Origin of the sequence: Streptomyces sp. NPDC001922 (assembly GCF_042891165.1) — a bacterium.
Classification (GTDB): Bacteria; Actinomycetota; Actinomycetes; order Streptomycetales; family Streptomycetaceae; genus Streptomyces.
On sequence record NZ_JBIASV010000001.1, the window covers coordinates 621941 to 679176 of the forward strand.

The window sequence follows — 57236 nt, forward strand, 5'->3', positions numbered from 1 at the left end:
CAGGCGGGGGTGGGGGGGGGGGGGGGGGGGGGGGGGGGGGCCGGCCCGGGGGGGGGGGGCGGGGGGGGGGGGGGGGGCGGGGGGGGGGGGCCCCCCCCCCGGGGCCCCCCCCCCCCCCCCGCGACCCGGAGGGGTCGTGATCAGAACCTCACCGCGGGCTACTCCGCGGCGCCGCTGGTCTTCTTCTTGCGGAGGAAGAAGACGGTGCCGCCACCGATGGCGACGAGCGCGATCGCGATGCCCGCGATCATCGGGGTTGCGTCGCTGCTGCCGGTCTCGGCGAGGTCGCCGCCACCGGTGGAGCCGCCCGTGGTGCCGCCGACCGTGGCCGGGCTGGGCTCCGAGGAGGGCTTGTCGGTGGCGTCATCGGGGGTGGGTCCGGCGGTCTTGCAGTCGAGGACCCCGGAGAAGGTCTTCTCGAAGCCGTTCGGGCCCTTGATGGTGAAGTCGTACGCCTGGTCCTCCTTCACCGGGATCGTGACGGTCTCGGACTTGCCCGCCTCGACGGTGTGCTTCGCGCCCGCCAGCTCGAAGGTGAACGGTTCGTCGCCCTGGTTGGCGGCCGTGATGTCCACGCCGCCCTTGGCGCAGTTCTTCTCCGCGGACAGGGCCGGGATCGCGCCCTTCTTCGCCCAGTTGGCGGTGGCGGTCGCGGAGACGGTGCTCTCGCTGGAGCCGGCCAGGATCTGGGTCTGGCTCTTGGTCTGGCTGGAGAACGCGCGGCCGACCGGCACCGTGGTGGTGGCCTGGACGGTCAGCGAGGTCGAGCCGTCGGGGGTGCCGCTGGGCACGTCGAAGAACAGCTCGCTGCCGTTCTTCGCGCTGGTGACGGGCCGGCCGTCCTTGCCGACGACCTTGACACCGCCGGCCGCGGCCGCCGGGGACGGGGTGACGGTGACCGTCTCGGCGTCGGTGTTGACCCCGATCGGGCCCAGCCGGTCACCGGACTTGCCGGAGACGGCGGGCGGGTCGAGCGTCAGGGAGGCCCGGGGCTCCTCGAGGTCCTTCGCGTTCTTCTCGAGGTAGTCGGCGAGCTTCTCCGCCTCCGGGTCCACCGCGTCGACCTGGGCGTGGTCGGAGTAACGCCAGATCGCGACCTGGGTGCCCGCGGCGGCGGTCTTCTCGGTCAGCGTCCCGGTGTCGGCGGCCTGAGCCAGCTTGCTCAGGTCGTTCACCTGCGGGTAGGAGTTCTGCAGGATCCAGCGGATCTTGCCCGCGTCGGCGTTGTCGTGCAGCGACGAGGCACTCCACGGCACTTCCTGGTACTGCGCCTGACGCTGCGTCGGGTTGTGGATGTCGATGCAGTACGTCTGGAGCGTGCCACCGCCGTCGACGGTCATCTCGAACAGGCCGGCGCCGACCTGCTGGTCCTCGCCGTCCTCCTGGTGGATGACGGCCTGGTCGGCGGTCTTCAGGCCACCGAGCGTGGCGGTAGCCCCGCCCTGGTTCGGAACGGCGTCATCGGCAACGGCCGGTCCCGCACCGGCTATCGCACCCGCCGCGACGAGGCCGGAGGCCAGCACCGCGACGGCCAAGCGGGCAGCGCCCCGCCTGTGTACAGAAATCATGGACTTCCCTCCGGGCGAGGCAGTCGTGGTGAGACGCCCCGCATGAAATCTCAAGAGCCCCCGTGAGTACGCACGGATCTTAGGAAGAAAGCTCAACAGGGTCCCCACGATTCACAGTCGACAACCGATCCGAATCGGAATCGTTATCGCTGAGTTGACGCCTGACCTGGAGCGACCGACAAATACCCAGTTCAAACCGCCTCGTATGGGCGACAGAACAGCAACGCGCTCATTGAGGTCGGAGCGCACCAGAAGCGGCGAACCGGGCAGCGGGGTGCGGCGTGGAAACCGGAGCCCCGGGCCGCGCACCGGGACCCGCCTCCGCCCCGCATCCGGCACAGGCTTCGCCCCCGGCATCAACGACTGGCTCAACCCCTCTCAGGGAGGCTTCCTGTCGGAACTCGGCGCCGTCAGCGCCGGGTTGGCCCGCGCCAGGCGCCGGAACGCCGCGGTGCCGCGCGCCAGATCATGCCCCACGGCCATCGCGTCGATATCCGCCGAAAAGCGCGGCGGCTCGCCGTCCCGCACCTCTTCCCGCACCCGCAGCCGGCCGTGGACGAGGAGCGGCTCGCCCACGGACACCGACGCCGCGATATTCGTGGCCAGGGACCGCCGGGCCCATACCGTGTAGAAGCTGGTGGGCCCGTCGGTCCAGCCCTCTCCGTGCCGGTCCCGGCGCCGGGCGGTGACCGCCAGCCGGAACCGCGCCACCGGTACGCCCTCCCCCGTCTCCCGGTACTGCACCTGAGTCGCGGTGTTGCCCACCACCGTCACCGTGGTCTCGCTCATCTGCACTGCCTCCCCGAACTTCACCTACGGACCCCGGACTTGCCCGGCGCCCCCGAACTTCCCCTGCAGATCCCGGACTTCCCCGGCTTCCCCGGCTGCCCCGGCCTTCCGCGGCAGTCCCGACGATGCACGCGGCTGTCCTGGCGCACCCCGAACCTTCCTGCGGCTCCGAGCACATGGCCCGGACGGCCCCGGCACGGTGCGCGCCGTGCTGTGACCTCATGCTGCACCGGAACGCCGACGGCTGCTGAGGGCTGTGGACAACCCACCGGTTGTGGAGAACTCGGCCACCCCTGCGAGCCACCGCACCGTGCCCGGCCGTCCTCACCACCCCGGCGAGCCACCGCGCCGTGCCCGGCCGCCCTCACCACCCCCGCGAGCCACCGCGCCGTGCCCGGCCGCCCTCGCCACCCCGGCGACCGGGCTCCGCACGACGTCCCGCCCAGCAGGCCCCGTGTCGGCAGGCCCCGCTTCCCAAGAGCGCGCTTCCACAGACCGCGCTTCCGCAGGTCCCGCATCCGCAGGCCTCACGTGGGCAGGCCCCGCGTCGGCAAGCCCCACGTCCGCAGGCCCCACGTCCGCAGGTCCCCCGAAGCCGCTCCGGTCAGGGCCCTACAGCAGCGTGGTGTGGCTGGGGCCGCCGGCCGCGACCAGGTACTGGTCCCGCACCTCCCGGTAGCGCAGCAGCTCCGCGGCGACCGGTTCCAGCACCCGCGCCCGGCCGCAGGCCGCCGCGGCGCTCCGCAGCCGCCACTCCGTTTCCTGCCCGTAGCGCCTCGCCGGGCCGCTCGCCGCCGCCCGGCAGCCCCACGCCACGACGGGACAGCCCGCGACACCGACCGCCATCAGCAGCGCCGGCAGCAGCCATGCGTCACCGGGCCCGCGGACCACCGTCCAGGCCAGCCAGAGCGCGCCGATGACCTGCACCACGAACAGCAGGCCCTGCAGGGCGGACGCCATCGACCACCATCCCGGCCCCGTCGGCCGTGCGGCGTCGGCCGCCTGCAGAGCGACGGTCTCGTCCAGTACCTCGGGCAGTTCCTCCGCACCGCGCGCCGCGGCATCCCGCACGGCCTGCGCCCAGGCGTTCGGCAGGCCCGCCGACGCGTCGTCGACCACCGCTCGTACGGCCTGCTCGACGATCGCGCGGGCGGTGCCGGGCAGGTGCTCCTCCACCGTTCCCGGCCCCGCCGGGCCACCCGGCTCCGCCGTCGCCCCCGCTCGCCCGTCGGCGGGCGCCGCGGCGGCCGGAACGGCGGCGGTGGCGGCCGTGACCGCACTCCCGGCCAGGGCCGAGCCGGTCCCGCGGGGCTCCCGGGCCGTCCGGTCGCGCCGCGTCACACCCGCCGCGTCCGCCGAACCCGTCACCCCCGTACCGCCGAAGTCCCGGGACCCCTGAGATCCCCGGGCCGCCCGGGCGGGCGAGGTGCGCCCCGCCCCGGCCGGACGGGCCGAACCGGCCGACGTGCCCTTGCCCGCGGGCCGCCGGCGCAGCCGGACCCACGGCGCGCCGCAGGCCAGTTCCGCGTACCGGAGCCACTCCCGCTCGGCCGCCTGCCCCGCGGCCACCGCGCCCACGGCGTCCGCCAGCCGGTCCTCGAAGGAGGCGCGGGCGTGTTCGGTCAGTCCGGCCCGGCCCTCCGCCAGGCAGGCGGGGCGCAGCCGTTCGGTCGCGCCGTCCATGTCGGCCGCCAGCCGCCGCTCCGCGGCCCTGCCCTCCTGGCAGAACCGGCCCAGCCGGCGCCGGAGTTCGGGAACCCCCTCCCCGGTGAGGGCCGACAGGGAGAGCACCGTGGCGCCCGGCTCGCCGTGCTCGCCCAGCGCGAGCCCGTCCTCGTCCAGCAACCGCCGCAGATCGTCCAGCACCTGGTCGGTGGCGTCGCCCGGCAGCCGGTCGGTCTGGTTGAGCACGACGTAGGTGACCTCGGCGTAGTCGGCCAGCGGGCGCAGGTAGCGCTCGTGCAGCACGGCGTCCGCGTACTTCTCCGGGTCCACCACCCACACCACGGCGTCCACGAGTCCGAGCAGCCGGTCGACCTGCTCCCGCCGCCCCGCGACGGCCGAGTCGTGGTCGGGCAGGTCGAGGAGGACGAGGCCGCGCAGTGCCACGTCGTGCAGCCGGTGCGGCCGGCGGCGGTGCCGGGGCTGGACGCCGATCCGGTCCAGCAGCCCGTCCGCACCTTCGGACCAGGTGCAGGCGACCGGCGCCGAGGTGGTCGGACGGCGCACTCCGGCCTCCGAGAGCTGGGCTCCCACGAGGGCGTTGAACAGGGTGGACTTCCCGCTTCCGGAAGCCCCCGCCAGGGCGATGACGGTGTGGTCGAGGGAGAGCCGGTGCCGGGCCGCCGCCTCGTCCAGGACCCGTCCGGCGCCGGCGAGCGTCTCGGTGTCCAGCCGGGTCCGTGACAGCCCGACGAGCTCGCGCATGGCCTCCAGCCGGACGCGCAGCCCGCGGCTGTAGCTCCGGCGGCGCGACGCGTCGGAGCCGGTCCGTGCGGAGGGCTCGGCGCTGTACCCGGGGGTGCCGGACCGGTCCGCGGCGTGGGGCGGCGCGGCCTCGGGCCGGTCGCCCGCGGTACGGCGGTGCGCCGGGGCCCGTCCGGTGTCGGGCGGGCCGCCGGTCCCGGTGGCGCGACGGGCGATCAGACCGTCGTCCCAGACCCGGCGGGCGCCCGTGTCGTGGGGAGCACCTGCCTCCCGGGGAGTGCCCGCGTCGTGGGGACCGGCCGCGTCGTGGGGACCGGCGGCGTCCCGGGAACTGGCGGCGTCCTGGGGACTGGCGGCGTCCCGGGACATCGGGGGCGCGGAGCCGTCGGTGTGCGCCGCGGGAGCGCGCTGCGCCACCGCGGATGCCTCGGCTCCCGAGTTCCCGGCCTCCGCACCGGACCGCTCCGCACCCGCCCGCTCCGCACCGGACACCCCCGCCACGGACGGGCCTGCCCCGGTCGCCTCCCCGTCACCCCGCGCCGCGGCGCCCCCCGGTACGGCGTCCCCGCGCAGCGTGTCCCGCCGCACCGCGTCCGCCCGGGCCGCACCGTCCGGCCGCCCGGCCGCGCCCGCCCGCGCCGGATCCGGACCGCCCGGCGGGCGTCCCGGGCCTGCCGGGCCCGGCCCGTCCGGGCCACGGGACACCTCCCCCGTCCGCGCGAACTCGTCCAGCCAGTGCTCCGGCCACCCGGAACCGGCAGCTCCATATGTGAATGCGTCCCCGGCCCCGTCACCGGTTCGCGCAGTGATTCCGTCACCGGGCCGGTCGGTGGAGCGGTCCCCGGGCCCGTCCTCGGCGTATCCGGACTCGCCGGGCCGGTGCGTGTCGGCCGATGTCACCGCCGGTCACCTCTCCTTCTGCAGTACGGACAGCGCGGAAATCAGCTCGGCCTGGAGCTCCGGGGTGACGCCGAGGGCGTCCAGCGGGGCGAGGCGCCGGTCGCGTTCGCCTCTCAGCACCCGCTCCAGGCACTCGGTGAGCAGCTGCGCCCCGCGGTCCCGGAGGCGTACGGCCGCCTGGGCACCCAGCGTCTCGGCGAGCGCCTCACCCGCCGTCCGCCCCTTGGGCCCGCCGAGCAGGACCGCGGCCAGCTGGGCGGCGAGGCGGTCGGCGTCCGCGCCGGACGACCGGTCGCGGCCGATCACCGCGTCGTCCGCCAGCTCCTCGACGCAGCGGCGCCACCGGCGTACGGCGATCCCGACCCGGTCCACGGCGCAGGCCGCCCCCGGCACGCTCCCGGGCACGTACGCGGCCGAGGCGGCGCGGTCCAGGCGCCAGTCGGCCTCGGTGCGCTCGTCGGCGTCCGCGACCGCGCAGCACAGCAGCGCGGTCAGGCTGTCGACCAGCGCGTCGAGGAACTCCCCCGACCCGCTGTCGTGCGGATAGCCGCGCCACCGGGTCAGGGCATTGCCCGCGAGCACCCCGCCGGCGGCGATCTCCTCGCGGACCCGGTGGGCGGCGGAGGTGTAGGCGTGCTCGACGCAGTTCGCCAGCCGGAGCGTGGCGGCGTGCTGGGCCGCGGCGGCGGAGGCCAGTGCGGGCATCCGGGAGTTCAGCGAGGCGAGCGCCCCGCTCGCCGTCCGGGCCACGGCGTCGGCGCGGGCCGCGGGGTCCTGGGCGTGGTGGACGAGCCAGTCGCGCAGTCCGGCGACCGCGCTGGCCGGCAGCAGACCGCTGCCCGCACCGGTAGACTCGGGGAGCTCGGGGATGGTGAACCGGGGCACATGCCGGAACCCGGCCTTGTCCAGCAGCGCCCCGTACTGCCGGGAGACGTCGAGCACGACCTGGTGCGGCACCCGGTCGAGGACGGTGACGAGGGTGGCGTTGTACTCCTTGGCCGTGCGCAGCAGATGCCAGGGGACGGCGTCGGCGTAGCGGGTCGCGGTGGTGACCAGGACCCAGATGTCCGCGGCACAGATCAGCTGCGCGGCGAGGTCACGGTTGCGGGCGACCAGGGAGTCGATGTCGGGGGCGTCGAGGAGGGCGAGGCCGGGCGTGAGGCTGTCGACGGTCTCGACGCGCAGCGTGGGCGGCTCGTCCTCCCGCTCGTCGTCCTCGTAGTCGAACGGGTCGTACGCGGCACCGGTGGCCCGCCGGCCGATCCGGTAGTGCGCGTCGTGCTGCCACGGCATCCAGACCCGGGTGAGGTCCGGCAGCACCCGGTGGCCGGAGAACCAGTGGTGGTCGTCGGGGTGACAGACGAGGACCGGCGTACGCGTCGTGGGGCGCAGCACGCCCGCGGCGCTGACCTGGCGGCCGGCGAGCGAATTGACCAGCGTGGACTTCCCGGAACCGGTGGAGCCGCCGATCACCGCGAGCAGCGGAGCGTCCGGGGAACGGAGCCGGGGGACGAGATAGTCGTCGAGCTGCGCGAGGAGTTCGGAACGGTTGCGGCGCGCGCGGTCCGCCCCCGGCAGCGCCAGCGGAAACCGCGCGGCGGCGACACGGTCGCGCAGTGCGGACAGTGCATCGAGCAGTTGGGGCCGTACGTCCAAGGTCGCCACATGCGAAGAATGCCCAATTTTAGAGCTCTTTTGAAGCGTATGGCAGTCTCTGCGCGCCGACCGGAGCAACCCGGCACCCTTGTGACAACTGGGCCTCAGGCATAACGAGTGCACAACAGCCGACGCCCGAGGCGCAAAAATCGGTGCATGATCCGTGCCTGCCTGCGATTATCAGGATCGCTTCACGGAACCTCCACAAGGTGTCACGGAGGTGAAGCCACCGGGGTCGGGCTTGCTGAGCCCTATCCTTGTCCCGGTCGCCGCGGCCACCATCCGGCCCCCGTAGCTCAGTGGATAGAGCAGGTGCCTTCTAAGCACTTGGCCGCAGGTTCGAGTCCTGCCGGGGGCGCACAGAACAGCACAGCACACCGATCGGCCCTCCCACCGGGAGGGCTTTTCGCAGTTCAGGGGCACTCTAGCGAGGGTCCCGTAGCGACGCCGTAAGCGCGCCGGACCGCCCCCACGGGACCGTGAGGAGGCTGCGGCGGTGTCCGGCTGGATCACCGGGTTTCTGCGGGTGGCCGCGGTGCCTGACATGGGGAGGTTCCCCGGCGGCCGGAGGTGGCACCCGACGCGGACGGCTCCCCGGGGGGTGCCCGGAGGGCCTGGCATGCCGGGCGGCGGGCCGCCCCCGCGTCAGCGCAGGGCGATCACCAGGGTGACGACGGCGCCCACCGCTCCCGCGGCGATCTCCAGGCGGTCCGTCAGCTGGCGGGTGAGCCACAGGCCTCGGCCGCCCTCGCCGCTGAGGAGGCCCGGCGGGTCGGGCGGGATGACCTCCTCGGTGAAGCCCGGTCCGTCGTCCGTCACCCGGCAGCGCAGGGCGCCGTCCTGGCGGTGCAGCAGCAGGCGGCCCCGGCCGCCGCCGTGCTCGACGGCGTTGCAGGCGACCTCGTGGACGGCGAGGACGAAGTCGCCCAGGCGCGGCTCGTCCAGGCCCGCGAGGGCCGCGCACTGCGTCACACGGAGCCGGAGGCCGGGCAGGTCCTCGCCTCCGAACAGCAGCTCCAGCAAACGCTCCTGCGGCAACCGCTTCCGCGGCAGATCCGCCACGTCCGCGTCCATGGCTTCGTCACCTCGACCTCCGTCAGGCCGGCCGCCGGACGCCGGTCGGCTCCGCCTGCACGGGCCCGAGTGGCGTCCGGTAGCCGTGCAGCGCAGCACAGGAACCCGATCCGGGCGACGAAGCTACTCCCCGTCATGACCGAACACCACGCGTCACCAGAATTGCGCCGCCATGCAGAGAAGTTGATCGAAAGAACCGAAAAGGCGATCACAAGCGTCTGAGTAGTGACCGGACCTGACATTCGGGCCACGAGCACGAGCGTGGACCCCGCGATCCTGGGGAGGACCCCGACATGAGCATCGTGAGCTGGATCATCCTCGGCCTCATCGCCGGAGCACTCGCCAAGTTCCTGCTGCCGGGCCGCGACCCCGGCGGGCTGATCGTCACCACCCTCATCGGAGTGGCCGGGGCGTTCGTCGGCGGCTGGCTCTCGGCGGAGTACCTCGACCGTCCGGTCGTCCAGGACTTCTACGACCCGGCGATGTGGGTCGCCGCCGTCGGGGGGTCGCTGGTGCTGCTCATCGCCTACCGGCTGCTGTTCGGGCACTCGCGCGAGCGCCGTTAGGGGAGACGCCCCGGGGCACGGGCCCGAGGATCCCGGCCGGTCCGGGGCGCGGGCCCGAGGGCCCCGGCGGGCCCGGCGTCGGGTCACCAGGACGCCTTCCCGGTCCGGCCCGGGGAACGGGGCGTCCTCCCCGGCGGGCCCGAGGACCTGGCCCTCCCCCACGGGCCCGGCCGTTCGCGCCGGGCCCGTGGGCCGTCCGTGGGGGCCGGCGGGAGACCGCCCGGGAGAGGACGGAGACCGCCCGGGAAGAGGCCCTGCGGAGGAGCCGGGAAGAGGCCCTGCGGAGGAGGGAGTCCCCGCGGGGCGCTCAGGACACGATGTCCTTGGTGCGGAAGCCGCGGAACGCCAGGGCGAACAGCACCAGGGCGTAGGCCACCGAGACCGCCGCCCCCTTGGTCATGCCGCCCGTCTCCAGATGGGGCTGGAGCGCGTCGATCCAGGCGAACTGCCAGTGCGCGGGCAGGAAGTCGCGCCAGGAGCCGAGGGCCGTGACCGCGTCCAGCACATTGCCGACGATGGTCAGGCCGATCGCGCCCCCGACGGCGCCCAGCGGGGCGTCGGTCACCGTGGAGAGCCAGAAGGCCAGGGCCGCGGTGACCAGTTGGCCGACGAAGATGTACGCCACGACGAGGCCGAGCCGGGGCAGGGCGGTGCTCGTCGGCAGCGCGCCGCCCGTGGGCAGTTGCAGGTCGCCCCAGCCGTAGGCGGCCGTGCCCGCGGCCAGCGCGACCACCGGGAGCAGCAGCATCGCGGCGGCGCTGAAGGCCAGGCCCACCGTCAGTTTGCTGAGCAGCAGCCGGGTGCGGGGCACCGGGGCGGCCAGCAGATAGCGCAGGGAGGACCAGCCGGCCTCGGAGGCGACCGTGTCGCCGCAGAACAGCGCCACCGGCACCACCAGCAGGAAGCCCGCGGAGACGAAGAGGCAGGTGGCGGCGAAGTTGGCGCCGGAGGCGGTGGCCGTGTCGATGAGCGACACCCGGCCGTTGTCCCGGCCCGGTTCGCCGCCGATGGCGAACGCGGCGATCAGGACGAAGGGCAGCGCCGCCAGGACACCGCCCATCACCAGGGTCCGGCGGCGGCGCAGTTGCCGCATGGCCTCCACCCGCAGCGGCAGGGTGCGGCGGGCCCGGAAGCCCGGCGCCGGGGCGGCGTCGTTCAGGGGTGGGGTCACGGGCGCGGTCACGACGTGCCTCCGATCAGGGTGAGGAAGGCGTCCTCCAGGCGGCGGTGCGGGCCCACGCGCTCGACCGGGATCTCCAGCCGGACCAGCTCCGCCAGGAGTTCGGCGGGGGTGGCACCGTCCAGCCGCACCAGCAGGCCCTCGGGGGTGCCGACCGCCGAGCCGACGCCCGGCAGCGCGGCGACCTTGTCGGCCACGACGTCGGAGGGCGCGCCGCCCTCCACGCCGACCAGCAGGGTGTCGCCGCTGCCGGTGATCTCGGCGACGGGGCCCGCGCTGACCAGCAGGCCGTGGTCCATCACGACCAGATGGGTGCAGCTCTGCTCGACCTCGGCCAGCAGGTGGCTCGAGACGATGACGGTGCGTCCGCCGGCCGCGTAGCGGATCAGCACCTCGCGCATCTCGCGGATCTGTGGCGGGTCGAGGCCGTTGGTCGGCTCGTCCAGGATGAGCAGGTCCGGGAGGCCGAGCATGGCCTGGGCGATGGCGAGCCGCTGGCGCATGCCCTGGGAGTACGTCCGGACGGCGCGGTCCAGGGCGTCGCCGAGGCCGGCGATCTCCAGGGCCTCCGCGACGTGGGCGTCCTCGGCGGGCCGGCCGGTGGCCTGCCAGTACAGATCGAGGTTGGCCCGGCCGGTGAGGTGCGGCAGGAAGCCCGCACCCTCGACGAACGCGCCCACCCGGGACAGCACGGGGGCACCGGGCCGGACGGCGTGGCCGAAGATGCGGATCTCGCCGCCGTCGGGGCGGATGAGGCCCATGAGCATGCGGAGGGTGGTGGTCTTGCCGGCGCCGTTGGGGCCGAGCAGCCCCAGCACCTGGCCGCGTTCGACGCGGAAGGAGAGATCGCGGACGGCGTACCGCTCCGCGGACTTGGCGTAGCGCTTGCTGAGGTCCGTGATCTGCAGCGGGACGTCCGCGAGCTCCGGGTCCGGTGCCGGTGCGGTGGTGCGGCGGCGGCCGGTCAGCAGCAGCGCGGCGGCCACGGCGGCGCCGCCGGCGGGCAGGCCCCAGACCCACCAGGGGAGGGAGGCCGAGGCCGTGCGCACGGCCGGGGTGGTCGGCACCGTCAGCCCGTCACCGGCCAGCGAAACGGTGTAGGCGGCGGGCTTCACCGGGGAGGCGAAGGAGAGGTCGGTCGCGGCCAGGACCAGCCGCATCCGGTGCCCGGCCTCGAAGTTGTGGTCGACCGCGGGGAGCTGCACCTCGACGGTCCTCCCCTTCTCGGCGTCCTCGACCCGGACGGGCGCGACCAGCTGCGAGGGCAGCAGCTGGCTGCCGCTGCTGCTGACGTCGTAGACCTTGGCGAAGAGCACCGCGTCGTCGGAGTCGGACCGGACCTTGAGCTTCACGGTCGGGGAGCCGGTGACGCGGGTCCCGGAGCGCAGCGGGGCGGAGTCGAACCGGGCGTACTGGCCGGGGAAGTCGATGGAGACGCCGGTGCCGAAGCCGGAGAGCTGGGAGAGGCCGGACAGGCCCGGGACGTTGGAGATGGCGGGCGGGCCGGCCCCGGCGGGGTTGGCGAACCGCTGGTCGCGGCCCATGAGCGGGATCCGGCGCGGGTCGGTGCCGTCGAGCCCCGGGTAGCGGGTGCCGGTGGCGCCGCTCAGCCGGGCCTGCCCGTCGGTGGAGTCGACGCCGCCGGTGCGGCTGACGCGGAAGGCGGGGCCGGTGTCGGCGCCCTTGTCGCCCTTGAGGTAGCGGTCGAACCAGCCGGTGACGCGCTGCCGGACCCGTTCGGTCTCCTGGTCGCCGCCGTCGTGGCCGCCCGCGAGCCAGTCGACGGAGACCGGGGCGCCGTTCCCGCGGATCCGCTGGGCCATGGCGTCGGCGTGGCCGAGCGGGAAGAGGGAGTCGGACTGGCCCTGGAGGATCAGGGTGGGCACCTTGATCCGGTCGCCGACGGCCGAGGGGCTGCGCCCGGTGAGCATCCGGCGCGCGTCGGCGTCGGGCTTCCCGGACACCGCCACGCGCTCGTACATGTCGCACAGCGGCTTCTCGAAGCGGCCGCAGCCCGGCTCGCGGGCGGCGGGCGCGGGGCCGGTGGGCACCCGGGACGGGGCCCCGGCGGCAGCGTCACCGCCCGCGGCAGCGTCCCCCGCGGTGTCGCCGCCGGCGGGGGAGGCGCCCATGGCGGAGCCCGTGCCGGCGGCCGCCTCGCCGCCTCCGGCGAGCCCGGCGCCGGCCGGGAAGGAGCCGGTGGTGAAGAAGATCCCGGCCCACAGCTTCTTGAAGACGCCGTTCGGGAAGAGCGCCTCGGAGAGGTTCCAGTAGGTGTTCTGCGGGGCGATGGCGTCGACCCGGCGGTCGTGCCCGGCGGCGAGCAGCGAGATCGCCCCGCCGTACGAGGCGCCGGCGACGCCGACGCGCGGGTCGCCGGCCCCGTCGAGCCGCACCTCGGGGCGCTTGGCCAGCCAGTCGATGAGGTGCCGGACGTCGGCGACCTCGCGCTCCGGGTCGTTGATGCCGATCCGGCCGGTGGACCGGCCGAAGCCGCGGGCCGACCAGGTCATGACGGCATAGCCGTCGCGGGCCAGCTGTTCCGCCTGCCGCTGGAGGTCGTACTTGCTGCCGCCGAAGCCGTGGCCGAGGAGCACGGCGGGGCGGCGCTCCGAGGCGGGCCCGGAAGTGAAGTAGGAGGTGTCGATCCGCACCTTCTGCTTGCTGCCGGGGGTGACGGGCTGGGTGAGAATGCGGTCCTGGCGGTGCACGGCGGGCTTGCCCTCGCCCGCGACAGCGGTCCAGGTGCCGCCCCCGGCGAGAACGGCCACGGCGGCGACGCCGGCGACCAGCCGTCCGCGTCGCCGGGGCATTCTGGGCCGGAGCTTGACTGGATCCATGCCCCGGATCCTACGTACGTCCAGGGGCTTCCCCCGCGGTCCCCCGGAGGGAATCCGGACGTCTCCCCCGGTAGTACGAAAGCTGGGGGCATACCGCGACCGCGGTAGGTCCGACAGGCACTCCGCCCGCCCGTTCGCGGGCCGTCGCGGGGCCCGCGGAGTAGCGGCGGAAGGCTCGACGGGCGCTGCGGCGGAGAGGCCTGGAACCGGGGCGGGCCGGGGCCCGGTGGCACGCCCGGCGCCGTCCTCCCCGGCGCCCTCCCCGGCCCCGTCCGTCGCCGGCGTGTCCTAGGCTCCGCCCGTCCCCGTCCTCGCCCGTCCCGGCCCCGCCGCCCTCAGCGGTGCTCGGGGTTCTCGAAGTCGAAGCGGCAGCCCGCGTCCCACTCCGAGCGCTGGTTGCCGTGGGCCGGGAAGCCGCCGGCGTCCTTGAGGAAACGGGCGAGGTGGAGGAGGTTCCAGGTCATGAAGGTGGTGTTGCGGTTGGTGAACTCGTTCTCCGGGCCGCCCGAGCCGGTGTCCAGGTAGGACGGGCCGGGCCCGGCCTCGCCGATCCAGCCCGCGTCGGCCTGCGGCGGGATGGCGTAGCCGATGTGCTGCAGGCTGTAGAGGAGATTCATCGCACAGTGCTTGATGCCGTCCTCGTTGCCGGTGATCAGACAGCCGCCGACACGCCCGTAGTAGGCGTACTGACCGGCCTCGTTGAGCAGCGAGGAGCAGCTGTAGAGGCGTTCCACGACCCGTTTGGTGACGGAGCTGTTGTCGCCGAGCCAGATGGGGCCGGCCAGCACCAGGATGTCCGCGGCGAGCACCCGCTCGTAGAGCTGGGGCCAGGCGTCGCTCGCCGCCCCGTGCTCGGTCATGTCCGGCCAGGTGCCGGTGGCGATGTCATGGTCGACCGCCCGGATCTCGTCGACCCGGACGCCCTCCCGCTCCATGATCGAACGGCTGATGTCGATCAGCCCCTGGGAGTTGCTCACCTGCGGTGACGGCTTCAGGGTGCCGTTGATGAACAGGGCGTGCAGGTCGTCGTAGATCCGCGGCCTCTTGGTCGGTCCGGGGTCGACGGGTCCGGTCACGGTCTCCTCCTCCTTCTCGACGGCCCCCGGCGAGAAGCCCACCACGGAACGCCCCCGCCCGGAACGCGACACGGCCCGGCATTCCGCCGGGCCGTGGTGCCGCTGTGCCGTTCGGGTGGCCGCGCCGCACCCCGGGGGTCCGGGGTGCGGCGCGGCCGGGGCCCGCGCGGCGTGCGTCGGTGGTGCGGGAGGGTCAGTGGTTCTTCGGGAAACCGAGGTCCACGCCGCCGTCGGAGGGGTCCGGCCAGCGGGTGGTGACGACCTTGCCGCGGGTGTAGAAGTGCACGCCGTCGTTGCCGTAGATGTGGTGGTCGCCGAAGATCGAGTCCTTCCAGCCGCCGAAGGAGTGGTAGCCGACGGGGACCGGGATCGGCACGTTCACGCCGACCATGCCCGCCTGCACCTCGAGCTGGAAGCGGCGGGCCGCGCCGCCGTCGCGGGTGAAGACGGCGGTGCCGTTGCCGAACGGCGAGGCGTTGATGAGGGCGATGCCCTCCTCGTAGGTCTCGGCGCGCAGCACGCAGAGCACCGGGCCGAAGATCTCGTCCCGGTAGGCGTCCGAGTCGGTGGAGACCTTGTCGAGCAGCGAGAGGCCGATCCAGTGGCCGTCCTCGTACCCCTCGACGGTGAAGCCGGTGCCGTCGAGCACCACCTCGGCGCCCTGGGCGGCGGCCCCGGTGACGTACGAGGCGACCTTGTCGCGGTGGGCCTTGGTGATCAGCGGGCCCATCTCGGAGGCCGGGTCGTTGCCGGGGCCGATCTTGATCTTCTCGGCGCGGTCCCGGATCTTGGCCACCAGCTCGTCGCCGGTGGCGCCGACCGCGACGACCGCGGAGATCGCCATGCAGCGCTCGCCCGCCGAGCCGTACGCGGCGGAGACGGCGGCGTCGGCGGCGGCGTCCAGGTCGGCGTCGGGGAGGACCAGCATGTGGTTCTTGGCGCCGCCCAGTGCCTGCACCCGCTTGCCGTTGGCGGTGGCGGTGGTGTGGATGTGGCGGGCGATGGGGGTGGAGCCGACGAAGGAGACGGCGGCCACGTCCGGGTGCTCCAGCAGCCGGTCGACGGCGACCTTGTCGCCGTTGACGACGTTGAGGACGCCGTCCGGCAGCCCGGCCTCGGCGGCCAGCTCGGCGAGGCGCAGCGCGGCCGAGGGGTCCTTCTCGCTGGGCTTGAGGACGAAGGTGTTGCCGCAGGCGATGGCGAGCGGGAACATCCACATCGGCACCATGGCCGGGAAGTTGAACGGGGTGATGCCCGCGACGACCCCCAGCGGCTGGCGGATCGAGGAGACGTCCACCCGGCTGGAGACCTGGGTGGACAGCTCGCCCTTGAGCTGGGTGGTGATCCCGCAGGCCAGCTCGACGATCTCCAGGCCGCGGGCGACCTCGCCGAGCGCGTCGGAGTGGACCTTGCCGTGCTCGGCGGTGATCAGCTCGGCGATCTCGTCGCGGTGCGCGTCCAGCAGCTCGCGGTACTTGAACAGCACGGCGGTGCGCGCGGCGAGCGAGGAGGTGCCCCAGGTGCCGTACGCGGCGGTGGCCGCGGCGACGGCGGCGTCGACCTCGTCGACGGAGGCGAGGGCGACCCGGGTGGTCTGCGCGCCCGTCGCGGGGTCGGTGACCGGACCGTAGTTCCCGGACGCACCCTCGACGCTCTTACCGCCGATCCAGTGGTCGATGGTCTTCATGAGATCGGGACCTTTCCCTCGGGGTTCACAGATGACGGCGCCGGTCGGCCGTGTGGCGCTCGTACTCCTCCCGGGCTTTGACGGCTGCCGGGCGGGTGGCGGTCTGGGCTACCGGCACATCCCACCACGCCTGTGCGCCCTGCGCGCCGGACACTGTGTCGGCTGTTTCGGTCTCCACATAGACACATGTGGGGAGGTCCGACGCGCGGGCCTTGGCCAGGGCTTCACGCAGCTCACGGACGGTGCGGGCGCGGATCACGGCCATGCCGAGACTGGCGGCGTTGGCGGCCAGATCGACCGGCAGCGGGTCGCCGGTGTAGCTGCCGTCCGCGGCCCGGAAGCGGTAGGCGGTGCCGAACCGCTCGCCGCCGGTCTGCTCGGAGAGCCCGCCGATGGAGGCGTAGCCGTGGTTCTGGATCAGCACCACGTTGATGTTGATCCCCTCCTGCACGGCGGTGACGATTTCGGTGGGCATCATCAGGTATGTACCGTCGCCGACCAGGGCCCACACCGGGCGGTCGGGGGCGGCCAGCCGGACGCCGATGGCGCCGGGGATCTCGTAGCCCATGCAGGAGTAGCCGTACTCCAGGTGGTACTGGCGCGGGGAGCGGGCCCGCCACAGCTTGTGGAGGTCGCCGGGGAGCGAGCCCGCCGCGTTGACGATCACGTCCTCGTCGCCGACGACGCCGTCCAGGGCGCCCAGGACCTGGGTCTGGGTGGGGCGGGCCCCGTCGTCCTCCGCGGCGAAGGCCCGCTCGACGCACTGCTCCCAGCGGTCCCGTCCGGTGCGGTACTCCGCCTCGTACGCCGCGTCGACCCGGTGGCCGGCTAGGGCCCCGGTGAGCGCCTCCAGGCCGGCCCGGGCGTCGCCGACCAGGGTGGCGGCGGCCATCTTGTGGGCGTCGAAGGGCGCGATGTTGAGGTTGAGGAAGCGGACGCCGGGCGCGGCGAAGAGGGTGTTCGAGGCGGTGGTGAAGTCGCTGTAGCGGGTGCCGATCCCGATGACCAGATCGGCGGTGCGGGCCAGGTCGTCGGCGACGGCCGTGCCGGTGTGGCCGATGCCGCCGAGGTCGGCGGGGTGGTCGTGGCGCAGCGAGCCCTTGCCCGCCTGGGTGGAGGCGACGGGGATGCCGGTGGCGTCGGCCAGGGCCCGCAGGGCGTCCTCGGCCTCGCTGTGGTGGATGCCGCCGCCCGCGACGATCAGGGGGCGGGCGGCGTTCCGGACGGCGCGGGCGGCCTCGGCGACGGCATCGGCGTCGGGCGCGGGGCGGCGGACGTGCCAGACCCGCTCGGCGAAGAACTCCTCGGGCCAGTCGTACGCCTCGGCCTGGACGTCCTGCGGCAGGGCGAGTGTGACGGCCCCGGTGTCGACCGGGTCGGCGAGCACCCGCACGGCCTGGAGGGCGGCCGGGATCAGCACCTCGGGCCGGGTGACCCGGTCGAAGTACTTCGACACCGGCCGCAGGCAGTCGTTGACCGACACATCGCCCGCGGAGGGGACTTCGAGCTGCTGGAGGACGGGGTCGGCGGGGCGGGTGGCGAAGGTGTCGCCGGGGAGCAGCAGCACCGGGAGCCGGTTGACGGTGGCCAGCGCGGCGCCGGTGACGAGGTTGGTGGCGCCGGGGCCGATGGAGGTGGTGACGGCCTGCGCGGACAGCCGGCCGGACTGCCGGGCGTAGCCGACGGCGGCATGGACCATGGCCTGTTCGTTGCGGCCCTGGAGGTACGGCATCCGGTCCGGTCCGGACTCCAGCAGCGCCTGGCCGAGTCCCGCGACGTTGCCGTGGCCGAAGATGCCCCAGCAGGCGCCGATCAGCCGCTGCCGCCGCCCGTCCCGCTCGGTGTACTGGCGGCCGAGGAACTCCACCAGGGCCTGGGCGACGGTGAGTCGGCGGGTGGGCGTGGGGGTCATCGGGTCTCCTCCGGCGCTGACGGGCTTCCCTGGGGCACTGCGCGGGCCTCCTCCGGCACCGAGCGGGCGGTCGGCCGGCTCATCGGGCCTCCTCCGGCGCTGTGTAGAGCGGGAGCCGCGGGTCGACGGGCTGCTCGGGCCAGGTTCCGCGGATCCAGGTGTGGTCGGGGTGGTCGCAGATGAGCCACGCCCGCTCCGCACCGGGGCCCGCCATGACGTTCAGGTAGTACAGGGTGTGGCCGGGCGCGGCCATGGACGGGCCGTGCCAGCCGTCCGGGATGACGACCGCGTCACCGGTGCGCACTTCGGCGAGCACGTCGGTGTCCTTCCCGGGGCCCGAGGGCGTCACGCGCTGGTAGCCGAGCCCTTCGGTGCCGTGGGCGGGGGCGATCTCGAAGTAGTAGATCTCCTCGAGTTCGGACTCCACGCCGGGGCGGCACTCGTCGTGCTTGTGCGGCGGGTAGGAGGACCAGTTGCCGCCGGGGGTGAGCACCTCGACCGCGATGAGCCGGTCGGCCTCGAAGACCCCGGCCGCGGCGAAGTTGTTGACCTGGCGGGAGCAGGTTCCGGCGCCGCGCAGTTCGACGGGGACGCCGGAGGCGGGGCCGTAGCGGGCGGGCAGCCGGCGGTCGCAGCGGGCGCCGGTGAGGGCGAAGCGGCCGCCCGCGACGGAGACGATCTCCGCTTCGGCGTCGCGCGGCAGATAGGCGAAGTCGGTGACGCCGCTGAAGACGTCGGCCCGGCCGTGGAGTTCGAAGGTCTCGCCGTCGGCGCGGACCGTGCAGCCGCCGCCGAGCGGCAGCACGATCCACTCGCTGTCGCCGGTGGCGAAGGAGTGGCCGCCGCCGGGCGGCAGTTCGAGGATCCGCAGGGCGGAGTGGTCCCAGCCGGCCCGCTCCGGGTCGATGTGCAGGGTGTACGGCCCGTCGGCCGTGCTGCCGGCCGGGAGGTGGTGGCGGTCGCCGGTGCGGGAATCGGGGAAGGTCATGAGCAAGTCTCCTGCGGGAGGGGCCGGTTCAGAGCAGTCCGACGGCGGTGTCGACGGCGGCGGTGACGTCGCCGTCGGCCGGGTAGAGCAGCGAGCGGCCGACGACCAGGCCCTGCACGGTCGGCAGCCGCAGCGCCTTGCGCCACGTCTCGTACCTCCCGGCCTGTTCCTTCTCGGTGCCGCCCGCCTCGCCGCCGAGCAGTACCACCGGGAGGGTGGAGGCCTCCAGCGCGGCGGCCATGTCGTCCGGATTCTCGGTGACCGGCACCTTCAGCCAGGTGTACGCGGAGGTGCCGGCGAGTCCGGAGGCTATGGCGATGGACTTGGTCACCGCCGCGGCGCTCAGGTCGTTCCGCACGCGGCCCGCGACCCGGCGGGAGAGGAAGGGTTCGACGAAGACGGGCAGCCGGTGCGCGGCCATGTCGTCGATGGTGCGGGCGGTGGAGAGCAGGGTGCTGAGCGAGCCGGGGTCGTCGTAGTCGATGCGCAGCAGCAGCTTGCCCGCGTCGAAGCCGGAGCGGGCCAGGTCCTCGGCGCGGTGGCCGGTGAAGCGGTCGTCCATCTCGAAGGCGGCGCCGGCGAGTCCGCCGCGGTTCATCGAGCCGATGACGACCTTGTGGTCCAGGGCGCCGAGCAGCAGCAGGTCGTCGAGGATGTCGGCGGTGGCCAGGACGCCGTCGACGCCGGGCCGGGACAGCGCCAGGCAGAGCCGTTCGAGGAGGTCGGCGCGGTTGGCCATGGCCAGTTCGCGGTCGCCCACGGCGAGGGCGCCGCGCGCCGGGTGGTCGGCCGCGATGATCATCAGTCGGCCGCTGTCGCCGATCAGGGGCCGGCGGGGCCGGCGGGCGGCGGCCTCCGCGATGGCCTCGGGGTGGCGGGTCCGCACCTTGACGATGTCGGAGATACGGAGGGTCACAGGAGCGCTCTCTCTCGGATGGGGTGGGCCGCGGCGGTCAGCCGCGGCCGAGGAGTTCCACGACCTCGGCCTCGGTGGGCATGGCGGAGGAGCAGGCGAGGCGGGAGGCGACGATGGCGCCGGCGGCGTTGGCGTGCCGCATGGTGCGTTCCAGGTCCCAGCCGGCCAGCAGTCCGTGGCACAGCGCCCCGCCGAACGCGTCGCCCGCGCCGAGCCCGTTGACCACCTCGACGGGGACGGGCGGCACCTCGGCGCGGCTGCCGTCGCGGTGCAGGGCGAGGACCCCCTTGGGGCCCTGTTTGACGACGGCGAGCTCCACTCCCGCGTCGAGCAGCGCCTCGGCACACGCCTCGGGTTCCCGGACGCCGGTGGCGACCTGGCACTCGTCGAGGTTGCCGACGGCGACGGTGGCGTGGGCGAGGGCCTCGGCGTAGACGGGGCGGGCGGCGGCCATGGGCTCCTCGTCGGGCCAGAACATGGGCCGCCAGTCGAGGTCGAAGACGGTGGTGCCGGACTTCGCGCGGGCGGCGAGCGCGGCCAGGGTCGCCCCGCGGCTGGGCTCCTCGCACAGCCCGGTGCCGGTCATCCAGAAGATCCGGGCGGCCCGGATCGCGGCCAGGTCCAGCTCACCGGCGGCGATCTCCAGATCGGGGGCCTTGGGCCGGCGGTAGAAGTAGAGGGGGAAGTCGTCGGGCGGGAAGATCTCGCAGAAGGTGACCGGGGTGGGGTACGCGTCCACCGGCGTCACCCAGCGGTCGTCCACCCCGAACTCCCGCAGCGCCCGGTGGATGTAGTCGCCGAACGGGTCGGCGCCGGTGCGGCTGACGACGGCGGCGCGCCGGCCCAGCCGGGCGGCGGCGACGGCGACATTGGCGGGCGAGCCGCCGAGGAACTTGCCGAACGTCTCGACCTCCGCGAGCGACATCCCGGTCTGCAGCGGATAGATGTCCACCCCGATCCTGCCCATGGTGATCAGGTCATGGGGGTGGTCGGCATCAGTGGAGGAGGGGGGTGGTGCGGAGGGCTCCCTCCCGGGAGAGTGCGGCATGTGCGCCCCTTCGTTGTCGCTCGGCCGGGCCGGTTCCCGGTCACAGGTGTAACCGTGCCCCTCGCACGCTGTCAATAGTTTGTCCTGACATTCGGACGTGGCGAGGTGCAGGCAGGCCGACACCCCCGCGGAACAGGGGCGTTGTCCTGTATTGACGTTAAGTCCTTATGTCAGGACGAAGTCTTGACACGCGTCGGAGCGGGGTGGAGGCTACGCGGCATGACAGCCACCCAGCCCTTGGCCGGCACCCCTGCTCTCGACCGGATCCGGGTCGGCTCCGCCCCCGACTCCTGGGGGGTGTGGTTCCCGGACGACCCCCGGCAGGTGCCCTGGCAGCGCTTCCTCGACGAGGTCGCGCAGGCGGGCTACTCCTGGATCGAGCTGGGGCCGTACGGGTACCTCCCCACCGACCCCGCACGCCTCACCGAGGAGATCACCCGGCGCGCGCTGAAGGTCTCGGCGGGCACCGTCTTCACCGCCCTGCACCGCGGCCCCGCCGTCTGGGACGCCACCTGGGACCACGTCGCGCAGGTCGCCCGGCTGACCCAGGCCATGGGCGCCCGCCATCTCGTCGTCATCCCGGCCTTCTGGCGCGACGACAAGACCGCCGAGGTGCTGGAGAGCCCGGACCTGACCCCGGAACAGTGGCGCGATCTGGCCGGTGGCATGGAGCGGCTGGGGCGGCGGGTGCGGGAGGAGTTCGGGCTGGAGATCGTGGTCCACCCGCACGCCGACACCCATATCGACGGCGAGGAGAACGTCGCCCGCTTCCTCGACGCGACCGACCCCGACGCGGTCGGGCTCTGCCTGGACACCGGGCACTACGCCTACTGCGGCGGCGACAGCGTCAAGCTCATCGAGACCTACGGCGAGCGGATCGGCTACCTCCACCTCAAGCAGGTGGACCCGGAGATTCTCGCCGAGGTGGTCCGGGACGGGGTGCCGTTCGGGCCGGCCGTCCAGCGGGGCGTGATGTGCGAACCGCCGGGCGGGGTGCCCGAGCTGGAGCCGGTGCTGACGGCCGCGCAGGGCCTGGGCATCGACCTCTTCGCCATCGTCGAGCAGGACATGTACCCGTGCCCGCCGGACCGGCCCTTCCCCATCGCCGAACGGACCCGCCGCTTCCTCCGCAGCTGCGGCGCCTGAGGGCTGTCCCGGCGGGATGCGCCGGCGCCCCACCGGACCGGACACCGCGGCGCGCACCGGGTAGGCATGGGAGGTGCGGGCGCCCGGTGCCGGCTCCGCCCTCGGTGCGGCGCGCCCGCCACCGGGTGAACCGGCCGTCCCGGGGCCCGTCCGCTTCAGCCGGACGCCGGCCCGGCCGATCATGCAGACACGACTGACGAGGGACACCATGACGAAGCACGGAACACTCGGCGTAGCGGTCATCGGCACCGGCCGGATGGGCGCGGACCACGTCCGCCGGATCACCGAGGTGACCAGCGGCGCCCGGGTCGCGGCCGTCGTCGACATCGACGCCGAACGGGCCAAGCAGCTCGCCAGCCGGATCGACGGCTGCACCGCCTACAGCGACACCGCCGCCGCGATGGCCGCCCCCGACGTCGACGCGGTGCTGATCGCCTCGCCCGGCCCGGCCCACGAGACGGCGCTGCTCCAGGCGTTCGCCCACGACCTGCCGGTGCTCTGCGAGAAGCCGCTCACCCCGGACGCCGCCTCGGCGCTGCGGGTGCTGGAGGCCGAACAGCGGCTGGGCCACCGGCGGGTCTCGGTCGGCTTCATGCGCCGCTACGACGCGGAGTATCTGAAGCTCAAGGAGCTGCTGGACAGCGGGCGGTTCGGCCGGACGCTGATGCTGCACTGCAAGCACCGGAACGTCGCCACCCCGCCCGGTTTCACCAACCAGATGATGATCAACGACTCGGTGGTGCACGAGATCGACACCACCCGCTGGCTGCTGGACCAGGAGATCACGGCCGTGACGGTGCTCCGGCCGACCCCGTCCGCCGCCGCCCCGGAAGCGCTCAGCGACCCGCAGCTGGTCCTCTTCGAGACCTCCGGCGGCGCTGTCGTGGATGTGGAGATCTTCGTCAACTGCGGCTTCGGCTACCAGGTGCAGTGCGAGGCGGTGGGCGAGTCCGGCAGTGCGCGGGTCGGCGACGGCCACGCGATGGTCACCCACTCCGCCGGCCGCTGGGGCGGCGAGATCGACCAGGACTTCGTCACCCGCTTCGAGGAGGCGTACGACCGGGAGGTGCAGCGCTGGGTGGACGCGACCCGCCGCGGCGAGGCCGAGGGCCCGAGCGCCTGGGACGGCTACGCGGCGGCCGCGGTCTGCGAGGCGGGCGTACGGGCGCAGGCCACCGGCGAGCGGACGACGACCGGCCTGGTGGAACGGCCCGCGCTCTACCGCTGACGGGCCGGCGGCCGGGCGTCCCCGGGCCCGCGACGGGCCACCACCGCGGAACCGGAACCGGCCGGCGCGGGCACCGGAACCGGCACCGGCACCGGTCGGCGCGGGTACCTGAACCGGCCCACACCGGCACCGCCACCGGCACGGGCGGGGAACCGACGGGAGAAGCGGAGCACCGACAGGAGAAGGGGAACCCCATGCGCATCGGCTTTCTCGGCGCCGGCCGGATCGGCGCCTTCCACGCGGAGGCCCTGCTCGCGACGCCCGGTGTCGACGACCTCGTCATCGGCGATGTGGACCGCGACCGGGCCTCCGCGCTGGCCGGGCGGATCGGGGCGAGGTCGGCCGAGTCGGTGGACGGCGTCTTCGCCGCGGGCGTCGACGCGGTCGTGATCGCCACCGCGACCGCCTCGCACGCCGCGCTGATCACCCGCGCGGCCCGCGCCGGGCTGCCCGCGTACTGCGAGAAGCCCGTCGCCACGGACCTGGCCGGCACGGTGACCGCCCTGCGGGAGGTCGAACGCGCCGGAACCCTGCTCCAGATGGGATTCCAGCGGCGGTTCGACGCCGGCTACCTGGCCGCCCGCGAGGCGCTGCGCACCGGCCGGCTCGGACGGCTGCACACCGTACGGGCCGTCACCTCCGACCCCGCACCGCCGCCGCCCGCCTTCCTCCCGCTGTCGGGCGGGCTGATCCGGGACTGCCTGGTGCACGACTTCGACGCCGTGCGGTGGCTGACGGGCCGTGAGGTGGTCGAGGCGTTCGCGACCGGGGCGAACGGCGGGGCCGCCTTCTTCCGCGAGGCCGGCGACGTCGACACGGCCGCCGCGCTGCTCACCCTCGACGACGGCACGCTGGTCACCGCGACCGCCACCCGCTACAACGGCGCCGGTTACGACGTGCGGATGGAACTGTCGGGCGAGCGGGACCAGTTCGTGGTCGGGCTGGACGACCGGACGCCGTTCACCTCCGCCGAGCCGGGCGGGCCGCCTGCCCCCGAGCGCCCCTGGACGGGCTTCCTGGAACGCTTCGCCCCCGCCTACCGCGCCGAGCTGGCCGCCTTCGTCCGCGCGGCACGCGGGGAGGCCCCGAACCCCTGCTCCGGCGAGGAAGCGCTGCACGCGCTGCTGGTCGCCGAGGCGTGCGAACTCTCCCGCACCGAGCACCGGCCGGTGCGGCCCGCGGAGCTGGCCGAACGGATCGCCGGTCCGGCCTGAGGGCTGAGGGCTCCGGGCTCCGGGCTCCGGGCTCCGGACTTCGGGCTCGCGGATCCCGGCTGCGGGCTGCGGGCTGCGGGCTGCGGGCTGCGGGCTGCGGGGAAACCGGATGGCCGGACATGGTTCCGTCCGGGCTGTCCGGCTCTCGCGACAGTTGTCACCGGTTCGCTGATGTCGTGTCACAGCCGGTCGACAGAGCTCCACCCCGGTCACGGGGTGTCGTTGACCGGACACAGGCGAACTGATCATCAGCGGTGCGCCGCAGTCCCCCGACGGCTCTCCCCCGGGCCCGTGCTGCGGCCCCCGCGAGGAAGGTGCGTTGGATGACCGACCGCAGGCTGTGGTCCTACAAGGAGATCGCCGCACACATCAAGGTGCAGACCGACACCGTCCGCTCGTACCGGAAGCACGGACTGCTGCCGCCGCCGGACCATGTGGAGAGCGGCAAGCCCTACTGGTACGCGGACACGATCCGCGGCTGGGTCAGCAGACGGCCGAGCAACCGGCGTTCACGGGACTAGGGCCTGTCGTGGGAACACGGCCGGGCCCGCGGTGCCCGGCATCTCACCTCCGGCGGACGCCCCGGCGGGAGCCCGTACCGTCCGGTTGCCGAGGGCGCCGGGCCGGGCGACCCCCGGCCGGCTGTTCCCGCCCCCGAGGTGCGGCGAGCGAGGCGCAGACGCACGCACCGGCCGCCACCGCGCCGCCACCGCACACCGCCCCGGGGCCGGGATCCGGGCCGGGACCGGAATCGGAGCCGTCGACCGACCGGTTCCCGCCGCTCCGCGGGGGGCTCCCCGCCGCGCCGCGCAGCCCCCCGTACCCAGCGGCACCCGCCACCGGGCCGCCCGAGGCCCCCGCGGGCCCCGGAGCCGCACCGTCCGCGACCGCACCCCCCACGACCGGCCCCTCTGCGACCGGCCCTTCTGCGGCCGGCCCTTCTGCGGCCGGCCCACCGGCTGAGCTGTCACCCGGCCCGGCGGCAGACTCGGCGGCAGGCCCGTCGGCCGGCCCGTCGGTGAGACCGTCACCCGACCCGGCGGCCGCCCCCGCGGAAGGCCCGGCGACCGGGCCCTCACCGGAGCCGAACCGCCCCCGCCGGAGGTACCCCCGGCGGCCGGCGGACTGCACCAGCGCGCCCACCCCGGCCACCAGCGCGGACAGCCCGATGCCGAGTAGGGCGGCGTAGAACGGGTCGCCCGCCGCCGCGCTGCCCACGTAGCCCAGGCCCACGGAGTACGCCGCCCAGACCACCTCGGCGATCCCCGCACCGAGGAGGTAGCGGCGGACGGGGTACCGGACGACGCCCGCGGCCAGCGCGCCGATCAGCCGCCCGCTCGGCAGGAAGCGGGCGGCGATGACGAACGGCACACCGTGCCGCTGTATCTGCAGCGTGGTCCAGTCCAGGAGCGCCCGGCGCCGGCGGCTGCGTCCCGCCCAGCGCTGCACCGGACCGCTGAAACGGCGGCCCGCCAGGTTCATCAGCAGATCCCCGAGGAGTGCGCTGCCGGCGACGACCAGCAGGACCAGCGCGAGGTTCAGGCTCCCCTGCGACGCGAGCACGCCCGCGGCCACCAGCAGCCCGGAGTTCGGCACCAGGGGCGGGAGCGTCGTCAGCGCCAGCAGCGCGTACGCCCACAGCACGTCCATGCCGACCGCCCCTCGCCCGGACCACCGCCGTCCGCCCCGGCACACCCGAAACGCACATCTAGCGCAAAGCACGCGAATAGCGGCTATTGAGACACCAGCGTACTCGCGGGAACCCGGCGGGACCTGCGGGCGACCTCTGAGATGGCAGCCGCCACGAGGGGCCGGAATGCCGCACCCCGCACGGGGACCCCGACGCACCACCACCCGACCGCCCCCAAGAGGCCCCGAGCAGACCCCCGGCAACCCCGCACAGCCCGGCACGCCCGCAGCTTCCCGAGCGGCCACCCATCCGCCACCGAACGCCACTGCCGCTGCGCATCGCACCCCCGGAGCGAAATACCCCCTGGGGGTATAGTGGACAGCGTCCAGGACGCACCGGGGGCATCCCGAGGCACCCTGGTGGACAACGACCTCGTAGTACCGGACAGGAGAAGCACCATGACCGCCGAGACCGCGACCGACACCGTCACCACCACCTACCGGGTCACCGGCATGACCTGCGGCCACTGCGAGGGCGCGGTGACCGAGGAGGTCTCCGCGCTCGACGGGGTCCGTTCCGTGGAGGCCGTGGCCGCCACCGGGCTCGTCACGGTCACCTCCGCGGCCGCGCTGGACGAGGCGGCCGTACGGGCCGCGGTGGACGAGGCCGGGTTCGAGCTCGTCGGGCGGGCCTGACCCGGGGGCGGCACACCCGGAAGCGCACGCGCGGGGACGGGCCTGCCACAACGCACCGGCCCGTCCCGCACCGGCCGCCCCCTCACGGCCCGCTCCGCCCGGCACCCCACTCGGCCACGCGGCACTCGCCACGGGGCCACTCCCCCGCTCCGCACCTTCCAGCGACTGCACGGCCCGGCCCGCGCCCACCGGCCGCAGGGTCCGGCCCTCCTCCTGAGGAGACCCGCATGACCAGCACGGCACCAGAGACCCCCGTCACGGACGGCTCGGCAGCCCCGGACACCTCGGACGCCTCACACGTCGAACTGACCATCGGCGGCATGACGTGCGCGTCCTGCGCCGCGCGCGTCGAGAAGAAGCTCAACCGGATGGAGGGCGTCACCGCCACCGTCAACTTCGCCACCGAGAAGGCCAAGGTCGCGTACGGGTCCGGGGTCGCCATCGCCGATCTCATCGCCATGGTGGAGCGCACCGGTTACACGGCCGAGCAGCCTGCGCCCCCGGAGCCCGAGGCGCCGGAGCGGTCCGCGGCCGGTGCCGCCACGGCCGAGGACGGCGGCGCGAGCGGCGCGGGCACCCCGCAGGACGCCGAGCTCGCCACGCTCCGGCAGCGGCTGCTGGTCTCGCTCGTCCTGTCCGTGCCGGTGGTGCTCCTGGCGATGGTGCCGGCGCTGCAGTTCGACAACTGGCAGTGGCTCTCGCTGACGCTGGCCGCCCCCGTCGTGGTGTGGGGCGCGCTGCCGTTCCACCGGGCCGCCTGGACCAACGCCCGGCACGGCGCGGCCACCATGGACACCCTGGTCTCGGTGGGCACGCTGGCCGCCTTCGGCTGGTCCCTGTGGGCGCTGTTCCTCGGCGACGCGGGGATGACGGGCATGCGACACGGCTTCGAGGTGACCGGCTCCCGCGCGGACGCCGCGTCGACCATCTATCTGGAGGTCGCCGCCGGGGTGACGACGTTCATCCTGCTCGGCCGCTATCTGGAGGCGAAGGCCAAGCGCCGGGCGGGCGCCGCGCTGCGGGCCCTGCTGGAGCTGGGCGCCAAGGACGTGGCCGTGCTGCGTCCCGACGGCCGGGAGGAGCGCATCCCCGCCGCCCGGCTCGCCGTCGGCGACCGGTTCGTGGTCCGTCCCGGCGAGAAGATCGCCACGGACGGCACGGTGACGGAGGGCAGTTCCGCCGTGGACGCCGCCCTGCTGACCGGGGAGTCCGTACCCGCGGACGTGACCGTCGGCGACGCGGTGACCGGGGCGACGGTGAACGCCGGCGGCCGGCTGGTCGTGGAGGCCACCCGGGTCGGCGCGGACACCCAGCTGGCCCGGATGGCGAAGCTCGTCGAGGACGCGCAGAACGGCAAGGCCGAGGTGCAGCGGCTCGCCGACCGGATCTCCGGGATCTTCGTGCCCGTGGTGCTGCTGATCTCGGTCGGCACGCTGGTGGCGTGGCTGCTGGCGACCGACGACATCACCGCGGCCTTCACCGCCGCCGTGGCCGTACTGATCATCGCCTGCCCCTGCGCCCTGGGGCTGGCGACCCCGACCGCGCTCATGGTCGGCACCGGGCGCGGCGCGCAGCTCGGCATCCTCATCAAGGGCCCCGAGGTGCTGGAGTCGACCCGGCGGGTGGACACCGTCGTCCTGGACAAGACGGGCACGGTGACCACCGGGCGGATGGCCTTCCAGGGCGTGATCACCGCCGAGGGGACGTCGGAGGCGGAGCTGCTGCGGCTCGCCGGCCCGCTGGAGCACGCCTCCGAGCACCCGGTGGCCCGTGCGATCGCCGCCGGAGCCGTCGAGCGCACCGGTCCGCCGGCGGTGCCGGAGAGCTTCGAGAACGTCCCCGGCCTGGGGGTGCGGGGCGTCGTGGACGGCCACGAGGTCGTCGTCGGCCGCGAGAAGCTCCTGGCGGAGCACTCCGTGGCCGTGCCGGAGCAGTTGGCCCAGGCGAAGGCCGCGGCGGAGGCCGAGGGCCGGACCACGGTCCTGGTGGCCTGGGACGGCGCGGCGCGCGGGGTGCTGACCGTCGCGGACACCGTCAAGGAGTCGAGTGCCGCCGCCGTGGCGGAGCTGCGCCGGCTGGGGCTGACGCCGGTGCTGCTCACCGGCGACAACCGGGCCGTGGCCGACGCGGTGGCCCGCGCCGTCGGCATCGACGAGGTGGTGGCCGAAGTGCTGCCGGAGGACAAGGTCGACGTGGTGCGCCGGCTCCAGGGCGAGGGCCGGACGGTCGCGATGGTGGGCGACGGCGTCAATGACGCGGCCGCGCTGGCCACCGCCGATCTGGGCCTGGCCATGGGGACGGGCACGGACGCCGCGATCGAGGCGGGCGATCTGACGCTGGTGCGGGGGGACCTCCGGGTGGCGGCGGACGCCATCCGGCTCGCCCGCCGGACGCTCGCCACCATCAAGGGCAATCTGGGCTGGGCCTTCGGCTACAACCTGGCCGCCCTGCCGCTGGCCGCGGCCGGGCTGCTCAACCCGATGATCGCGGGGGCGGCGATGGCGTTCTCCTCGGTCTTCGTGGTGACCAACAGCCTCCGCCTGAGGCGTTTCAACTGATCCCGACAGGACCGCACCCGCCGCTCAACCGATCTGGACACGATCACAACGGCCCAAGCCCTTCCCATCAGGCCGGGACTTTTACATAATCCCCACATGGCCCACAACACGTCTACGCGAGAGTCTCGATCTCCCAATCGAGGCTCTTGCCCGTGTTGGTGCGCATATGGCAAGAGACCTAGATCACAGGGGTTGGAACGTAACCATTCCAGGGGGTCGTGAGTCTAACCGTGCGATGCCAGTACTCCCGGCGGAGTGACGGCATCGGCCAGACCGGGTGCGTCTTGGGGGACGAACCAGGTTGTGCGTGGCCGGGACCCGTGCCCGGGGAGCTTTGAGCGGCCCTCCCGAACGTACGCGTCCCGGCAGATCGCATGGGCGCACCGAGAGCACCACTGCGCCAGCAGACGCCCGGCCGGATCCCGTGGGGGGAATCCGATCCGGGGAAGGGGAAGCGCTCCGCCGATCGACCCGTGGGGGGATCGATCGCGGGGCGCTTCTTCGTTCTCCGCGCCGCGTTCCGTTCTCCGTGCCGCTCCTTCGTTCTCCGCGCCGCTTCTTCGTTCTCCGCGCCGCGCTTCCCGCCCAGCACAGCGCCCGCCCCAGGCCTCCTGGACGCCCTCAGCAGCACCCCTGGAGCTCTGCGCCGCGAGCTTTCGCCCATCCCGCACACACGTCCGCGCCCCGGCCCCCTACGAGGCCGGAGCGCGGATACGTGACGCGACGGAGGCGGCTCAGCGCTCCTCGACGGGGACGAAGTCCCGCTCGACGACGCCGGTGTAGATCTGGCGCGGGCGACCGATGCGGGAGCCCGGCTCCTTGATCATCTCGTGCCACTGGGCGATCCAGCCGGGGAGCCGGCCGAGCGCGAACAGCACGGTGAACATCTCGGTCGGGAAGCCCATGGCCCGGTAGATCAGGCCGGTGTAGAAGTCGACGTTCGGGTAGAGCTTGCGCTCCACGAAGTAGTCGTCGGCGAGGGCGTGCTCCTCGAGCTTCAGCGCGATGTCGAGCAGCTCGTCGGACTTGCCGAGGGCCGAGAGGACGTCGTGCGCCGCCGCCTTGATGATCTTCGCCCGCGGGTCGAAGTTCTTGTAGACGCGGTGCCCGAAGCCCATGAGCTTCACGCCGTCTTCCTTGTTCTTCACCTTGCGGATGAAGGTGTCGACATCGCTGCCGGAGTTCTTGATGCCCTCGAGCATCTCGAGCACCGACTGGTTGGCGCCGCCGTGCAGGGGGCCCCACAGGGCGCTGATGCCCGCGGAGATCGAGGCGAACATGTTCGCCTGCGAGGAGCCGACGAGACGCACGGTCGAGGTGGAGCAGTTCTGCTCGTGGTCGGCGTGCAGGATGAGGAGCTTGTCCAGGGCGCTGACCACGACCGGGTCCAGGTCGTACTCGGCCGCGGGCACGGAGAACGTCATGCGCAGGAAGTTCTCGACGTAGCCCAGGTCGTTGCGCGGGTAGACGATCGGGTGGCCGACCGACTTCTTGAACGCGTACGCCGCGATCGTCGGGAGCTTGGCCAGCAGCCGGACGGTCGACAGGTGGCGCTGCTGCTCGTCGAACGGGTTGTGGCTGTCCTGGTAGAACGTGGACAGCGCGCTGACCACGGAGGACAGCATCGCCATCGGGTGCGCGTCCCGCGGGAAGCCGTCGTAGAAGCGCTTGACGTCCTCGTGCAGCAGCGTGTGCTGGGTGATCTCGGTGCGGAACGCCGCCAGCTCGTCGACGGTCGGCAGCTCACCGTTGATCAGCAGGAACGCGGTCTCGAGGAAGGTGCTGCGCTCGGCGAGCTGCTCGATCGGGTAACCGCGGTACCGGAGGATGCCCTGCTCGCCGTCGAGGTAGGTGATCCCCGATTTGTACGCGGCGGTGTTGCCGTAGCCGCTGTCCAGGGTCACCAGACCGGTCTGGGCTCGGAGCTTCCCGATGTCGAAGCCCTTGTCGCCGACCGTGCTGCCGACGACCGGGTAGCTGTATTCGCCGTCCCCGTACCGCAGTACTACAGAGTTGTCGCTCACGTCATCCCTCACCGACGTTGTGCCTCTTCTACGAGGTGCCCTGACTATCTCCAGCTTCCCCCATTTGGTGCGAGAGCGTGCACTCGGGGTCGGCCACGAAGCCTGTTTATGGCACGCAGTGCCGCGCGTGCGGTGACATCCTGCTCCCCTTCGCCCCGATTAGGAAACGCGGGCGACACGAGAACCTGCCCCGACGGCCCCGCTGAGCCGGTGGTCCAGCGCCGTGAAGCGCCGCCCCGCAGAGACCGTCCGCACCGCCTGGCCGAGCGCCCGGCGCGAGCCCACCAGCACGACCAGCCGTTTTGCTCGGGTGACAGCCGTGTAGAGCAGATTCCGCTGGAGCATCATCCAGGCTCCGGTGGTGACGGGTATCACCACGGCCGGATACTCGCTGCCCTGCGAGCGGTGGATCGTCACCGCGTAGGCGTGGGCGAGCTCGTCCAGTTCGTCAAAGTCGTAGGGCACCTCCTCGTCCTCGTCCGTGAGCACGGTGAGCCGCTGGTCCACGGTGTTCAGCGAGGTCACCACGCCCACGGTGCCATTGAAGACCCCGTTGGCGCCCTTGTCATAGTTGTTCCGGATCTGTGTGACCTTATCGCCGACCCGGAAGATCCGGCCGCCGAAGCGCCGCTCCGGAAGGTCCGGGCGCGCCGGGGTGACGGCCTGCTGGAGCAGCCCGTTGAGCGTGCCCGCGCCGGCCGGGCCGCGGTGCATCGGCGTCAGCACCTGGACGTCCCGGCGCGGATCGAGCCCGAACTTCGCGGGGATGCGGCGGGCCACCACGTCGACCGTCAGCCGCCCGGCCTCCTCGGTGTCGTCCTCGGCGAACAGGAAGAAGTCCGGCAGCCCCTGAGTGATGGGCGGGACCCCGGAGTTGATGCGGTGGGCGTTGGTCACCACGCCCGACTGCTGCGCCTGCCGGAAGATGCGGGTGAGGCGCACGGCCGGCACCGGGCTGTCGGGCGCCAGCAGGTCCCGCAGCACCTCTCCCGCGCCGACGGACGGGAGTTGGTCCACATCGCCGACCAGCAGCAGATGGGCACCCGGCGGCACCGCCTTCACCAGCTTGTTGGCGAGCAGCAGATCGAGCATCGACGCCTCGTCGACCACGACCAGATCGGCGTCGAGCGGCCGGTCCGCGTCGTACGCCGCGTCCCCGCCGGGCTTCAGCTCCAGCAGCCGGTGGACGGTGGAGGCCTCCGCGCCCGTCAGCTCGGACAGCCGCTTCGCCGCCCGGCCGGTCGGGGCCGCCAGGATCACCTTCGCCTTCTTGGCGCGGGCGAGCTCCACCACGGAGCGCACGGTGAAGGACTTGCCGCAGCCCGGTCCGCCGGTCAGCACCGCGACCTTCTCGGTCAGCGCCAGCCGCACCGCCTCCTGCTGCTCGGGCGCCAGGTCCGCGCCGGTCCGGCCGGCGAGCCAGCCGAGCGCGGCGTCCCAGTCCACGGCGCGGAAGGCGGGCAGCCGGTCCTCCTCGGTGCGCAGCAGCCGGTGCAGCCGGCCGGTCAGGGAGAGCTCGGCGCGGTGGAACGGCACCAGGTAGACCGCGGAGACCGGCTCCCCGCCGTCGGGGCCGGGCACCGGCTCGCGGACCACGCCCTCCTCCTCGGCGGCCAGTTCACCCAGACAGTCGATGACCAGCCCGGTGTCCACCTGGAGGAGCTTCACGGCGTCGGCGATCAGCTGTTCCTCGGGGAGGTAGCAGTGGCCGTTGTCGGCGGACTGCGACAGGGCGTACTGCAGGCCCGCCTTGACCCGCTCGGGGCTGTCGTGCGGAATGCCGACGGCCTGGGCGATCCGGTCGGCGGTGAGGAAGCCGATGCCCCAGACGTCGGCGGCCAGCCGGTACGGCTCGTTCTTCACCACCGCGATGGAGGCGTCGCCGTACTTCTTGTAGATGCGGACGGCGATGGAGGTGGAGACCCCGACCCCCTGGAGGAAGACCATGACCTCCTTGATGGCCTTCTGCTCCTCCCACGCCGCGCCGATCAGCTGCGTGCGCTTCGGGCCGAGGCCCGGGACCTCGATGAGCCGCTTCGGGTCCTGTTCGATGACGTCCAGGGTGTCGATGCCGAAGTGGTCGACGATCCGCTCGGCGATGCGCGGCCCGATGCCCTTGATCAGGCCGGAGCCGAGATAGCGGCGGATGCCCTGGACGGTGGCGGGGAGGACGGTCGTGTAGTTCTCCACGGTGAACTGCTTGCCGTACTGCGGGTGGGAGCCCCAGCGGCCCTCCATCCGCAGCGACTCGCCCGGCTGCGCGCCGAGCAGCGAGCCGACGACCGTGAGCAGGTCACCGCCGCCGCGGCCGGTGTCGACCCGGGCGACCGTGTAGCCGTTCTCCTCGTTGGCGTAGGTGATCCGCTCCAGGACCCCTTCGAGCACCGCCAGTTGCACCATGCGGCGACGGTACCGCCCGGCACCGACACCGGGCAGGCCTCCTGGGGACCCGCCGGCCGGCGCCGGGACGGGAGGGGCGCGCGGGTGTGGACGACCTGTGGGGAGAGGTCACGATCCGGTGTCGGGGTCTTGCGGCCGCTCCGTGTAATCGATTCCAATCGGGCGCTGTAATCGATTCCACGAAGGAGTGCGTCGATGGCGGGCATCAAGGATGTGGCCTCCCGTGCGGGGGTCTCCGCCGCGACGGTGTCGCGGGTCCTCAACGACCACCCGGCCGTCCGGGCCGACACCCGTGCCCGGGTGCTGGCCGCCGTCGCCGAGCTGGGCTACCGCCCCAACACCCTGGCCCGCTCCCTGCGCACCGACCAGACCCGCACCCTCGGCCTGGTGATCAGCGATGTGCTGAACCCGTTCTTCACCCTGCTGGCGCGCTCCGTGGAGGACGAGGCGCGGGCGCTCGGCTACAGCGTCATCATCGGCAACGCCGACGAGCAGCCGGACCTCCAGGACCACCATGTGCGCACCCTGCTGGACCGCCGCATCGACGGCCTCCTGGTCAGCCCCACCGACGGCGGCTCCCCGCTGATGCTGGACGCGGCCCGCTCCGGCACCCCGATGGTCTTCGTGGACCGCTGGATCCCCGGGGTGGACGTCCCCGTCGTCCGCACCGACGGCCGGACCGCCGTCCGGGACCTGGTCGCCCATCTGTACGCCCTCGGCCACCGGCGGCTCGCCATCATCGCCGGGCCCGCCGCGACCACCACCGGCAGCGAGCGGGTCGACGCCTTCCGCGAGGCGCTGAGCGAGCACGGCCTGGAGCTGCCCGAGGAGTACGTGGGGCAGGGCGACTTCCAGGCGGACAGCGGGCGCCGCGCCACCGCCCGGTTCCTCGCCCTGCCCCGTCCGCCCGAGGTGATCTTCGCCGCGGACAACCTGATGGCGCTGGGCGCGATGGACGAGATCCGGGCCCGTGGCCTGCGGGTCCCGGACGACGTGGCGCTGGCCGCCTTCGACGACATCGCGTGGTTCGTGCACACCGACCCGCCGATCACCGCCATCGCCCAGCCCACCGGAGAGCTCGGCACCCGGGCCGTCCGCGCCCTGGTCGAACGGCTGGAGGGACGCACCCCGCCGTCCGTCACCCTGTCCGCCCGTCTCATGGTCCGCCGCTCCTGCGGCGCGTCCGCCCCCGAAGGGAGCACCCGTTGACAGACGTCGAGAAGACCGCGGCGCAGGCCGAACTGCTGCGCATGGAGGGGGTGCGCAAGACGTTCCCCGGGGTGGTGGCGCTGGACGGCGTCGACTTCGACCTGCGCGCCGGTGAGGTGCACGTCCTGCTCGGGGAGAACGGCGCGGGCAAGAGCACCCTGATCAAGGCCCTCTCGGGGGCGCACCGGCCGGACGACGGGCGCATTCTGGTCGACGGGCGCCCGGTCCGGATCCAGGGCGCCCAGGACGCCGAGCGGTTCGGGATCGCCACGATCCACCAGGAGTTCAACCTGGTCCCGGATCTGAGCGTCGCCGAGAACATCTTCCTGGGCCGCCAGCCGCGCCGGTTCGGGTTCGTCGACCGCGGGCGGATGCACGCGGACGCCGCCGAACTGCTGGCCCGGGTGGGCGTGGACGTCTCCCCGCAGGCCCGGGTCCGGGACCTGGGCATCGCCCGGCTCCAGATGGTCGAGATCGCCAAGGCACTCAGCCTGAACGCCCGCGTCCTGATCATGGACGAGCCGACCGCCGTGCTCACCAGCGAAGAGGTCGACAAGCTCTTCCGGATCGTCCGCGCGCTGCGGGCGGACGGCGTGGGGATCGTCTTCATCACCCACCACCTGGAGGAGATCGCCGCGCTCGGCGACCGGGTCACCGTGCTCCGGGACGGCCGGAGCGTCTCCCAGGTCCCGGCGGACACGCCGGAGGACGAGCTGGTGCGGCTGATGGTGGGCCGCAGCATCGAGCAGCAGTACCCGCGGGAGCGGACGGAGTCCCCGCAGCCGTCCGCCGCCGCGGAGGCGGCCCCGCTGCTGCGGGTCTCCGGGCTGACCCGGCGCGGCCACTTCCACGACGTCGGCTTCGAGGTGCGGGCCGGTGAGGTGGTCGGGCTGGCCGGACTGGTCGGCGCGGGCCGCACCGAGGTCGCGCGGGCGGTGTTCGGCGCCGACCCGTACGACTCCGGCAGCGTCGAGGTGCTGGGCGAACGCCTGCCCCGGCACGATGTGAACGCCGCGCTGGCCGCCGGCATCGGGCTGGTGCCGGAGGACCGCAAGGGCCAGGGCCTGGTGCTGGACGCCTCCGTGCAGGAGAACCTGGGGCTGGTCACGCTGCGCCGCGCCAGCCGGGCGGGCCTGGTGGACCGGGCCGGGCAGCGCGCCGCGGCGGCCCGGATCGCCGAGCAGCTCGCCGTCCGGATGGCCGGGCTCGACCAGCGGGTGCGCACCCTCTCCGGCGGCAATCAGCAGAAGGTCGTCATCGGCAAGTGGCTGCTGGCCGAGAGCCGGGTGCTGATCCTCGACGAGCCGACCCGCGGGATCGACGTGGGCGCCAAGGTCGAGATCTACCAGCTCGTCAACGAGCTGACGGCGTCCGGCCACGCGGTACTGATGATCTCCAGCGACCTCCCCGAGGTGCTGGGCATGAGCGACCGGGTCCTGGTCATGTCCCAGGGCCGGCTCGCGGGCGAGCTGAGCCATCGGGAGGCGACCCAGGACGCGGTGATGGCGCTGGCGCTGCAGTCGGGTGACGAGCCGGGGGTGAGGGCGTCAGCCGCGACCTCCTCGACCGGGGCCTCCTCGACCGAGGCGTCCTCGTCCGACACCCCCACACCCGACGCCACGCCGTCCGCCCGGGACGGCGAACCGCCCGCCTCCGGTCCAGGCGCTCACGGTCCGGAGGCCCCGGACGCCGCCGCCCCGGACGACGCACCGTCCGCTTCCGACCCAGGCGCTCCCGATCCGGACGCTTCCGCCCCCGGGGACCCGGACGCTTCCGGCCCGACCGCCGCCGACCGGCACCACACACCGCACGACGACTCGCACGACATGGAGGGATCCCGTGGCCACTGAGACACTTCGAGGCAGCGACAACGGCCCGGGCACAGGCCTGAAGCGCAAGGACGGCGGTGCGACGGCGGTGCTCCGCCGGGTGCTGCTGGACAACGGCGCGCTCAGCGCCCTGGTGGTCCTCGTGGTCGCGATGTCGCTGCTGTCCGGCGACTTCCTGACGACCCAGAACCTCCTCAACGTCGGCGTCCAGGCCGCGGTCACCGCCATCCTGGCCTTCGGCGTCACCTTCGTCATCGTGTCGGCGGGCATCGACCTGTCCGTGGGCTCGGTGGCCGCCCTCTCGGCCACCGTGCTGGCCTGGACCTCCACCCAGCAGGGCGTTCCGGTGGTGCCGGCCGTGCTGCTGGCCGTCGGCACCGGCATCGCCTGCGGTCTGGTCAACGGCGCGCTGATCTCCTTCGGGAAGCTGCCGCCGTTCATCGCCACGCTGGCCATGCTGTCGATCGGCCGCGGTCTGGCCCTGGTCATCTCGCAGGGCAGCCCCATCGCGTTCCCGGACCCGGTGGCCGCGATCGGCGAGACCCTCGGCGGCTGGCTGCCGGTGCCGGTGATCGTGATGATCGTCATGGGCCTGCTGACCGCCGTCATCCTGGTCCGCACCTACATCGGCCGCTCGATGTACGCGATCGGCGGCAACGAGGAGGCCGCCCGGCTCTCCGGGATCCGGGTCAAGCGGCAGAAGCTCGTCATCTACGCGCTCTCCGGCGGCTTCGCGGCCGTGGCCGGCATCGTGCTGGCGTCCCGGCTGGCCTCCGCGCAGCCCCAGGCGGCGTACGGCTACGAGCTGGACGCGATCGCCGCGGTCGTCATCGGCGGCGCCAGCCTGTCCGGCGGCGTCGGCAAGGCCTCCGGCACCTTCATCGGGGCGCTGATCCTCGCCGTCCTCCGCAACGGTCTCAACCTGCTGTCGGTGTCCGCCTTCTGGCAGCAGGTGGTCATCGGTGTCGTCATCGCGCTGGCGGTGCTCCTGGACACCCTGCGCCGCCGCAGCTCCTGATCTCTCTCCCCCCCCCCACTTAAGTCCCCCGCCCCCTCCCTGCAAGGAAGCAGTCATGGGTACAAGGAAGTCCCTCACCGTCGCCGCCGCCGTCGCCGCGCTCGCCCTCACGGCCACCGCCTGCAACTCCGCCTCGGGCGGCTCGGGCGGCACCAAGGTCGGCCTGTCGGTCTCCACCCTCAACAACCCCTTCTTCGTGCAGCTGAAGGAGGGCGCGCAGGCGGAGGCCAAGTCCTCGGGCGTCGAGCTCAATGTCACCGACGCGCAGAACGACGCCTCCCAGCAGGCCAACCAGCTGATGAACTTCACCAGCCAGAACGTGAAGTCGATCATCGTGAACCCGGTGGACTCCGACGCCGCGGGCCCGTCCGTGAAGGCGGCGAACAACGCCGACATCCCGGTGGTGGCCGCCGACCGCGGGGTGAACAAGGCCGACATCGCCACCACCGTCGCCTCCGACAACGTCGCGGGCGGCCGGCTCGCCGCGAAGCAGCTGGCCGACCAGCTGGGCGGCAAGGGGACGATCGTCGTCCTCCAGGGCACCGCGGGCACCTCGGCCTCCCGGGAGCGCGGCAAGGGCTTCCTGGAGGGCATCAAGAAGTTCCCGGACATCAAGGTGGCGGCGAAGCAGCCCGCCGACTTCGACCGGGCCAAGGGCCTGGACGTCATGACCAACCTGCTCCAGTCCCACTCCAAGGTCGCCGGAGTCTTCGCGGAGAACGACGAGATGGCGCTCGGCGCGATCAAGGCGCTGGGCGGCAAGGCGGGCAAGAGCGTGAAGGTCGTGGGCTTCGACGGCACGCCGGACGGCCTCAAGGCGGTCAAGGGCGGCACGCTGGCCGCGACCGTCGCGCAGCAGCCGAAGGAACTCGGCAAGCTGGCCGTGCGCAACGCCGTCAAGCTCGCCCAGGGCAAGAAGGTGACCGGCACGGTCAAGGTGCCGGTCAAGATCGTCACCGAGAAGAACGTCTCCGACTTCTCCTGACCCCTCACCCCCTGCGGGACGGGACGCGTCCCTTCCCGCAGGGGGAAGGCACTGAAGCACCGGCGGAAGAAAGAAGGACAACGGATGCACGGCTGCGACCTGCTGGTCGTGGGCTCGGCCAACGCCGATCTGGTGGTCGGGGTCGACCGCCGCCCGGAGCCGGGAGAGACCGTCCTCGGCTCGGACCTGGCCGTCCACGCGGGTGGCAAGGGCGCCAACCAGGCGGTCGCCGCCGCCCGGCTCGGCGCCCGTACGGCGCTCCTCGCCCGGGTCGGCGACGACCCGCACGGCCGGCTGCTGCTCGGCTCGCTGGAGTCGGCCGGTGTCGACACGGCCGGGGTGCTGACCGGTGACGCGCCGACCGGGGTCGCGCTCATCACCGTGGACCCGTCCGGCGACAACAGCATCGTCGTCTCCCCCGGGGCCAATGCCCGGCTCACCCCCGACGACGTGCGGGACGCCGGTGAGCTGCTCGCCGCCGCCCGGGTGGTCTCCCTCCAGCTGGAGATCCCGCCGGCCACGGTCGCGGCGGCGGTACGGGCCGCGGCGGAGGCAGGCACCCGCGTGGTGCTCAACCCGTCGCCGCCCGCGCCGGTGCCCGGCGACGTCCTGGCCGCCTGCGACCCGCTGGTCGTCAACGAGCACGAGGCGCGCTTCCTGCTGCGGGGCCACGCGGCGGCGGGCGAAGGGGCCGCCGCCGAAGCGTCCGCTCCCGAGGAGTGGGCGGCGGCACTGCTGGACCGCGGCCCGCGCTCGGTCGTAGTGACCCTCGGCCCGGAGGGCGCGCTCGTCGCCCGGCCGGAGGGCACGGTGCGGGTGCCCAGCCTCTCCGTCGACCCGGTGGACACCACCGGCGCGGGCGACGCCTTCACCGGCGCGCTCGCCTGGCGGCTCGGGGTGGGCGACGACCTGGAGACGGCCGTGCGGTTCGCCGTACGGGTGGGTGCGGCGGCCGTCACCCGGCCGGGTGCACAGGAGTCGTTCCCCACCGAGTCCGAGGTGGCGGAGGTGGTCCGGGCGCTCGCGGAGGGCGGCACCTGCGAGCCCTCCGGGCACCCGGACGACGTATCCGGCCCGGCGGGAGGCGAGCGCCCGTGAAGAAGGCCGGAATACTCAACCGTCATCTCAGCGGGGCACTGGCCCTGCTGGGGCACACGGATCTGGTGGCGGTCTGCGACGCCGGGCTGCCGATCCCCGAGGGCCCGGTCGTGGTCGATCTGGCCTTCCGGGCCGGGGTGCCGTCGTTCGCCGCGGTGCTGGAGGGGCTGCTCGACGAGCTGGTGGTGGAGGCGGCGACCGCGGCCGCCGAGGTGCGCCGGGCCAATCCGGAGGTGTCCGCGCTGCTCGACGGCTTCTTCCCGGCCCCGGGACTGGAGCTGGTGCCGCACGAGGAGTTCAAGGCCCGCACCCGCGGGGCGCGGCTGGTGGTCCGTACGGGCGAGTCCCGGCCGTACGCGAACGTCCTGCTGCGCTGCGGCGTGCCGTTCTGACCCCGGCACGGCGGCCCGGCTTCCGGTGCCGGCAGGCGCAGACCTCATCGAGGGGGCCCGGTCGCAACCGGGCCCCCTCGTGGTCCCCCGCCCCCAGGCCTCTCCGGATCCCCCCCGGGCTCCCCCCGACAGGAGGCCTGATGCTGACTACGACCCACAGGGGGCCGGAAGGGTTGCACGATTTCCGGCAGTTATCCATCCGTTACCCGACGTGCCGACATGTGCCGCGAGTCGTAGCGTTTGACGCATGAGCGACGAATCACTTCAACGGGAAGTGCTGGCCGAGCTGGGTGACGACCGGATCCAGGAGCTCGCGGGCGAGCTCGGCACGGACGCCGAGGGGGCCCGCACGGTGGTCGGCACCACCGTCGCCGCTCTGCCGGGCACCCTGGGCGACGGCACACTGGCCGGGGTCCTCGGCCGGCTCACGGAGCCCACCGCGGAGACCGTCTCCCGGCAGACCGGCCTGCCGCTCGCCTCCGTCACCCGGGCACTGGAACTGCTGCTCCCCGTGGTGCTGTCGGTGATAGCCAAACGGCGCGGAAGCCCGTCACCGAGCACGCACCGGGGCTGAGCTCCCCGGCCCCGGGAAGCCGGCACCGCGGACGGGGAGCGGGGCGGGATCGCGCGGCCGCGCTCGCACGACCGGCTGCCCGGTCCACCGCACTCCCCCTCGCCGGGGACCGTCGTCAGCCAGGGTCCGTCGTTCGGGTCAGGCCCTGGCCGCCCGTCCCGATCACCCGGTTGAGCGCATCCCGCGCGTGCTCCTCGTCGTACTCCGCACCCGTCAGCAGCACCTGCAGACAGATCCCGTCGAGCAGCGCCACCAGGGCGCGTGCGGTGCGCGGGTCGGTGCGCCGGGCGATCAGCTCGGTGACCTCGTCGCACCACTCGGCGGCGACGGTGCGCAGGGCGGGCCGTCGCAGCGCGGCGAGGTAGAGCTCGTACTCCAGCTCCACACCGGCGCGGTCGCCGCCCAGCCAGTCGCCGTTCATCCGGGCCAGTTCGGCGGCGAGGTCGCAGCCGGGATCGGCGAGGCAGTCGCGGTGTTCGCGCACGACCTTGCCGAAGCCCTCATTGGTCTGCCGCAGCGCCGCCACCAGGAGGTCGTCGAGGCTCTTGAAGTGGTAGGTGGTGGAGCCGAGCGGCACATCCGCCTCGGCCGCGACGCTGCGATGGCTGAGCCCCGCGATGCCGGTGCGGCCCACCACCCGGATCGCCGCGTCGATGATCCGCTGGCGCCGCTCGGGGTCGTACCGCCGCGCCGCGGCCATCAGTGCGCACCGCCGAGACTGAGCATCACGACACCCGCTATCACGAAGGCGATCCCGGCGACCTTGACCGGCCCGGCCGACTCACCGAGGAAGAGGATCCCGATCGCGGCGACAACCGCGGTCCCCGCCCCGGCCCAGATCGCGTACGCGGTGCCGACCTGCATCACCTTCAACGTTTGGGCGAACAGCGCGAAGGCGAGCAGATACCCGGCCACCGTGCCGATGGACGGCCACAGCCTACTGAACCCCTCGCTGTACTTCATGGCCGTCGTCCCGGCCACCTCCGCCGCGATGGCCGCGGCCAGCATCCCGAATCCCATGTGTACGAGTGTACGCATCGTTGTGTACGGGCGTACGCAACTCGGCGACATCCGGCGCCGGGGCCCAGCGGACACGACAGGACTGTTCAACGACGCCCATGCGGCCATGTCCGACAACGACACCGGCTTCCGGTGCGTAGCCCGGGAAGTTCCCTGTAAGAAGCGCTAACTAGAGGACATGCGCCCGGTACCCCGCCACGATCTCCATCAGCGCCTCCGCCCCGTCCCGGGCCCAGAGTTCCGGGTGGAAGATCTCGACCTCGATCGGTCCGCGGTAGCCCGCCGTGTCGAGCCGTTCGCGGAACCACCGCAGGTCCACACAGCCCTCTCCCAGCAGGCCGCGGCCCAGCAGCGCGCCCTCCGGCAGTGGGGTGACCCAGTCGGCCAGTTGGAACGCGGCGATCCGGCCGCCGGCCCCGGCGCGGGCGATCTGCGTGGCCACCGTGTCGTCCCACCACAGGTGGTAGGTGTCCACCACCACGCCCACCCGGTCGGCCGGGAAACGTTCGGCGAGGTCGAGGGCCTGGGTGAGCGTCGAGACGACACAGCGGTCGGCGGCGTACATCGGGTGCAGCGGCTCGACCGCCAGCCGTACCCCCCGCTCGGCGGCGTACGGCGCCAGCTCCCCGAGCGCGTCGGCGACGCGCTCCCGCGCTCCGGCCAGGTCCCGGCTGCCGGGCGGCAGACCGCCGGAGACCAGGACGAGGGTGCCGGTGCCGAGGGCGGCGGCCTCGTCGACGGCCGCCCGGTTGTCGTCCAGCGCCGTGGCGCGGGCCGCCGGGTCGACGGCGGTGAGGAAGCCGCCGCGGCACAGACTGGAGACGGCCAGCCCGGCCGCCCGCAGCAGCCGGGCCGTGCGCACCACCCCGTACGCCCGGACCGGCGCCCGCCACAGGCCGACGCCCCGAACGCCCGCCGCGGCGCATCCCCGCGCGAGTTCGGGGAGGGACCACTGCCGGAGCGTCTCCTGGTTGAGGCTCAGCCGGTCGAGCCCGTTCATCCTCCGCTCCCGACCGGCTGATTCCGGTCAAGCTCCGCTCTCGACGGGTCGAGGCCGGTCAACCTCCGCTTCCGGCGGGGCCGGTCGAGGCCGGTCACGCCCCGCTCCCTGCTGACCCGGTCATGTGCCGCTCCCGGCGGGCCCCGTCATCCGTCCGCCCTTCCATCCCGTGCGCCCGTCATCCGTCCGTCCCGTGCATCCGTCATCCGTCCACCCGTTCCACCCGTTCCACCCGTCATCCGCCCACCCCGTGCACCCCGAGCAGCGCCCGCATCCGGGCCTCTGCGAGGGCGGGGTCGGGGAACAGGCCGAGCCCGTCGGCCAGTTCGTACGCGCGGGCGAGGTGGGGCAGCGAACGGGCCGACTGGGCGCCGCCGACCATGGTGAAGTGCCGCTGGTGCCCGGCGAGCCAGGCGAGCAGGACGATGCCCGTCCGGTAGTGGCGGGTGGGCGGCCGGAAGAGGTGCCGGGCCAGTGCGACGGTCGGGCCGAGCCGGGCGCGGAACCCGGCGGTGTCGCCGGCGTCGAGCCGGCGCACCGCTTCGGCGGCGAACGGGCCGAGCGGATCGAGGACGCCGAGCAGCGCATGGCTGAACACCTGCCCGTCGCCCTCGATGAGGCGGGGGTAGTGGTAGTCGTCCCCGGTGTAGCAGCGCACCCCGTCGGGCAGCCGGCGGCGGAGAGCGGCCTCGCGGTCCGCGTCGAGCAGCGAGATCTTGATTCCCTCGACCCGGTCCGGGTGGGCGTGGACGAGGCCGAGCAGGGTCTCCGCCGCCGTGTCGAGGTCCTCGCTGCCCCAGTAGCCGGTGAGCGCCGGATCGAACGCCGGGCCCAGCCAGTGCAGCACGACGGGCCGGGAGACCTGCCGCAACAGCGCGCCGTAGACGTCGAGATAGTCCTCGGGCCCGCGGGCACCGGCGGCCAGCGCCCGGGACGCCAGCAGGACGGCCTGCGCCCCGGCGTCCTCCACCACCGCGAGCTGCTCCTCGTAGGCGGCGCGCACGGCGGCGGGGGCATGCCCGCCCCCGCTGAACCGGTCGGTCCCGCTCAGCTGGTCGGTCCCGGCGCCGCACACGATCCGGCCGCCGACGGCCCGCGCCTCCGCGGCGGAGCGCCGGATCAGCTCGGCCGCGGTGGCCCAGTCCAGGCCCGCGCCGCGCTGCGCGGTGTCCATGGCCTCGGCCACCCCGAGGCCGTGCGACCAGAGATGGCGGCGGAACGCGAGGGTGGCGTCCCAGTCGAGGGCGGCGGGCCCGTCGGGCGTGGTGTCCGCGAACGGGTCGGCCACGACATGGGCGGCCGCCAGGAGTTGGCGGGAGACCGGCGGCCGTCCCGGGCCGGGCAGCGCGCCGTCCCGCCGCGGGACGTACTTCCGCAGCCCGCCTCCGGCTTCGGGCAGCCGGATCACCGCGCACCCTCCGGAACGCCGCCGCTGAGAACGCCGCCCCGCGGAACGCCACCGCGCAGAACGCCATCGCCCGGAACGCCACCGCGCAGAACGCCGTCGCCCGGAACGCCGTCGCCCGGAACGCCGTCGCGCGGGATGCCCCGGTCCGGGCACCGCTGCTGGACCCGGCAGCCGCGCAGCCCGGCGACCGCCGCGCCTCCGGCGCCGTCCACCAGCGGGGTGCACCGGCCCGGGCACCGGCCACCCCGGCCACACTGTGCACCCCGTGCACCCCGTGCACCCCGTGCACCCCGTGCACCCCGTGCACCCCGTGCACCCCGTAAGCAGCTACAGAGACGCCCGCCCCCGGCGCCGTACGCGGCGCGGCCGCCCGTCACAGCGTCAGCTCCGGTACGTCCAGCCGGCGGCCCTGCGCGGAGGAGCGCAGCGCGAGTTCGGCGAGCTGCACCCCGCGAGCGCCCGCCAGGAGGTCCGCGCTCCACGGCTCCCCCAGCGCCACATGCCGGAGGAACAGCTCCCACTGCGCCTTGAAGGCGTTGCCGAAGTCCCCGTTGTCCGGGACTTCCTGCCACTGGTCGCGGAACCGGCCGGCGGGCGGGCCGTCCGGGTCCCAGACCGGACGGGGCGTCACCGACCGGTGCTGGACCCGGCAGCCGCGCAGCCCGGCGACGGCCGAGCCCTCGGTGCCGTCCACCTGGAACTCGACCAGCTCGTCGCGGTGCACCCGGACCTGCCAGGAGGAGTTGAGCTGCGCCACCGCGCCGCCGTCGAGCCCGAGGATGCCGTACGCGGCGTCGTCGGCCGTCGCGTCGTAGGCCAGACCCCGCTCGTCCCAGCGGTGCGGCACGTGGGTGACGGCGTGCGCCTGCACGGTGCGCACCGGCCCGAACAGCTCGCGCAGCACGTACTCCCAGTGCGGGAACATGTCCGCCACGATGCCGCCGCCCTCCTCGGCCCGGTAGTTCCAGGACGGGCGCTGGGCCGGCTGCCAGTCGCCCTCGAAGACCCAGTAGCCGAACTCCCCGCGCACCGACAGGATCCGGCCGAAGAAGCCGCCCTCGACCAGCCGTCGCAGCTTCCGCAGACCGGGGAGGAACAACTTGTCCTGGACGACGCCGTGCCGGATCCCCGCGGCCCGCGCGAGCCGCGCGAGTTCCACGGCCCCCGCCAGGGACGTGGCCGTCGGTTTCTCGCAGTAGACGTGGACTCCGGCGGCGATGGCCTTGCGCACCGCGGCCTCGCGCGCGGAGGTCACCTGGGCGTCGAAGTAGACGTCGGTCGCCGGGTCGCCGAGCACCGTGTCGAGGTCGGTGGACCAGTGCTCCAGCCCGTAGGCCTCGGTAAGCGCCTGCAACGCCTGTGACCTGCGGCCCACCAGAACCGGTTCGGGCCACAGCACGGTGCCGTCGCCCAGGTCGAGGCCGCCCTGCTCCCGGAGGGCGAGGACGGAGCGTACGAGGTGCTGGCGGTGGCCCATCCGGCCGGTCACGCCGTTCATGGCGATGCGCACCGTCCGCCGGTCCGCGCCGCCCCTCCCCACGGTGAGCCCCACAACACCCCCACAGCAAGCGGCAGTAAGCGCTTTCCCGGCCCGGAGGTTAACGGTCCGGACCGCACCGTTCAATAGGTCCCCCACGGAAGAAGCGTTTACCCTCAGTGAGGCCCTGACTCGGGCCGGTACACGGAACGGTGAACCGGAGGCAGCAGCGATGGCAGTGACCCTGGCGGATGTGGCGGCCCGCGCGAAGGTCTCCTCGGCCACGGTCTCGCGGGTGCTCAGCGGCAACTACCCGGTCGCCGACGCCACCCGGTCCCGGGTGCTGCGCGCCGTGGACGAGCTCGACTACGTGCTGAACGGGCCCGCCAGTTCCTTGGCCGGCGCCACCTCGCACCTGGTCGGCATCCTCGTCAACGACATCGCCGACCCGTTCTTCGGCATCATCGCCGGGGCCGTCCAGTCGGAGATCGGCGGCGGACTCCACGGAGCGGGCGACCCGGAGAAACTGGCCGTCGTGTGCAACACCGGCGGCTCCCCGGAGCGCGAACTCACCTATCTGACCCTGCTCCAGCGCCAGCGCGCCGCCGCGGTCGTGATCACCGGCGGGGCCGTCGAGCGGCCGGACCACCTGGCGGCCGTGGCCGCCAAACTCGGCCGGCTCGCCGCCAACGGCACCCGGATCGTCCTCTGCGGCCGCCCGCCGCTGCCGGAGCGGATTCCCGGCGCCGGCCCCGCACCGGCCGGGCCGGACACCGTCGTCACCCTCGCCTTCGACAACCGCGGCGGCGCCCGGCGGCTCACCGAACACCTGCTGGCCCTCGGCCACCGCCGCATCGGCTACGTCGCCGGGCCCGCGGACCTCAGCACCACCCGGCACCGGCTGGAGGGGCACCGTGCTGCGCTCACCGCCGCGGGCCTCGCGGAGGGCGCGGACCGGCTGACCGTCCACGGCCCGTACGACCGCGCCTCCGGCTACGACGCCACGCTCGAACTCCTGCGAAGACAGCCGGACCTGACCGCGGTCGTGGCCGCCAACGACACCATCGCGCTGGGCGCCTGCGCCGCGCTGCGCGACCGGGACCTGCGCATTCCCCAGGACGTCTCGGTCGCCGGATTCGACGACCTGCCGTTCAGCGCGGACGCGGTGCCCGCGCTCACCACCGTGCGCCTGCCGCTGCACGAGGCCGGGGCACGGGCGGGGAGGCTGGCGATCGGCCGCGAGGAACCGCCGCCGGGCGGTGTGGCGACGGTCCGCGCCGATCTGATGGCCCGCGCGTCCACGGCGCCCCCGCCGGACCGCCGCTGAGCGACTGCGCGCAGTACTCCGGATCGCACCGGCACCGGGCGGCCGGACGGAATCCGCGAGCCGGCCCGGTACGCGGACCGGGCCGGGACGGGACGGCCGGTCCGGAGCGCGGGCCCGCGACCTGCCCGTACTACGGTGAGGCCAGGGGAACATCCCCGACCGGTCCCGGCGCGCTACGGAGCCCCCATGAAGCCCACGCCCCCGCACGGCACCCCCGGCGACGACACCTCCCCGCGGGCCGTGCTGCGCGGACCCGAACCGGGCGACCTCGGCTGGATCGTGCAGCGGCACGGCGCCCTCTACGCCGCCGAGTACGGCTGGAACTCCGCGTTCGAGGGCCTGGTCGCCCGGATCGTCGCGGACTTCGCCGAGGACCACGACCCGCTGCTGGAACGCGTGTGGATCGCCGAACTGGACGGCCGCCCGGTGGGCTCCGTGATGTGCGTCCGGGACGCGGCACCGGGGACCGCCCGGCTGCGGCTGCTGCTCGTCGACCCGTCGGCGCGGGGACACGGAGTCGGCGAACGGCTCGTCGACGCCTGCGTCCGGTTCGCCCGCGAGGCGGGCTACCGCGAACTGGTGCTCTGGACCAACGACGTGCTGGCCGCGGCCCGGACGCTCTACCTCCGGGCCGGCTTCGCCCTCGTCGCCGAGGAGCCGCACCACAGCTACGGCGCCGACCTCGTCGGCCAGGACTGGCGCCTGACGCTGTAGTCCGCGGACTCGGCCCCGCTCTGCACAACGCTCCCAGTGGCCCGCGTGGCACCGGGGCGCTCCGCCGTCGAGGCGTCCGGTGCCGTCGGGCCAGCCGTCGTCACGTTGCCACCGGCGCGCCGCCCGGCCGCGGTCCGCCACGGGAGGGGCCTCAGGCACAACCCCCGGCCACGGTCCGCAGCGTCCCGGTCGAGCCCGGCGTCCCTCCCCTCCCCCGGCCGCGAACCGTTCCGCATTCCTGCGCGCGGCGGGGATGCGCCGGGCGCGGGGGCCCGGCAGGGTTGACCCGTGCGGCCGGGGCCCGGCCGCATGCCCGCCGTTCCCGTCCCCGCCCACCTGGAGCAGCCGTGAAACTCGCCTTCTCGACCCTCGGTGTGCCCGGAATGCCCCTGGCCGAGGTGGCCGGGCTCGCCGCCCGCACCGGCTACCACGGTGTGGAGCTGCGCGCCCACCCCGAGGAGCCCGTCAACCCGGGGATGGAACTGAGCGAACGGGTCGACGCCGCCGAGCAGTTCAAGGACGCGGGGGTGGAGATCCTCGCGCTCGCCGGGTACACCGAGGCCGCCGCGCCCGGCGCCGACGAGCCGGTCCTGGAGGAGCTGCGCGAGCTGCTCACCCTGGCCCGGGACCTCGGCGCCCCGTACCTGCGGGTCTTCCCCGGCGGCGGCGACCAGCCGGCGGAGGAGACGGACACGGTCGCCGCCCGCCGCCTCGCCGCCGTCGCCCCGGACGCCTCCGACCTGGGCGTACGGCTGCTGCTGGAGACGCACGACTCGCATCCGCGGGGCGTGGACGTGGCCCGGGTCCTCGGCCTGGTGGGCCATATCGCCGTGGGCGCGGTCTGGGACGTACTGCACCCCTGGCGGGGCGGCGAGGAGCCGGTGGCCACCCACGCCGTCCTCGCCCCGCACCTCGGCTACGTCCAGGTGAAGGACATCGCCTCCGCCGAGGAGCCCGCCCCGCTGCCGCTCGGCGAGGGGGTGCTGCCGCTCGCCGAGTGCGTGGAGGCGCTCAGCCGCGCGGGCTGGGACGGCTGGCTGTCGTGGGAGTACGAGAAGCGCTGGTTCCCGCAGGCACCGGAGCTTCCGGCGCTGCTGGAACCGGCCCGGGACCATCTGTCGTGGCTGCTCGCCCAGTCCGCCTGATCCGGCCCCGCGCCGCGCTCGCTCCGCCCAGCGAGGTGACGGCCACGCCGGTGACCAGCAGCACCGCTGCGCACCACCGCAGCGGACCGACCTCCTCGCCCAGCACCAGCGCCGCGGCGGACATCCCGAAGACCGGCACCAGCAGCGAGAACGGCGCCACGGACGAGGCCGGGTAGCTGCGGAGCAGGAAACTCCAGGCACCGAAGCCGAAGAGGGTGGTGACCCAGGCGACGTAGAGCACCGTTGCGCCGCCGCTCCAGTCCAGGGAACGCAGCGCGGCGAGGTCGGCCCGCGGTCCCTCCACGAGCAGGGAGAGTCCGAGCAGCGGCAGGATGGGGACGACGCTCGTCCAGACCATGAAGCCCATCGCGTTCTCCGGTGCGGCCATCCGGGTGAGGACGTTCGACACCCCCCAGAAGGCCGCCGCCGCGATGAGCAGCGCGAAGGCCAGGAGCGGCCCCGAGGTGCCCTCGTCGATCCCGGCCACGGTGATACCGGCGAGCGCCACGCACATCCCGGCCACCCGCACCCGGCCCGGCCGCTCCCCCAGCACCACGGCGGCGACGACGGCCGTGAACACCGCCTGGATCTGCAGCACGAGCGAGGAGAGCCCGGCCGGCATGCCCAGGTGCATCCCGGTGAAGAGCAGCCCGAACTTGGCGACGCCCAGCACCAGTCCGACGGCAATGATCCACTTCCACCCGGTCCTCGGGCGGCGGACGAAGAACACGGCGGGCAGCGCTGCCGCGAGGAAGCGCAGGGCGCTGAAGAGCAGGGGCGGGAAGTGGCCGAGTCCGATCTCGATGACGACGAAGTTGACGCCCCAGACGGCGGCGACGAGAACGGCGAGAGCTATGTGTTGCGGTCGCATGGAGCGAGCATCCCGGCCCTCGACCGTGAAGCACCAGCGCTGATCTCTTCATGATTGGATGAAGCAATCGTGAATCGGGGCCGGACGGGTGGACGGCTCGTCCGGGAGGCCGGACAGGCCGGGCGGCCGGACAGGCCCGACGGACGGGCAGGCCGGAGGGCCGGACCGGACGGACTGGCAGGCCGACGGGGCCGGTCGGGCAGGCTGGTGGGCCGGTCGGTCAGGCCGGTCGGCCGGTCGGTCAGGCCGGTCGGCCGCAGGGGCCGCCGGACGACGGACGACGGACGACGGACGACGGACGACGGACGACGGACGACGGACGACGGACGACGGACGACGGACGCACTCAACGGCCGCGGGGCCGCCGGAGAGACGGGGGAAACGATGCTGGATCTGTCCCGGCTGCGGGCGCTCCACGCGGTGTCGGTGCACGGCTCGGTGGGCGCCGCCGCCGTCGCCCTGGGCTACACCCCGTCCGCGGTGTCCCAGCAGGTCGCCAAGTTGGAGCGGGAGACCCGGACCCGGCTGCTGGAACGGCAGGGCCGGGGCGTCGTCCTCACCGACGCGGCCCAGCAGTTGGCCGCCACGGCCGAACAGCTGCTGGCCCTCGTGGAACAGGCCGAGACCACCCTGGAGGAGCGCCGCGGACAGCCCACGGGCCGGCTGCTGGTGGCCGCGTTCGCCTCGGCCAGCCGCGGTCTGCTGCCGAGCGTGCTGGCCGAACTCGCCGCCCGTCACACCTCCCTGGACACCCGGCTCACCGAACTGGACCCGCACATCTCCCCCGGACTGGTCGCCCAGGGCGTGGTCGACCTGGCGGTGACGCACGACTGGGACATCTCACCGCGGCCCGTACCGGACGGCGTCGAGCAGGCCGTCATCGGTGACGACCCGTCGGAAGTGATCGTCCCCGCCGGCCACCCACTGGCGGCGCGGGCCACCTTGCAGCGCACGGACCTCGTCGGCCAACGCTGGATCTGCCAGCCCACGGGCTCGGTGTGCCACGACTGGCTGGTCCGCACCCTGCGCACCACCGGCCACGAGCCCGATCTCGCCTACCAGGTGGCCGAGTACGCGACCCAGCTCGAACTCGTGGCGGCCGGCCTCGGCATCGCCCTCGTCCCCCGCCTGGGCCGCGGCCCCCTACCGGCCGGCGCGGTCGCCATCCCCCTCGAACCGACGCCGATCCGCCGCCTCTACGCCCTCTGGCGCCCGGGCGCGGCCCGCCGCCCGGCCATCACGGAGGCGGTCCGGGTCCTGCGGGAGCACTATGGGCGGTTGGCGGGGTAAGGGGGCCTCTCGCCCCGTGACTCCGAAGCGCTGAACAATGCAACGGTTCCACCGGCCCGATCCCGACACCCTCAGGGAATTCAGCGGATCACATACCCCTCATGCGGAATGGCGATCTCCCAGACCCGGGCAAATGCGCCAGCGCAGCACTGAATCAGATCCGAATCATCAACAAGCTCATCGCGGACTACCGTGCCGTCGCCCGAGAAGTGATGGATGCGCGCCAAGCGATCACCGAAGAGCCAGAAGTCATTTTCAGGAAGCCTGAGTTGTGCGGCTTGCGCTCGTGACAGCCAACGGACCTCCTCCCCTGCTTCCATATTGGCGCGGGTAACGGAGTGCTCCCAACGGATATAGTCACTGACGGGCTCGGAGACGATACGGGCGCGCCGGACAGCAACACCTCGGGCGACGGCATTGGCCACCGCCTGATGAAACGGATGCCACCACGACGAGCGATCCGCCCAGTCGACTCGAACACCCCGCCGCCATGCCTCGAATCGCGGATTCGGGACTTAATCATCCCTCATCTCCAGGTGGACCGCGAATAAGTGACACCGGGAGATCAGCTCAGCGAAAGGCGGAATGCTCGACTCCATCACATGCCTTCCTCACGACGATGCGCCACAGGGGCATTGTCGAACCACTCTCCGGTTCGGGTCTGCACCGGTCACGCCGCCTTCCATCAGATGCGCAGGCTGCGAAGAGTCCGCTCCAGGTCAGTCCAGCGCCTCGATCGCCTTGACAATGAGCGAGCGCGCCTCCGGTCCATACACGGCCAGCCCTCGCAACTGCTCGAAAGCCTTCGAATAGAGCGCGATCTCAGCGGGCTGGGTGATTCTCACCTGAGCGGAGAGCAGTTCCACGGACACCAGCGTGTCGTCATACATGTGGAAGGTCTCCTGCGGGCACACCGGGCGGGAGGACGTAGCGAAAGGGATGACCCCCAGCGACACCGAAGGAAGCGCTCCCACCGCGAGCAGATGCCCCAGTTGGGCGGCCATCGCATCGGCGTCACCGACTTGGTAGCGCAGCACCGCCTCTTCCACAAGCAGCACAAATCGGCGTCCTGGTTCATGGATGATGCGCGAGCGTTCCAGGCGCGCCGCAACGGCGTCCTCAACCTCATCGGGAATGTCCAACAGTCCCGTGATGGATGACAACAGAGCCGATGCATATCCTTCGGTCTGCAGCAACCCCGGAACCAGGCTGCCTGAATACACTCGGAAGAGCCGTGTCGATTGGAAGAGAGGCACGTAACTCTTCTGCAGTTGTCGAAGCCCAGCACGTATTTTGCGTCGCCACTCCACATACAAGGACTCGGCAGTACGGGACTGAGCCACGACATCGTCTGTCTGATCCTCGGCGCCGCAAGCACCGCACCACAACCGGATGTCCTGCGCGGAGGGCGATGTTCTCCCGTTCTCGATGCGGGACGTCTTGGCGTGATGCCAGCCACAACGCGCGGCCAGCTCACTCCCGGTGAGCCCACCATCCTGGCGAATCTCTCTCAACCGCGCCGCGACAGCTTCCCGAGCGGCCTGTGCGGAGGAGGATGGTGATATGGGCATGAGCCGGCGCGCAATCCTTCATGTCAGTGGATCTCGTACTCCTGGTGCGGGACGCCCCTGGCCCAGGCGGCTTCGAACGCCTGCGAACACAGCTTGGCGACCGCCGGTTCCTCGTTCATCTCACCGCCACCCGAGGCTCCCTCGCCCGTGAAATGATTCCACCTGATCACCCGGTCGTCGATGAGCCAGAAGTCATTGCCGGGTAGAGCGATGTCCGAAGCGCGCCTACGTGGCAGCCACCTCACCTGCTCACCGGCAGCGATGTTGACCCGGGTGGCGGCGTGCTCGTACCTGATGTAGTCGCTGACCGGCTCCGACACGATGCGGGCCCGGCGAACGGACACCCCCCGGCCCACCGTGCGACGGATCAGCTCCACCCAAGGCGCCCAGTATGCGGAAGCCGGGTCAACATCGCGCTCCCCAGTGCGCTTCCACTGCGCGAAGTCTTCGGCTTCGTTCACCACCCCATAGGCATCACGCATCTCAAGATGCACTGCCGAGTGCTGTGCCCCGTCCAGCAGTTCAACGAAGCTGGGTACCTTCGATCGCATCACACGCCTCCTTGATGATGTGCACCATTCGCGCCGGGACCCGCACCACGGCCTCGTGGTCGGGGATGCCTGCGGCATGTCCTGGCAGGGTGGTTGTCGCACACTGCGCTTCAAGTGACGGGCCTGCCTTCCACCCTTGGAAGACCAGCTCCTGGGCCTCCTCATCAATCCACACGGTCGGGCTCTCCCCTGTACCGGTGTTGGGATCGATCCCGATGAACCGTAACGACATGCCTGCCTCCCATGCAGGATGTGCATTGATGTGCACGAGAATCGTGGGTTACCGCACCTCCGTCAAGAGCATGTTGTGGCCATAGCAGCCGCCGGGACACTTCTCTGCACATTGATGCACAACCCTGGCTCCGCGCTCGTCGATGTCTCTAGCGTTCCGGTCATGGAGAGCAAGCGACCTGATGACGGGTCGGCATCACCACGCCCCTTGCTGACCCTCCGTGTGTCACGCGACGGAGGTCGCAGTTGGGGGCCTGTCAGGACGGTCACGGCGGAGGAGTGCAGCCCGCTCACGGGCTTCGTGTATCCACCCTGTGCATGCCCCCGGTGCATCCCCGGGACGGACAGGCCGACCAGGCAACAGGCAGGGGAGGCAGCCATGACGACGCCGCCAAAGCAACCGCCACCGAGGCCGAGGCCGGGGCCTGATCCGTCGCCGATTCCCCTCGGGATCCCGGCCGGCTCCGAACGGTAGCGGCGCAAGCGCAGGATCACGACAACAAGGAGGACCGTATGGGCTGGGGAACAGGTCAGGGCGGCAGCGGAGGCGAAGGAAAGCACTCCGGGAAGAAGGATCCGAGCGAGTCGAAGCCGAATCCGGATTCGGCCGGCCCCCGGCCGGATCCGAAGCACAAGAAGTGACCATGGAGATCCTGAGCGAGAAGGAGCAGGCTGCCATGGGCGGCCTGCTCCGCGCCGTCTCCGCGGACCTGGGCACGGACCTGGGCACGGCGGTCTCCCCCGAGTGGGAGAGTGCGTACTACGCGGTACCGAGGCACCGCTTCCTTCCCGACCTGGTGTGGCTGGAGTCCGGCCGGGGATACGTCCGTTGCGACAGGGAGCGGGAGCCGGAACGCTGGCTGAGCGCCGCCTATGCGGACGCTCCGGTCGTCACCCAGGTGAACGACGGGCTGCCCCCGGAAGGCGACGACGAGGCGTGGCCGTCCTCATCCGCCTCGACCCCGTCCATCGTCTTCCGCATGCTCCACATGCTCGACGTCCGAAGCGGCATGCGGGTTCTGGAAGTCGGAACCGGCACCGGCTGGAATGCCGGGCTGCTGGCCGCGCGCCTCGGGAGTGAGCACGTGACCAGCGTCGATGTCGACCTCGGACTCGCCACTACGGCGGCGCACACCCTCGACAGCGCCTCGGGCCTGCGACCTCGCATCGTCGGCAGGGACGGTGCCGAAGGCTTCGTGCCCGGCGCTCCGTACGACCGGGTGATCGCCACCTGCGCGGTGCGCACGGTGCCCTACCCCTGGGTGGCACAGACCCGGCCCGGTGGGGTGATCCTGACGCCGTGGGAAACGCCGTGGCTCTGTTACGGCCTGCTGAGGCTCGATGTCGGGGGCGACGGCACGGCATCCGGCCGGTTCTCTCCCCATTCAGCGTTCATGCTGATGCGCGGGCAGCGCACCGACCTGCGAATCTTCCGTGATGTGGTCCGCGACGAGCACAGCCCGCGGGAGTCGGTCACGGGCCTGCCCCCATGGACCGTCACAGGCGACGACTGGGCACTGGGGTTCACCGTCGGTCTCCGACTCGGTGACGTCTGGCACGCCTGGCAGGAGGAGCCGGACGTCGACGGCGTCCGGTCGCGACTCTGGCTCGCCACCACCGACGCACGGTCGTGGGCGGCCGTGGACTGGGACGGGAAGCAGAGCGACCGATTCACCGTGTGGCAATACGGACCCCGCCGGCTGTGGGACGAAACCGAGACGGCGTACCGCTGGTGGCGGGAGGTCGGAGAGCCGGGGCCCGGCAGGTTCGGGCTCACCGTCACCGCGGACGGGCAACTGCCCTGGCTGGACTCACCCGACAGACCGCTGAGGAGCGCCTGGCGTTCCACCCCGGGTCCGTGAGGCAGCGGGGCGCTCCGTCGGCACATGCGGAATATCCCGAGGCCCCGCCCCCAGTGCGTCCGCGCACAGTTGGGCGAACCAGCGCACGCCCGGCAGGATCAGGAGCCAGCCCAGCAGTGCCCAGCCCAGGTGGAGATGGCCGAGGAGCCGTGCCAGGGCGGCGATGCCGTCGGCCCGGACCGTGCCGTCGGCCGACTCGTAGGTCATGCGGCGCAGGCGGCGGGGGTGGTGTTCGGCCGGGACGAGGTCCAGGGCGACGGGGCGGCGGGCGGCGACCCAGCGGCCGAAGCCGCTGCACGGGCCGCAGCTCCCGGCGACGTAGAGCCGGGCCGGGGCGGTGCCGGACCAGGGCCGCAGGCGGGGCAGCCAGGGGCGTACCGCGGCCCGGTAACGGGTCCATGCCTCGCCGTGGAGGGCGCGCAGTCCGGCGTTCTCGTGCCAGTCGGCGAGGCCGGCCGCGTAGGCGAAGCCGGTGACCGCGGCGGCCAGGAACCGCCAGTCCCGGGTGACCAGGGCGAGCACGGTGTGGACGAGGACGATGGCGAGCTGCATCGGGTTGCGGACGTACGCGTACGGGCCGCTGGTGACGATCCTGTTCGGCGGGTCGTACGGCACCGGGGTGCCGCCCCCGCGCTGGACGAACTCCCGTACCGCGACGACGCCCAGCAGCACGGGCGGCACGAGGAGTTGCAGGGCGAGCGCGATCCCGGCGGCGGTGTCCGGCAGCTCGGGCCGGACGAGGACGAGCGGGAACCCCACCATCAGCGCGGCACACAGCACCATCTGCAGGCCGGCGCGGGCGACGAGCCGGCGGCGGCGCAGCGTCCAGCGGGCGAACAGCAGGCCCGGGACGAGGACGGCGGCCACGCAGAGCGCCTCGCCCAGCAGCCAGTCGTCGCCGAGCCGGACGACGGGGGCGGCGAGCGGCATCGCGACGAGGTCGAACCAGGCCAGTCCGGCGACGAGCAGGGGCAGCGGCAGGCGGTCGGCGCCCGCGAGGACGGGCAGGACGCCCCACAGCAGGACCCAGCCGAGGAGCAGGTCGAGGGGGAGCCCGGCGGCGGTGCCGCCCTCGGCGTGGAAGGTCCACCAACCGGCGTGCAGGGCGATGAGGTTGACGACGGGCAGCCAGACGGCGTTCCAGAGGCCGGCCAGGAGCGCGGCGCCGATGGTGCGCCGGGCGGGCGGGCGCAGGACCGCCGCGGCGCCGGTCGCGAGGAGCGGGCCGAAGAGGCAGGCCGCGCGGATGAGCGCCGGGTCACCGCCGCGCATCGTGACCCCGGTCCGCGGCTGCCGGCGTCCCGGCCGAAACCGCCCCCGAAGCGGCGGAGGTTCCGTGGTCCCCGGCGGTACGGGCCGGGGCGCGGTGGCGCCCTCCGTCGTCGCCCCCGGTCACGCCCTGCCCGTCGCCCCGGGTGCCGGGGTGCCCCTCGGCGCGGGGCGGAGCGGCGGAGAAGGTGTCCGAGAGGTAGGCGGCGGCCTGTTCCATGCCGTACTGCTGGACGGGGCCGAAGTACCAGCTCGGGTCATAGGTGCGGCGGTAGTTCAGCTTCCAGGTGACGCGGGTGCGGTTGCCTGCCGCGGGCCGCCAGGTCACCTCGGCGGAGCGGAGGTCGAGCCAGCGGGCCAGGGTGGTGTCCTGCCGGACGCCGAAGACCGCCCGGCCGGGCCCCCGCTCGTCGATGACCAGCCGCATGGAGCGCGGGGTGGGGTGGGAACCGATGCCCAGGGACTTGCGCGGGGTGAAGGTGACGGTCCGGTGCGCGCCGACGCTCAGCCCGGTCCCCTCGGCCTTCAGCGGGCGGGGGAAGGCGAACTTGAGGAAGGTGGGCCTGGGCGCCGCGTAGCGGGGCCGCTCGGCGAGGGCCGTCTGGAACTGCCGGGGGCTCAGGTCGACGGTGCGGGTGACGGACGCGGAGCCGTCGCGCGGGAGTTCGTACGCTCCGGTGCCTTCCAGGGCGAGCAGAACCAGCAGCGGTATGCCGGCGAACGCATGGGCCCGCCCGCCCTTCCCCCGGCGACGCCGGTGGTCGACGGTCAGTCCGATGGCCACCGCCAGGAGGTAGAAGAGCGGGGCCGCGAAGACCAGGCAGACGACGCCTTCGCCGAGCAGTGGTCCGGACAGCGCCAGCCCGATGGTGA

42 protein-coding genes, 1 tRNA gene and 4 pseudogenes (1 of these 47 cut by a window edge) are annotated in these 57236 nt (G+C 73.4%); 19 read left to right on the forward strand and 28 right to left on the reverse strand.

Features of this window, described 5'->3' with window-relative positions; translation table 11 throughout:
• Positions 1 to 158 precede the first annotated feature (158 nt).
• The 4 genes from ACFYYR_RS02570 to ACFYYR_RS02585 all read right to left on the reverse strand — a co-directional run bounded on the left by ACFYYR_RS02570 (position 159) and on the right by ACFYYR_RS02585 (position 7349).
• Positions 159 to 1568, reverse strand: a complete 1410-nt coding sequence (locus tag ACFYYR_RS02570) for a Cys-Gln thioester bond-forming surface protein (RefSeq protein WP_388846077.1) — start codon at positions 1566 to 1568, stop codon at positions 159 to 161.
• A 378-nt stretch (positions 1569 to 1946) separates the two neighbouring features.
• On the reverse strand, positions 1947 to 2357 hold the full coding sequence (locus ACFYYR_RS02575) for a single-stranded DNA-binding protein (RefSeq protein WP_388846079.1): 411 nt from the start codon (positions 2355 to 2357) through the stop codon (positions 1947 to 1949).
• A gap of 612 nt (positions 2358 to 2969) precedes the next feature.
• Positions 2970 to 5153: a GTPase gene (locus ACFYYR_RS02580; RefSeq protein ID WP_388846431.1), complete on the reverse strand. Its 2184-nt coding sequence runs from the start codon at positions 5151 to 5153 to the stop codon at positions 2970 to 2972.
• Positions 5154 to 5690: 537 nt separating this feature from the next.
• The gene (locus ACFYYR_RS02585; protein ID WP_388846081.1) at positions 5691 to 7349 is read right to left on the reverse strand and encodes a dynamin family protein; all 1659 of its coding nucleotides are present in this window, start codon (positions 7347 to 7349) and stop codon (positions 5691 to 5693) included.
• Positions 7350 to 7625: 276 nt separating this feature from the next.
• Between ACFYYR_RS02585 and ACFYYR_RS02590 the strand changes: the two genes are divergently transcribed.
• A tRNA-Arg gene (locus ACFYYR_RS02590) sits at positions 7626 to 7698 on the forward strand.
• A 287-nt stretch (positions 7699 to 7985) separates the two neighbouring features.
• On the opposite strand, the gene ACFYYR_RS02595 is transcribed toward ACFYYR_RS02590, so the two are convergent.
• Positions 7986 to 8414 (reverse strand): ATP-binding protein, encoded by a 429-nt coding sequence (locus tag ACFYYR_RS02595; protein ID WP_388846083.1) that lies wholly within the window; start codon positions 8412 to 8414, stop codon positions 7986 to 7988.
• A gap of 293 nt (positions 8415 to 8707) precedes the next feature.
• On the opposite strand from ACFYYR_RS02595, the gene ACFYYR_RS02600 reads away from it, so the two are divergent.
• Positions 8708 to 8980, forward strand: coding sequence for a GlsB/YeaQ/YmgE family stress response membrane protein (locus ACFYYR_RS02600; RefSeq protein ID WP_388846085.1), 273 nt, complete (start codon positions 8708 to 8710; stop codon positions 8978 to 8980).
• Between the two features lie 307 nt (positions 8981 to 9287).
• Here the strand turns inward: ACFYYR_RS02600 and ACFYYR_RS02605 are convergent, their stop codons facing one another.
• The 8 genes from ACFYYR_RS02605 to iolC all read right to left on the reverse strand — a co-directional run bounded on the left by ACFYYR_RS02605 (position 9288) and on the right by iolC (position 20546).
• Entirely contained in the window at positions 9288 to 10163 is an 876-nt protein-coding gene (locus ACFYYR_RS02605; protein ID WP_388846087.1) for an ABC transporter permease, read from the reverse strand.
• Positions 10160 to 13000, reverse strand: coding sequence for an alpha/beta fold hydrolase (locus tag ACFYYR_RS02610; RefSeq protein ID WP_388846089.1), 2841 nt, complete (start codon positions 12998 to 13000; stop codon positions 10160 to 10162). Before ACFYYR_RS02610 ends, ACFYYR_RS02605 begins: the two co-directional genes overlap by 4 nt.
• A 335-nt stretch (positions 13001 to 13335) precedes the next feature.
• The gene (locus ACFYYR_RS02615) at positions 13336 to 14076 is read right to left on the reverse strand and encodes a flavodoxin family protein (RefSeq protein ID WP_388846091.1); all 741 of its coding nucleotides are present in this window, start codon (positions 14074 to 14076) and stop codon (positions 13336 to 13338) included.
• Positions 14077 to 14269: 193 nt separating this feature from the next.
• Positions 14270 to 15763, reverse strand: a complete 1494-nt coding sequence (mmsA, locus tag ACFYYR_RS02620; protein WP_388846093.1) for a CoA-acylating methylmalonate-semialdehyde dehydrogenase — start codon at positions 15761 to 15763, stop codon at positions 14270 to 14272.
• 25 nt (positions 15764 to 15788) lie between these two features.
• Positions 15789 to 17675, reverse strand: coding sequence for a 3D-(3,5/4)-trihydroxycyclohexane-1,2-dione acylhydrolase (decyclizing) (iolD, locus tag ACFYYR_RS02625; RefSeq protein WP_388846095.1), 1887 nt, complete (start codon positions 17673 to 17675; stop codon positions 15789 to 15791).
• 79 nt (positions 17676 to 17754) lie between these two features.
• Entirely contained in the window at positions 17755 to 18663 is a 909-nt protein-coding gene (iolB, locus tag ACFYYR_RS02630; protein ID WP_388846097.1) for a 5-deoxy-glucuronate isomerase, read from the reverse strand.
• 28 nt (positions 18664 to 18691) lie between these two features.
• Entirely contained in the window at positions 18692 to 19579 is an 888-nt protein-coding gene (locus tag ACFYYR_RS02635) for a deoxyribose-phosphate aldolase (RefSeq protein WP_388846099.1), read from the reverse strand.
• A gap of 37 nt (positions 19580 to 19616) precedes the next feature.
• Entirely contained in the window at positions 19617 to 20546 is a 930-nt protein-coding gene (gene iolC, locus ACFYYR_RS02640; RefSeq protein ID WP_388846433.1) for a 5-dehydro-2-deoxygluconokinase, read from the reverse strand.
• A gap of 300 nt (positions 20547 to 20846) precedes the next feature.
• On the opposite strand from iolC, the gene ACFYYR_RS02645 reads away from it, so the two are divergent.
• The 4 genes from ACFYYR_RS02645 (at position 20847) to ACFYYR_RS02660 (ending at position 24736) form a co-directional block, all read left to right on the forward strand.
• Positions 20847 to 21773: a sugar phosphate isomerase/epimerase family protein gene (locus ACFYYR_RS02645; RefSeq protein ID WP_388846101.1), complete on the forward strand. Its 927-nt coding sequence runs from the start codon at positions 20847 to 20849 to the stop codon at positions 21771 to 21773.
• Between the two features lie 208 nt (positions 21774 to 21981).
• Positions 21982 to 23001 (forward strand): Gfo/Idh/MocA family protein, encoded by a 1020-nt coding sequence (locus ACFYYR_RS02650; protein WP_388846103.1) that lies wholly within the window; start codon positions 21982 to 21984, stop codon positions 22999 to 23001.
• A gap of 194 nt (positions 23002 to 23195) precedes the next feature.
• Entirely contained in the window at positions 23196 to 24215 is a 1020-nt protein-coding gene (locus ACFYYR_RS02655) for a Gfo/Idh/MocA family oxidoreductase (protein ID WP_388846105.1), read from the forward strand.
• 323 nt (positions 24216 to 24538) lie between these two features.
• Complete coding sequence (locus ACFYYR_RS02660; protein WP_388846107.1) at positions 24539 to 24736, forward strand: helix-turn-helix transcriptional regulator; 198 nt, start codon at positions 24539 to 24541, stop codon at positions 24734 to 24736.
• A gap of 43 nt (positions 24737 to 24779) precedes the next feature.
• Here the strand turns inward: ACFYYR_RS02660 and ACFYYR_RS02665 are convergent, their stop codons facing one another.
• Positions 24780 to 25865 carry a VTT domain-containing protein gene (locus ACFYYR_RS02665; protein ID WP_388846109.1) on the reverse strand — a complete coding sequence of 362 codons (1086 nt, stop codon included), beginning with the start codon at positions 25863 to 25865 and terminating at the stop codon, positions 24780 to 24782.
• Between the two features lie 438 nt (positions 25866 to 26303).
• Here ACFYYR_RS02665 and ACFYYR_RS02670 point away from each other — a divergent pair, with 438 nt between their 5' ends.
• Entirely contained in the window at positions 26304 to 26540 is a 237-nt protein-coding gene (locus ACFYYR_RS02670) for a heavy-metal-associated domain-containing protein (RefSeq protein ID WP_388846111.1), read from the forward strand.
• Positions 26541 to 26767: 227 nt separating this feature from the next.
• Positions 26768 to 29098, forward strand: a complete 2331-nt coding sequence (locus tag ACFYYR_RS02675; protein WP_388846113.1) for a heavy metal translocating P-type ATPase — start codon at positions 26768 to 26770, stop codon at positions 29096 to 29098.
• Positions 29099 to 29832: 734 nt separating this feature from the next.
• On the opposite strand, the gene ACFYYR_RS02680 is transcribed toward ACFYYR_RS02675, so the two are convergent.
• Together ACFYYR_RS02680 and ACFYYR_RS02685 are read right to left on the reverse strand one after the other, a co-directional pair.
• Positions 29833 to 31122, reverse strand: coding sequence for a citrate synthase (locus ACFYYR_RS02680; RefSeq protein WP_388846115.1), 1290 nt, complete (start codon positions 31120 to 31122; stop codon positions 29833 to 29835).
• A gap of 159 nt (positions 31123 to 31281) precedes the next feature.
• Positions 31282 to 33522, reverse strand: a complete 2241-nt coding sequence (locus tag ACFYYR_RS02685; protein WP_388846117.1) for an ATP-dependent RecD-like DNA helicase — start codon at positions 33520 to 33522, stop codon at positions 31282 to 31284.
• Positions 33523 to 33717: 195 nt separating this feature from the next.
• On the opposite strand from ACFYYR_RS02685, the gene ACFYYR_RS02690 reads away from it, so the two are divergent.
• The 6 genes and pseudogenes from ACFYYR_RS02690 to ACFYYR_RS02715 all read left to right on the forward strand — a co-directional run bounded on the left by ACFYYR_RS02690 (position 33718) and on the right by ACFYYR_RS02715 (position 40627).
• The gene (locus ACFYYR_RS02690; protein WP_388846119.1) at positions 33718 to 34731 is read left to right on the forward strand and encodes a LacI family DNA-binding transcriptional regulator; all 1014 of its coding nucleotides are present in this window, start codon (positions 33718 to 33720) and stop codon (positions 34729 to 34731) included.
• Positions 34732 to 34772: 41 nt separating this feature from the next.
• Positions 34773 to 36581: an ATP-binding cassette domain-containing protein gene (locus ACFYYR_RS02695; protein WP_388846435.1), complete on the forward strand. Its 1809-nt coding sequence runs from the start codon at positions 34773 to 34775 to the stop codon at positions 36579 to 36581.
• A pseudogene (locus ACFYYR_RS02700) lies at positions 36571 to 38563 on the forward strand (substrate-binding domain-containing protein). The gene ACFYYR_RS02695 and the pseudogene ACFYYR_RS02700 overlap by 11 nt, the downstream one beginning before the upstream one ends.
• A gap of 84 nt (positions 38564 to 38647) precedes the next feature.
• Positions 38648 to 39661: a ribokinase gene (rbsK, locus tag ACFYYR_RS02705; RefSeq protein ID WP_388846121.1), complete on the forward strand. Its 1014-nt coding sequence runs from the start codon at positions 38648 to 38650 to the stop codon at positions 39659 to 39661.
• Entirely contained in the window at positions 39658 to 40053 is a 396-nt protein-coding gene (rbsD, locus tag ACFYYR_RS02710) for a D-ribose pyranase (RefSeq protein ID WP_388846123.1), read from the forward strand. The genes rbsK and rbsD overlap by 4 nt, the downstream gene beginning before the upstream one ends.
• A gap of 247 nt (positions 40054 to 40300) precedes the next feature.
• The gene (locus ACFYYR_RS02715; protein WP_388846125.1) at positions 40301 to 40627 is read left to right on the forward strand and encodes a DUF937 domain-containing protein; all 327 of its coding nucleotides are present in this window, start codon (positions 40301 to 40303) and stop codon (positions 40625 to 40627) included.
• Between the two features lie 115 nt (positions 40628 to 40742).
• Here the strand turns inward: ACFYYR_RS02715 and ACFYYR_RS02720 are convergent, their stop codons facing one another.
• The 5 genes from ACFYYR_RS02720 to ACFYYR_RS02740 form a co-directional block, all read right to left on the reverse strand.
• Positions 40743 to 41327, reverse strand: coding sequence for a TetR/AcrR family transcriptional regulator (locus tag ACFYYR_RS02720; protein ID WP_388846127.1), 585 nt, complete (start codon positions 41325 to 41327; stop codon positions 40743 to 40745).
• On the reverse strand, positions 41327 to 41647 hold the full coding sequence (locus ACFYYR_RS02725; protein WP_388846129.1) for a DMT family transporter: 321 nt from the start codon (positions 41645 to 41647) through the stop codon (positions 41327 to 41329). The genes ACFYYR_RS02720 and ACFYYR_RS02725 overlap by 1 nt, the downstream gene beginning before the upstream one ends.
• Positions 41648 to 41816: 169 nt before the next feature.
• Positions 41817 to 42647 (reverse strand): sugar phosphate isomerase/epimerase family protein, encoded by an 831-nt coding sequence (locus ACFYYR_RS02730; RefSeq protein WP_388846130.1) that lies wholly within the window; start codon positions 42645 to 42647, stop codon positions 41817 to 41819.
• Between the two features lie 235 nt (positions 42648 to 42882).
• Complete coding sequence (locus ACFYYR_RS02735) at positions 42883 to 44055, reverse strand: dihydrodipicolinate synthase family protein (RefSeq protein WP_388846132.1); 1173 nt, start codon at positions 44053 to 44055, stop codon at positions 42883 to 42885.
• Between the two features lie 373 nt (positions 44056 to 44428).
• Positions 44429 to 45553: a Gfo/Idh/MocA family protein gene (locus ACFYYR_RS02740; protein WP_388846134.1), complete on the reverse strand. Its 1125-nt coding sequence runs from the start codon at positions 45551 to 45553 to the stop codon at positions 44429 to 44431.
• A 211-nt stretch (positions 45554 to 45764) separates the two neighbouring features.
• On the opposite strand from ACFYYR_RS02740, the gene ACFYYR_RS02745 reads away from it, so the two are divergent.
• The 3 genes and pseudogenes from ACFYYR_RS02745 (at position 45765) to ACFYYR_RS02755 (ending at position 48718) form a co-directional block, all read left to right on the forward strand.
• Positions 45765 to 46859 carry a LacI family DNA-binding transcriptional regulator gene (locus ACFYYR_RS02745; RefSeq protein WP_388846136.1) on the forward strand — a complete coding sequence of 365 codons (1095 nt, stop codon included), beginning with the start codon at positions 45765 to 45767 and terminating at the stop codon, positions 46857 to 46859.
• Positions 46860 to 47099: 240 nt separating this feature from the next.
• Positions 47100 to 47573 (forward strand): annotated as a pseudogene (locus ACFYYR_RS02750) (GNAT family N-acetyltransferase); the annotation flags it as partial.
• 347 nt (positions 47574 to 47920) lie between these two features.
• Entirely contained in the window at positions 47921 to 48718 is a 798-nt protein-coding gene (locus tag ACFYYR_RS02755; RefSeq protein WP_388846138.1) for a sugar phosphate isomerase/epimerase family protein, read from the forward strand.
• Positions 48719 to 48761: 43 nt separating this feature from the next.
• Here the strand turns inward: ACFYYR_RS02755 and ACFYYR_RS02760 are convergent.
• Positions 48762 to 49589: pseudogene (locus ACFYYR_RS02760) on the reverse strand (EamA family transporter); the annotation flags it as partial.
• Positions 49590 to 49973: 384 nt separating this feature from the next.
• Between ACFYYR_RS02760 and ACFYYR_RS02765 the strand changes: the two are divergent.
• Positions 49974 to 50879, forward strand: a complete 906-nt coding sequence (locus ACFYYR_RS02765; protein ID WP_388846140.1) for a LysR family transcriptional regulator — start codon at positions 49974 to 49976, stop codon at positions 50877 to 50879.
• An 80-nt stretch (positions 50880 to 50959) separates the two neighbouring features.
• Here ACFYYR_RS02765 and ACFYYR_RS02770 read toward each other — a convergent pair.
• From ACFYYR_RS02770 to ACFYYR_RS02785, 4 genes and pseudogenes are all read right to left on the reverse strand, one after another.
• A pseudogene (locus tag ACFYYR_RS02770) lies at positions 50960 to 51478 on the reverse strand (DUF6879 family protein).
• Between the two features lie 120 nt (positions 51479 to 51598).
• Entirely contained in the window at positions 51599 to 52450 is an 852-nt protein-coding gene (locus ACFYYR_RS02775; protein WP_388846142.1) for a helix-turn-helix domain-containing protein, read from the reverse strand.
• 23 nt (positions 52451 to 52473) lie between these two features.
• The gene (locus tag ACFYYR_RS02780) at positions 52474 to 53001 is read right to left on the reverse strand and encodes a DUF6879 family protein (protein ID WP_388846144.1); all 528 of its coding nucleotides are present in this window, start codon (positions 52999 to 53001) and stop codon (positions 52474 to 52476) included.
• Positions 52973 to 53233 (reverse strand): hypothetical protein, encoded by a 261-nt coding sequence (locus ACFYYR_RS02785; RefSeq protein WP_388846146.1) that lies wholly within the window; start codon positions 53231 to 53233, stop codon positions 52973 to 52975. The genes ACFYYR_RS02780 and ACFYYR_RS02785 overlap by 29 nt, the downstream gene beginning before the upstream one ends.
• A gap of 643 nt (positions 53234 to 53876) precedes the next feature.
• Between ACFYYR_RS02785 and ACFYYR_RS02790 the strand changes: the two genes are divergently transcribed.
• Positions 53877 to 55094: a methyltransferase domain-containing protein gene (locus ACFYYR_RS02790; protein ID WP_388846148.1), complete on the forward strand. Its 1218-nt coding sequence runs from the start codon at positions 53877 to 53879 to the stop codon at positions 55092 to 55094.
• Here ACFYYR_RS02790 and ACFYYR_RS02795 read toward each other — a convergent pair.
• Positions 55044 to 56366 carry a methyltransferase family protein gene (locus ACFYYR_RS02795; protein ID WP_388846149.1) on the reverse strand — a complete coding sequence of 441 codons (1323 nt, stop codon included), beginning with the start codon at positions 56364 to 56366 and terminating at the stop codon, positions 55044 to 55046. The two genes, ACFYYR_RS02790 and ACFYYR_RS02795, sit on opposite strands and share 51 nt — an antisense overlap.
• Positions 56353 to 57236 carry the 3' portion of a hypothetical protein gene (locus ACFYYR_RS02800; RefSeq protein ID WP_388846151.1) on the reverse strand. The gene runs 220 nt beyond the window's last position, so 884 of the gene's 1104 nt are visible here — the last part of the coding sequence; its start codon lies off the right edge, out of view — the gene reads right to left on this strand; its stop codon occupies positions 56353 to 56355. Before ACFYYR_RS02800 ends, ACFYYR_RS02795 begins: the two co-directional genes overlap by 14 nt.

Bases quoted from the DNA above. Each gene is read 5' to 3' on its own strand.
- ACFYYR_RS02570 (WP_388846077.1), bottom strand. From the start codon at position 1,568: ATGATTTCTGTACACAGGCGGGGCGCTGCCCGCTTGGCCGTCGCGGTG.
- ACFYYR_RS02575 (WP_388846079.1), bottom strand. From the start codon at position 2,357: ATGAGCGAGACCACGGTGACGGTGGTGGGCAACACCGCGACTCAGGTG.
- ACFYYR_RS02580 (WP_388846431.1), bottom strand. From the start codon at position 5,153: ATGTCCCGGGACGCCGCCAGTCCCCAGGACGCCGCCAGTTCCCGGGAC.
- ACFYYR_RS02595 (WP_388846083.1), bottom strand. From the start codon at position 8,414: ATGGACGCGGACGTGGCGGATCTGCCGCGGAAGCGGTTGCCGCAGGAG.
- ACFYYR_RS02600 (WP_388846085.1), top strand. From the start codon at position 8,708: ATGAGCATCGTGAGCTGGATCATCCTCGGCCTCATCGCCGGAGCACTC.
- ACFYYR_RS02610 (WP_388846089.1), bottom strand. From the start codon at position 13,000: ATGGATCCAGTCAAGCTCCGGCCCAGAATGCCCCGGCGACGCGGACGG.
- mmsA (WP_388846093.1), bottom strand. From the start codon at position 15,763: ATGAAGACCATCGACCACTGGATCGGCGGTAAGAGCGTCGAGGGTGCG.
- iolD (WP_388846095.1), bottom strand. From the start codon at position 17,675: ATGACCCCCACGCCCACCCGCCGACTCACCGTCGCCCAGGCCCTGGTG.
- iolB (WP_388846097.1), bottom strand. From the start codon at position 18,663: ATGACCTTCCCCGATTCCCGCACCGGCGACCGCCACCACCTCCCGGCC.
- iolC (WP_388846433.1), bottom strand. From the start codon at position 20,546: ATGGGCAGGATCGGGGTGGACATCTATCCGCTGCAGACCGGGATGTCG.
- ACFYYR_RS02645 (WP_388846101.1), top strand. From the start codon at position 20,847: ATGACAGCCACCCAGCCCTTGGCCGGCACCCCTGCTCTCGACCGGATC.
- ACFYYR_RS02650 (WP_388846103.1), top strand. From the start codon at position 21,982: ATGACGAAGCACGGAACACTCGGCGTAGCGGTCATCGGCACCGGCCGG.
- ACFYYR_RS02655 (WP_388846105.1), top strand. From the start codon at position 23,196: ATGCGCATCGGCTTTCTCGGCGCCGGCCGGATCGGCGCCTTCCACGCG.
- ACFYYR_RS02660 (WP_388846107.1), top strand. From the start codon at position 24,539: ATGACCGACCGCAGGCTGTGGTCCTACAAGGAGATCGCCGCACACATC.
- ACFYYR_RS02665 (WP_388846109.1), bottom strand. From the start codon at position 25,865: ATGGACGTGCTGTGGGCGTACGCGCTGCTGGCGCTGACGACGCTCCCG.
- ACFYYR_RS02670 (WP_388846111.1), top strand. From the start codon at position 26,304: ATGACCGCCGAGACCGCGACCGACACCGTCACCACCACCTACCGGGTC.
- ACFYYR_RS02675 (WP_388846113.1), top strand. From the start codon at position 26,768: ATGACCAGCACGGCACCAGAGACCCCCGTCACGGACGGCTCGGCAGCC.
- ACFYYR_RS02685 (WP_388846117.1), bottom strand. From the start codon at position 33,522: ATGGTGCAACTGGCGGTGCTCGAAGGGGTCCTGGAGCGGATCACCTAC.
- ACFYYR_RS02690 (WP_388846119.1), top strand. From the start codon at position 33,718: ATGGCGGGCATCAAGGATGTGGCCTCCCGTGCGGGGGTCTCCGCCGCG.
- ACFYYR_RS02695 (WP_388846435.1), top strand. From the start codon at position 34,773: ATGGAGGGGGTGCGCAAGACGTTCCCCGGGGTGGTGGCGCTGGACGGC.
- rbsK (WP_388846121.1), top strand. From the start codon at position 38,648: ATGCACGGCTGCGACCTGCTGGTCGTGGGCTCGGCCAACGCCGATCTG.
- ACFYYR_RS02715 (WP_388846125.1), top strand. From the start codon at position 40,301: ATGAGCGACGAATCACTTCAACGGGAAGTGCTGGCCGAGCTGGGTGAC.
- ACFYYR_RS02720 (WP_388846127.1), bottom strand. From the start codon at position 41,327: ATGGCCGCGGCGCGGCGGTACGACCCCGAGCGGCGCCAGCGGATCATC.
- ACFYYR_RS02725 (WP_388846129.1), bottom strand. From the start codon at position 41,647: ATGGGATTCGGGATGCTGGCCGCGGCCATCGCGGCGGAGGTGGCCGGG.
- ACFYYR_RS02730 (WP_388846130.1), bottom strand. From the start codon at position 42,647: ATGAACGGGCTCGACCGGCTGAGCCTCAACCAGGAGACGCTCCGGCAG.
- ACFYYR_RS02740 (WP_388846134.1), bottom strand. From the start codon at position 45,553: ATGAACGGCGTGACCGGCCGGATGGGCCACCGCCAGCACCTCGTACGC.
- ACFYYR_RS02745 (WP_388846136.1), top strand. From the start codon at position 45,765: ATGGCAGTGACCCTGGCGGATGTGGCGGCCCGCGCGAAGGTCTCCTCG.
- ACFYYR_RS02765 (WP_388846140.1), top strand. From the start codon at position 49,974: ATGCTGGATCTGTCCCGGCTGCGGGCGCTCCACGCGGTGTCGGTGCAC.
- ACFYYR_RS02775 (WP_388846142.1), bottom strand. From the start codon at position 52,450: ATGCCCATATCACCATCCTCCTCCGCACAGGCCGCTCGGGAAGCTGTC.
- ACFYYR_RS02780 (WP_388846144.1), bottom strand. From the start codon at position 53,001: ATGCGATCGAAGGTACCCAGCTTCGTTGAACTGCTGGACGGGGCACAG.
- ACFYYR_RS02785 (WP_388846146.1), bottom strand. From the start codon at position 53,233: ATGTCGTTACGGTTCATCGGGATCGATCCCAACACCGGTACAGGGGAG.
- ACFYYR_RS02790 (WP_388846148.1), top strand. From the start codon at position 53,877: ATGGAGATCCTGAGCGAGAAGGAGCAGGCTGCCATGGGCGGCCTGCTC.
- ACFYYR_RS02795 (WP_388846149.1), bottom strand. From the start codon at position 56,366: ATGCGCGGCGGTGACCCGGCGCTCATCCGCGCGGCCTGCCTCTTCGGC.